This window comes from Micromonospora sp. DT228 (genome assembly GCF_049841595.1).
Taxonomy (GTDB): Bacteria; Actinomycetota; Actinomycetes; order Mycobacteriales; family Micromonosporaceae; genus Micromonospora.
The window spans coordinates 98,167-154,820 of record NZ_JBNCKO010000002.1 but is presented as its reverse complement, the minus strand read 5'-3'; the positions used below and the strand labels follow the sequence as shown (position 1 = coordinate 154,820).

The 56,654-nt window shown below is 72.5% G+C and carries 54 protein-coding genes and 1 pseudogene (2 of these 55 only partly in view); 23 read left to right on the top strand and 32 right to left on the bottom strand.

Going from position 1 to position 56,654, the window contains the following annotated elements:
* The 3 genes from ACLQ29_RS03970 to ACLQ29_RS03960 all read right to left on the bottom strand — a co-directional run.
* A protein-coding gene (locus ACLQ29_RS03970) for a CDP-alcohol phosphatidyltransferase family protein (protein ID WP_425770253.1) crosses the window boundary here: on the bottom strand, positions 1-234 show its beginning. It extends 705 nt beyond the left edge of the window; 234 of the gene's 939 nt are visible here — the first part of the coding sequence; the start codon lies at positions 232-234; the stop codon falls past the left edge of the window.
* Positions 235-580: 346 nt separating this feature from the next.
* Positions 581-1,546 carry an NUDIX hydrolase gene (locus tag ACLQ29_RS03965; RefSeq protein WP_425770750.1) on the bottom strand — a complete coding sequence of 322 codons (966 nt, stop codon included), beginning with the start codon at positions 1,544-1,546 and terminating at the stop codon, positions 581-583.
* Between the two features lie 691 nt (positions 1,547-2,237).
* Positions 2,238-3,188, bottom strand: coding sequence for an NUDIX hydrolase (locus ACLQ29_RS03960; protein WP_393372386.1), 951 nt, complete (start codon positions 3,186-3,188; stop codon positions 2,238-2,240).
* A gap of 143 nt (positions 3,189-3,331) precedes the next feature.
* On the opposite strand from ACLQ29_RS03960, the pseudogene ACLQ29_RS03955 reads away from it, so the two are divergent.
* Positions 3,332-3,637, top strand: a pseudogene (locus tag ACLQ29_RS03955) (PspC domain-containing protein); the annotation flags it as partial.
* A 109-nt stretch (positions 3,638-3,746) separates the two neighbouring features.
* On the opposite strand, the gene guaA reads toward ACLQ29_RS03955, so the two are convergent.
* The gene (guaA, locus tag ACLQ29_RS03950) at positions 3,747-5,303 is read right to left on the bottom strand and encodes a glutamine-hydrolyzing GMP synthase (RefSeq protein ID WP_425770252.1); all 1,557 of its coding nucleotides are present in this window, start codon (positions 5,301-5,303) and stop codon (positions 3,747-3,749) included.
* A 143-nt stretch (positions 5,304-5,446) separates the two neighbouring features.
* Here guaA and ACLQ29_RS03945 point away from each other — a divergent pair, with 143 nt between their 5' ends.
* Entirely contained in the window at positions 5,447-5,902 is a 456-nt protein-coding gene (locus ACLQ29_RS03945; protein WP_425770251.1) for a GNAT family N-acetyltransferase, read from the top strand.
* Here the strand turns inward: ACLQ29_RS03945 and ACLQ29_RS03940 are convergent.
* Positions 5,899-7,596, bottom strand: a complete 1,698-nt coding sequence (locus ACLQ29_RS03940) for an FAD-dependent oxidoreductase (RefSeq protein ID WP_425770250.1) — start codon at positions 7,594-7,596, stop codon at positions 5,899-5,901. The two genes, ACLQ29_RS03945 and ACLQ29_RS03940, sit on opposite strands and share 4 nt — an antisense overlap.
* Positions 7,597-7,741: 145 nt before the next feature.
* Here ACLQ29_RS03940 and ACLQ29_RS03935 point away from each other — a divergent pair, with 145 nt between their 5' ends.
* Complete coding sequence (locus tag ACLQ29_RS03935) at positions 7,742-8,860, top strand: LCP family protein (protein WP_425770249.1); 1,119 nt, start codon at positions 7,742-7,744, stop codon at positions 8,858-8,860.
* Positions 8,861-8,866: 6 nt separating this feature from the next.
* On the opposite strand, the gene ACLQ29_RS03930 is transcribed toward ACLQ29_RS03935, so the two are convergent.
* The 4 genes from ACLQ29_RS03930 to guaB form a co-directional block, all read right to left on the bottom strand.
* Positions 8,867-10,321 carry a M1 family metallopeptidase gene (locus ACLQ29_RS03930; RefSeq protein ID WP_425770248.1) on the bottom strand — a complete coding sequence of 485 codons (1,455 nt, stop codon included), beginning with the start codon at positions 10,319-10,321 and terminating at the stop codon, positions 8,867-8,869.
* Between the two features lie 98 nt (positions 10,322-10,419).
* Complete coding sequence (locus tag ACLQ29_RS03925) at positions 10,420-11,835, bottom strand: M1 family metallopeptidase (RefSeq protein ID WP_425770247.1); 1,416 nt, start codon at positions 11,833-11,835, stop codon at positions 10,420-10,422.
* 151 nt (positions 11,836-11,986) lie between these two features.
* A complete protein-coding gene (locus ACLQ29_RS03920) occupies positions 11,987-13,105 on the bottom strand; it encodes a GuaB3 family IMP dehydrogenase-related protein (protein WP_425770246.1) in 1,119 nt (372 codons plus the stop codon).
* Between the two features lie 30 nt (positions 13,106-13,135).
* Entirely contained in the window at positions 13,136-14,698 is a 1,563-nt protein-coding gene (gene guaB, locus ACLQ29_RS03915; protein WP_425770245.1) for an IMP dehydrogenase, read from the bottom strand.
* A 185-nt stretch (positions 14,699-14,883) separates the two neighbouring features.
* On the opposite strand from guaB, the gene ACLQ29_RS03910 reads away from it, so the two are divergent.
* Positions 14,884-15,303, top strand: coding sequence for a DUF5319 domain-containing protein (locus ACLQ29_RS03910; protein WP_393372409.1), 420 nt, complete (start codon positions 14,884-14,886; stop codon positions 15,301-15,303).
* Between the two features lie 32 nt (positions 15,304-15,335).
* Here ACLQ29_RS03910 and ACLQ29_RS03905 read toward each other — a convergent pair whose 3' ends face one another.
* Positions 15,336-16,154 (bottom strand): response regulator transcription factor, encoded by an 819-nt coding sequence (locus ACLQ29_RS03905; RefSeq protein WP_425770244.1) that lies wholly within the window; start codon positions 16,152-16,154, stop codon positions 15,336-15,338.
* 253 nt (positions 16,155-16,407) lie between these two features.
* Between ACLQ29_RS03905 and ACLQ29_RS03900 the strand changes: the two genes are divergently transcribed.
* Positions 16,408-16,791 carry a WhiB family transcriptional regulator gene (locus ACLQ29_RS03900; protein WP_425770243.1) on the top strand — a complete coding sequence of 128 codons (384 nt, stop codon included), beginning with the start codon at positions 16,408-16,410 and terminating at the stop codon, positions 16,789-16,791.
* Positions 16,792-17,402: 611 nt separating this feature from the next.
* Complete coding sequence (locus ACLQ29_RS03895; RefSeq protein WP_425770242.1) at positions 17,403-17,966, top strand: hypothetical protein; 564 nt, start codon at positions 17,403-17,405, stop codon at positions 17,964-17,966.
* A gap of 274 nt (positions 17,967-18,240) precedes the next feature.
* Here ACLQ29_RS03895 and ACLQ29_RS03890 read toward each other — a convergent pair whose 3' ends face one another.
* The 3 genes from ACLQ29_RS03890 to groES form a co-directional block, all read right to left on the bottom strand.
* Positions 18,241-19,974 (bottom strand): molybdopterin-dependent oxidoreductase, encoded by a 1,734-nt coding sequence (locus tag ACLQ29_RS03890; RefSeq protein ID WP_425770241.1) that lies wholly within the window; start codon positions 19,972-19,974, stop codon positions 18,241-18,243.
* Positions 19,975-20,101: 127 nt separating this feature from the next.
* Positions 20,102-21,742: a chaperonin GroEL gene (groL, locus tag ACLQ29_RS03885; protein ID WP_393370412.1), complete on the bottom strand. Its 1,641-nt coding sequence runs from the start codon at positions 21,740-21,742 to the stop codon at positions 20,102-20,104.
* A gap of 70 nt (positions 21,743-21,812) precedes the next feature.
* Positions 21,813-22,127, bottom strand: coding sequence for a co-chaperone GroES (gene groES / locus ACLQ29_RS03880; RefSeq protein ID WP_030330046.1), 315 nt, complete (start codon positions 22,125-22,127; stop codon positions 21,813-21,815).
* A gap of 259 nt (positions 22,128-22,386) precedes the next feature.
* Between groES and ACLQ29_RS03875 the strand changes: the two genes are divergently transcribed.
* The 8 genes from ACLQ29_RS03875 to ACLQ29_RS03840 all read left to right on the top strand — a co-directional run bounded on the left by ACLQ29_RS03875 (position 22,387) and on the right by ACLQ29_RS03840 (position 29,965).
* Complete coding sequence (locus ACLQ29_RS03875; RefSeq protein ID WP_425770240.1) at positions 22,387-23,571, top strand: THUMP-like domain-containing protein; 1,185 nt, start codon at positions 22,387-22,389, stop codon at positions 23,569-23,571.
* Positions 23,572-23,581: 10 nt separating this feature from the next.
* Entirely contained in the window at positions 23,582-24,061 is a 480-nt protein-coding gene (gene ybaK / locus ACLQ29_RS03870) for a Cys-tRNA(Pro) deacylase (RefSeq protein WP_425770239.1), read from the top strand.
* A gap of 178 nt (positions 24,062-24,239) precedes the next feature.
* Positions 24,240-25,328, top strand: coding sequence for a sugar ABC transporter substrate-binding protein (locus tag ACLQ29_RS03865; RefSeq protein ID WP_425770238.1), 1,089 nt, complete (start codon positions 24,240-24,242; stop codon positions 25,326-25,328).
* Between the two features lie 114 nt (positions 25,329-25,442).
* Complete coding sequence (locus ACLQ29_RS03860) at positions 25,443-26,261, top strand: ATP-binding cassette domain-containing protein (RefSeq protein WP_425770237.1); 819 nt, start codon at positions 25,443-25,445, stop codon at positions 26,259-26,261.
* Positions 26,258-27,520, top strand: a complete 1,263-nt coding sequence (locus ACLQ29_RS03855) for a sugar ABC transporter permease (protein WP_425770236.1) — start codon at positions 26,258-26,260, stop codon at positions 27,518-27,520. Before ACLQ29_RS03860 ends, ACLQ29_RS03855 begins: the two co-directional genes overlap by 4 nt.
* A 22-nt stretch (positions 27,521-27,542) precedes the next feature.
* Entirely contained in the window at positions 27,543-28,724 is a 1,182-nt protein-coding gene (locus ACLQ29_RS03850) for an ROK family protein (protein WP_425770235.1), read from the top strand.
* 19 nt (positions 28,725-28,743) lie between these two features.
* The gene (locus tag ACLQ29_RS03845; protein WP_393370395.1) at positions 28,744-29,040 is read left to right on the top strand and encodes a DUF1707 SHOCT-like domain-containing protein; all 297 of its coding nucleotides are present in this window, start codon (positions 28,744-28,746) and stop codon (positions 29,038-29,040) included.
* 184 nt (positions 29,041-29,224) lie between these two features.
* Positions 29,225-29,965: a DUF4142 domain-containing protein gene (locus tag ACLQ29_RS03840; protein WP_425770234.1), complete on the top strand. Its 741-nt coding sequence runs from the start codon at positions 29,225-29,227 to the stop codon at positions 29,963-29,965.
* 23 nt (positions 29,966-29,988) lie between these two features.
* On the opposite strand, the gene ACLQ29_RS03835 is transcribed toward ACLQ29_RS03840, so the two are convergent.
* The 10 genes from ACLQ29_RS03835 to ACLQ29_RS03790 all read right to left on the bottom strand — a co-directional run bounded on the left by ACLQ29_RS03835 (position 29,989) and on the right by ACLQ29_RS03790 (position 38,084).
* Positions 29,989-30,243 (bottom strand): hypothetical protein, encoded by a 255-nt coding sequence (locus ACLQ29_RS03835; RefSeq protein ID WP_088987640.1) that lies wholly within the window; start codon positions 30,241-30,243, stop codon positions 29,989-29,991.
* 14 nt (positions 30,244-30,257) lie between these two features.
* A complete protein-coding gene (tsaD, locus tag ACLQ29_RS03830) occupies positions 30,258-31,304 on the bottom strand; it encodes a tRNA (adenosine(37)-N6)-threonylcarbamoyltransferase complex transferase subunit TsaD (RefSeq protein WP_393370389.1) in 1,047 nt (348 codons plus the stop codon).
* Positions 31,297-31,779 (bottom strand): ribosomal protein S18-alanine N-acetyltransferase, encoded by a 483-nt coding sequence (rimI, locus tag ACLQ29_RS03825; protein ID WP_425770233.1) that lies wholly within the window; start codon positions 31,777-31,779, stop codon positions 31,297-31,299. Before rimI ends, tsaD begins: the two co-directional genes overlap by 8 nt.
* Positions 31,776-32,453, bottom strand: coding sequence for a tRNA (adenosine(37)-N6)-threonylcarbamoyltransferase complex dimerization subunit type 1 TsaB (gene tsaB / locus ACLQ29_RS03820; RefSeq protein ID WP_425770232.1), 678 nt, complete (start codon positions 32,451-32,453; stop codon positions 31,776-31,778). The genes rimI and tsaB overlap by 4 nt, the downstream gene beginning before the upstream one ends.
* 142 nt (positions 32,454-32,595) lie before the next feature.
* Positions 32,596-33,297, bottom strand: coding sequence for a uracil-DNA glycosylase (locus ACLQ29_RS03815; protein ID WP_425770231.1), 702 nt, complete (start codon positions 33,295-33,297; stop codon positions 32,596-32,598).
* Positions 33,298-33,402: 105 nt separating this feature from the next.
* On the bottom strand, positions 33,403-33,885 hold the full coding sequence (gene tsaE, locus ACLQ29_RS03810; RefSeq protein WP_184178621.1) for a tRNA (adenosine(37)-N6)-threonylcarbamoyltransferase complex ATPase subunit type 1 TsaE: 483 nt from the start codon (positions 33,883-33,885) through the stop codon (positions 33,403-33,405).
* A complete protein-coding gene (locus tag ACLQ29_RS03805; protein ID WP_425770230.1) occupies positions 33,882-34,985 on the bottom strand; it encodes an alpha/beta fold hydrolase in 1,104 nt (367 codons plus the stop codon). The genes tsaE and ACLQ29_RS03805 overlap by 4 nt, the downstream gene beginning before the upstream one ends.
* Positions 34,982-36,100, bottom strand: a complete 1,119-nt coding sequence (gene alr / locus ACLQ29_RS03800) for an alanine racemase (protein WP_425770229.1) — start codon at positions 36,098-36,100, stop codon at positions 34,982-34,984. Before alr ends, ACLQ29_RS03805 begins: the two co-directional genes overlap by 4 nt.
* Before the next feature lie 90 nt (positions 36,101-36,190).
* Complete coding sequence (locus tag ACLQ29_RS03795) at positions 36,191-37,660, bottom strand: NAD(P)H-hydrate dehydratase (RefSeq protein ID WP_425770228.1); 1,470 nt, start codon at positions 37,658-37,660, stop codon at positions 36,191-36,193.
* 55 nt (positions 37,661-37,715) lie between these two features.
* The gene (locus ACLQ29_RS03790) at positions 37,716-38,084 is read right to left on the bottom strand and encodes a holo-ACP synthase (RefSeq protein WP_393370371.1); all 369 of its coding nucleotides are present in this window, start codon (positions 38,082-38,084) and stop codon (positions 37,716-37,718) included.
* Positions 38,085-38,258: 174 nt separating this feature from the next.
* Here ACLQ29_RS03790 and ACLQ29_RS03785 point away from each other — a divergent pair, with 174 nt between their 5' ends.
* The 4 genes from ACLQ29_RS03785 to ACLQ29_RS03770 all read left to right on the top strand — a co-directional run bounded on the left by ACLQ29_RS03785 (position 38,259) and on the right by ACLQ29_RS03770 (position 42,599).
* Positions 38,259-38,555 (top strand): hypothetical protein, encoded by a 297-nt coding sequence (locus ACLQ29_RS03785; RefSeq protein WP_425770227.1) that lies wholly within the window; start codon positions 38,259-38,261, stop codon positions 38,553-38,555.
* Complete coding sequence (locus ACLQ29_RS03780) at positions 38,552-40,144, top strand: alpha/beta hydrolase (RefSeq protein WP_425770226.1); 1,593 nt, start codon at positions 38,552-38,554, stop codon at positions 40,142-40,144. The genes ACLQ29_RS03785 and ACLQ29_RS03780 overlap by 4 nt, the downstream gene beginning before the upstream one ends.
* Positions 40,145-40,877: 733 nt before the next feature.
* Positions 40,878-41,372 carry an MmpS family transport accessory protein gene (locus tag ACLQ29_RS03775; RefSeq protein WP_425770225.1) on the top strand — a complete coding sequence of 165 codons (495 nt, stop codon included), beginning with the start codon at positions 40,878-40,880 and terminating at the stop codon, positions 41,370-41,372.
* Between the two features lie 39 nt (positions 41,373-41,411).
* Positions 41,412-42,599: a pyridoxal phosphate-dependent aminotransferase gene (locus ACLQ29_RS03770; RefSeq protein WP_425770224.1), complete on the top strand. Its 1,188-nt coding sequence runs from the start codon at positions 41,412-41,414 to the stop codon at positions 42,597-42,599.
* Between the two features lie 65 nt (positions 42,600-42,664).
* On the opposite strand, the gene glmM is transcribed toward ACLQ29_RS03770, so the two are convergent.
* From glmM to ACLQ29_RS03735, 7 genes are all read right to left on the bottom strand, one after another.
* Positions 42,665-44,020, bottom strand: coding sequence for a phosphoglucosamine mutase (gene glmM / locus ACLQ29_RS03765; RefSeq protein ID WP_425770223.1), 1,356 nt, complete (start codon positions 44,018-44,020; stop codon positions 42,665-42,667).
* A 118-nt stretch (positions 44,021-44,138) separates the two neighbouring features.
* Positions 44,139-44,615, bottom strand: a complete 477-nt coding sequence (rpsI, locus tag ACLQ29_RS03760; RefSeq protein ID WP_393370348.1) for a 30S ribosomal protein S9 — start codon at positions 44,613-44,615, stop codon at positions 44,139-44,141.
* A 20-nt stretch (positions 44,616-44,635) separates the two neighbouring features.
* Positions 44,636-45,079, bottom strand: coding sequence for a 50S ribosomal protein L13 (gene rplM, locus ACLQ29_RS03755; RefSeq protein WP_053653864.1), 444 nt, complete (start codon positions 45,077-45,079; stop codon positions 44,636-44,638).
* A gap of 209 nt (positions 45,080-45,288) precedes the next feature.
* Entirely contained in the window at positions 45,289-46,671 is a 1,383-nt protein-coding gene (locus ACLQ29_RS03750; RefSeq protein WP_425770222.1) for a nitrate/nitrite transporter, read from the bottom strand.
* Positions 46,672-46,813: 142 nt separating this feature from the next.
* Positions 46,814-47,107, bottom strand: coding sequence for a hypothetical protein (locus tag ACLQ29_RS03745; protein WP_151488090.1), 294 nt, complete (start codon positions 47,105-47,107; stop codon positions 46,814-46,816).
* Positions 47,097-47,354 carry a DUF6364 family protein gene (locus tag ACLQ29_RS03740; RefSeq protein WP_088950199.1) on the bottom strand — a complete coding sequence of 86 codons (258 nt, stop codon included), beginning with the start codon at positions 47,352-47,354 and terminating at the stop codon, positions 47,097-47,099. The genes ACLQ29_RS03745 and ACLQ29_RS03740 overlap by 11 nt, the downstream gene beginning before the upstream one ends.
* 90 nt (positions 47,355-47,444) lie before the next feature.
* Positions 47,445-48,140, bottom strand: a complete 696-nt coding sequence (locus ACLQ29_RS03735) for a class I SAM-dependent methyltransferase (protein WP_425770221.1) — start codon at positions 48,138-48,140, stop codon at positions 47,445-47,447.
* Positions 48,141-48,355: 215 nt separating this feature from the next.
* On the opposite strand from ACLQ29_RS03735, the gene ACLQ29_RS03730 reads away from it, so the two are divergent.
* From ACLQ29_RS03730 to ACLQ29_RS03710, 5 genes are read left to right on the top strand one after another with little or no spacing between them, the layout of a single operon-like run.
* Positions 48,356-50,545 (top strand): molybdopterin oxidoreductase family protein, encoded by a 2,190-nt coding sequence (locus ACLQ29_RS03730; RefSeq protein ID WP_425770220.1) that lies wholly within the window; start codon positions 48,356-48,358, stop codon positions 50,543-50,545.
* On the top strand, positions 50,542-51,981 hold the full coding sequence (locus ACLQ29_RS03725; RefSeq protein WP_425770219.1) for an FAD-dependent oxidoreductase: 1,440 nt from the start codon (positions 50,542-50,544) through the stop codon (positions 51,979-51,981). Before ACLQ29_RS03730 ends, ACLQ29_RS03725 begins: the two co-directional genes overlap by 4 nt.
* Complete coding sequence (gene nirB / locus ACLQ29_RS03720; protein ID WP_425770218.1) at positions 51,978-54,515, top strand: nitrite reductase large subunit NirB; 2,538 nt, start codon at positions 51,978-51,980, stop codon at positions 54,513-54,515. Before ACLQ29_RS03725 ends, nirB begins: the two co-directional genes overlap by 4 nt.
* The gene (gene nirD, locus ACLQ29_RS03715) at positions 54,512-54,859 is read left to right on the top strand and encodes a nitrite reductase small subunit NirD (protein WP_425770217.1); all 348 of its coding nucleotides are present in this window, start codon (positions 54,512-54,514) and stop codon (positions 54,857-54,859) included. The genes nirB and nirD overlap by 4 nt, the downstream gene beginning before the upstream one ends.
* A complete protein-coding gene (locus ACLQ29_RS03710) occupies positions 54,859-55,947 on the top strand; it encodes a uroporphyrinogen-III synthase (RefSeq protein WP_425770215.1) in 1,089 nt (362 codons plus the stop codon). Before nirD ends, ACLQ29_RS03710 begins: the two co-directional genes overlap by 1 nt.
* A 43-nt stretch (positions 55,948-55,990) precedes the next feature.
* On the opposite strand, the gene ACLQ29_RS03705 is transcribed toward ACLQ29_RS03710, so the two are convergent.
* On the bottom strand, positions 55,991-56,614 hold the full coding sequence (locus ACLQ29_RS03705) for a GTP-binding protein (protein ID WP_425770214.1): 624 nt from the start codon (positions 56,612-56,614) through the stop codon (positions 55,991-55,993).
* Positions 56,595-56,654 carry the 3' end of a DUF742 domain-containing protein gene (locus tag ACLQ29_RS03700; RefSeq protein ID WP_124778091.1) on the bottom strand. 306 nt of this gene lie beyond the right edge of the window, so 60 of the gene's 366 nt are visible here — the last part of the coding sequence; its start codon lies off the right edge, out of view — the gene reads right to left on this strand; its stop codon occupies positions 56,595-56,597. The genes ACLQ29_RS03705 and ACLQ29_RS03700 overlap by 20 nt, the downstream gene beginning before the upstream one ends.

Here is a 56,654-nt window from a genome sequence, read left to right as displayed (position 1 = left end):
CTCGTCGACGTGCGCCAGGCTCGGCATCGCCGGACTGACCGGCATGATCGCCTCGATCTCGGCTCGACCGACGCCCGACGCCGGACGGCTGAGCCGGTCCAGGCCGTAGCGACGGCGCTGCCGGTCGGCGTACCGGTGCTCGGTCGGGGTCAGGTCGGTCGCGTGCAGGTCACCGTCACGGCGACCGACCCGGACCAACAGCACCTGGCGGGCGAATGTGCTGCTGCGGCGCAACGGGCCCGCCCAGCGACGCCCTGCGGGGCGCGGACTGTCAGTAGTACGACGCCGGCGCCATGGGGCTCTCGGCACGTTTCCTCCATCACCGGATCGGCTGGCCGCCGCGGGGCGGGTGTCCGGCTGTCTCGTGCCGGACCGTGCGTGACCCGGCAGCCGTTTTGCGCGGAGTACACCATCGCATAGGGGGACATGGCTTGGCGATAGCTGCCGGCGGTACTTACATCTGGGCTAAACCGCTCGAACCGCTCGCTTATTCCCATCTCGGGCTTCACCGCCCGTTCCTCCATCATTCCCGCCTTTGACTGTACCGGAGGGTCACCAACTCGGCTCATCGAGCGGCGCGTTATCGACCACCCTGTCCGATTGCCCACTCGGCGATATCGCTCAACGGCAGGTCAAGAGCCTGGTCGCGAGTGAACCAACCCGCCCGCGCAGTCGAACCACCGGCGGATTCGGTGACCACCGCATCGGTGGGTACGTCCACCAACACCCGATAGATCACCCGTACGCCGTGCCAGTCCAGAGGCCGACCCTCCGGGCCGAGCGCGGCGGGATTGTGCAGGTTGTTCACACCGAGGATCTCCCCCACGCGGCCCCGCTGACCACCCTCCTCGACCAACTCCCGCAGCAGACCGGTGGCCGGCTGCTCACCATGATCGGTACCGCCGCCGGGGAGGTGCCACAGCCCAGCCCCGGGATAACCGGCCGCGATCTCGGTGAGCAGGATCCGCCCGGCCGGGTCGGTGACCAGCCCGTACGCCCCGAAACGCAGCCTGCGGTCGGGATGCGACGGCGGAAACGGCGCAGCAGACCGACGCGTTCCCGGCGGCAGTGGGGTAACCGGCAGGCCGAGCGCCTCGGCGGAGAACGGCGTCAGCGGCACCCGCGCCGCCTCGGCCAGGGTGAGCCAGCACGCCCGGTCGACGGCGCCGCGCCCCACGTCGTGCGGCACGCCCTCACGCAGTACGCCGTCACGCTGAACGCCGTCGCCCTGCACGCCATCACGCAGTGCGCCGTCACTCGCGGCAAGCTCGAACAGCAGCCGATCGGTGTGCAGCGCGACGGCGTCCTCCGGATAGGTGACCACGTCGGCGACCACCGCCCGGAGCTGACCGACCGTCACGGTCAACCCGACCTGCTCGGCGACCTCACGGACCACGGCACGCTCCGGGTGCTCGGCGTGCGCCACAGCACCACCGGGCAGCCGCCAAATCCCCGGGAACTCACCCCCGACCCCGTCCCGGACCACCAGCACCCGGCCCGAATCCCACAAAACTCCGTATACGCCAACCCGCCGCAGAAAGTCCATCCCCGCCAACTCCGCTCCCCCCGCCAACCGCCCGACAACATCAACCACCCCACCCGACCGCCCAGCCCAACCGCCCAGCCCAGCCCAGCCCAGCCCAGCCCAGCCGACCATCCCGTTGATCATGAGGTTATTGCCGTCTATCTCGGCGTGTCCTGACAATAACCTCATGATCGACGGACGGAGTCCGAGGATCCGCACAGGCTGCTGTCCGTTTTGGGCGTTAGGTTGGCTATGTGGCCAGTCGGCTGTGCTGCGGGGGACTGGATTGGGGATGGTCGACTCGGGTTCGTGGATGTCGGGGCATCAGGGCGCTTGGGATACCCCGACATCAGTAAAACGGAGTCGATCATCCGGTCTGTGCCGCTTCGTGGGCCTTCTCGGCGATCCCGCATTCCTCGACGGTCCGGATGGTCGCCGCACCACCCAACGCGCGGCGCCCCGGCCAGATGCGCTGCTGTCAGCGAGCGCTACCGCCGGAGACCTGTCCACTGGCGCTCGCCACCACCGGACACGCGCCCCAGCACGCAACCACCGAGCACGCGCCCGCCCGACGCGCACCACCGGCCAGTCGCCCCGGAACGCGCACCACTTCGGGCACGCGCCCCCGCACGCAACCACCGGGCACGCACCACGCACGCGCCACCACCGGGCACGGCCGTGCGGCACGCTTCAGGTGGAATGGGCCCGCGGGTTAGGTGAGCTGGGCGGCCTGGACTGCTTCGGCGGTCACCTCGGTGAGGTGGTGGGTGGGGAGGGCGCCGAGCTCCTCGCGGGCGAACCAGCGGGCTTCGCAGGTGGAGCCACCCACGTCGGCCACGGTCAGCGGGTTGGGCTGGTCGACCACGACCCGGTAGAAGGCACGCACACCGTGCCAGTCGATCGGGTAGCCCTCGGGGCCGAGCGACGCCGCGTCGCGGTGGCTGGCCACCCCGAGCAGCTCGACCAGGCGGCCGGTCTGCCCGGTCTCCTCGACCAACTCGCGGATGAGCGCCGCGCCGGGTTGTTCGCCGTAGTCGGTGCCGCCACCGGGCAGGTGCCAGCAGCCGGCGCCCGGGTAGCCGTCGGAGACCCTGGTGAGCAGCACCCGACCGGCCGGGTCGGTGCACACCGCGTACGCGGCGAAGCGCTGCGCCCGGTGCAGCCCGTCCGGACCGGGCACCGCGTAGAAGGAGGGGAACTCGGGTGCCTCGTCGGGCACCACGTCGGCCGAGGACGCGGGCAACCCGAGGGCACGCGCGGTGAACGAGCGCAGCGGCAGCTCGCTCGCCTCGTCGAGGGTGTACCAGCGGGCCAGGTCGGTGGGCCGCTCGCCGACCCGGTCGGCGAGGGTGCCGCCGCGGACCGCCACCCGGTAGATCAGCCGGTCGGTGTGGATGGTGATGCGGCGTTCCGGCAGCGCCCGCATGTCGGCGAGGACGTCGGCCAGGCCCGAGACGGCGACCGAGAGGCCCGTCTCGGCGGCGGTTTCGCGGACCACGGTGTGGTGGGGGTCCTCGCCGTGGTCGACCGCCCCGCCGGGCAGGGACCACGTGCCGGGGGTGCCGGAGCGCTCCGAGGCGCGAACCAGCAGGACTCGGCCTGTCGTATCAGCACAGACTGCGTATGCCGCGATCCTGCGGAGCGGCTCCAGCAAGGTGGTCACGGAAGCAAATTCTCCCCGGGCCGGGTTACCGGAACGGAAAAGAGTCGGATTCCTGACTGTCTGGCCCCGATCAGGGATTGGTCAGGGTAAGGATCCGGGCGGTCACCGAGGGCGGGGAGGGCACCGGCGCGGACCGTTGGGGTATGACATCGACCACCGCTCCGCACGCCCCGTACAAGCAGCTCCGTCGACCCACCACCGACCGCATGGTCGCGGGGGTCGCGAGCGGCGTCGGCCGCTACTTCGCCGTCGATCCCACACTGGTCCGGGTGGCCTTCGCGGTCACCGGCCTGCTCACCGGCGGGCTCGCGCTGCTCGCGTACCCGATCATGTGGTTTCTGATGCCCGAGGAGCCCACCGGCGCGCCGGCCTGGCCGCACTCGGCGGGCGTCGCGCCGCACGCGGGCCCGCCGCCGACCGCCGGGCCCGCGCCGGGCGGGCCGATGCCGGGGTACGCCCCGACGCCGCCCTATCCGCCGACGACCTCGTTCGACGCGCCGCCGAGCCCGCCGCACAACCCGCACGACAGCAGCCCGCCGCCGGCCGCGTGAGCGGCGCTCACTCCCACTCGATGGTGCCCGGTGGCTTGCTCGTCACGTCCAGCACCACCCGGTTGACCTCGGCCACCTCGTTGGTGATCCGGGTGGAGATCCGGGCAACGACCTCGTAGGGCAGTCGCGACCAGTCGGCGGTCATCGCATCCTCGCTGGAGACGGGTCGCAGCACCACGGGATGCCCGTAGCTGCGCCCGTCTCCCTGCACACCGACGCTGCGCACATCGGCGAGCAGCACCACCGGGAACTGCCAGACGCCCCGGTCCAGGCCGGCGGCGGTCAACTCCTCGCGGGCGATCAGGTCCGCCTCGCGGAGCAGGTCGAGGCGCTCCTGGTTGACCGCGCCGATGATCCGGATGGCCAGGCCGGGGCCCGGGAACGGGTGCCGCCAGACCATGGCCTCGGGCAGGCCCAACTCCAGGCCGAGCGCGCGGACCTCGTCCTTGAACAGGGTGCGCAGCGGCTCGACAAGGGCGAACTTCAGGTCCTCCGGCAGACCGCCGACGTTGTGGTGGCTCTTGATGTTGGCGGTGCCGGTGCCGCCGCCGGACTCGACCACGTCGGGGTAGAGGGTGCCCTGGACCAGGAACTCCACGTCGCCGTGCGAGGCGATCTCGCGGGCGGCGGCCTCGAAGACCCGGATGAACTCCCGACCAATGATTTTGCGCTTCTGCTCCGGGTCGGTCACGTCGGCCAGCGCGCCGAGGAACCTGTCGGTGGCGTCGACCACCTTCAGCTTGATGCCGGTGGCGGCGACGTAGTCCTTCTCCACCTGCTCGGCCTCGCCCGCACGCAGCAGTCCGTGGTCGACGAAGACGCAGGTGAGCTGGTCACCTACCGCCTTGTGCACGAGCGCGGCGGCGACCGCGGAATCCACCCCGCCGGACAGGCCGCAGATGACCTCCTTGTCGCCGACCTGGGCGCGGATCCGGGCAACCTGCTCGTCGATGATGTTCTCGGGCGTCCAGGTCGGCTCGATGCCGGCGATGTCGTACAGGAAGCGGGTCAGCATCTCCTGGCCGTGCGCGGTGTGCCCGACCTCCGGGTGGAACTGCACGCCGGCACGCCGACCGGCCAGGTCCTCGAAGGCGGCCACCGGAGCGCCAGCCGACTCGGCGGTCACCGTGAAGCCCTCGGGCGCCTCGGTCACGGCGTCGCCGTGGCTCATCCAGACCGGCAGGTCCGCGGGCAGGTCGCGCAGCAGCACACCCGGGTCGAGCAGGCGGGGGCGCAGCGGTGTGCCGCCGTACTCCCGGTTGCCGGTCCGCGCGACCGTGCCGCCGAGCGCCTGGGCCATCGCCTGGAAGCCGTAGCAGATGCCGAAGACCGGCACGTCGGCGCTGAAGACGCCCGCGTCGATCTGCGGCGCGTCCGGCGCGTAGACGCTGGCCGGGCCACCGGAGAGGATGATCGCGGCGGGGTTCTTCGCCAGCATCTCGACGATCGGCATCGAGTGCGGCACGATCTCGGAGTAGACCTTCGCCTCGCGAACCCGGCGCGCGATGAGCTGGGCGTACTGGGCTCCGAAATCCACCACGAGGACGGGGCGAGGCAGGCTCATGTGGGCAAAGCCTACCGACAGTCACGGCCGTGTCGGGCACGGGCCGGCCCTCCGGTGTGCCGCGGCGACGGCTCCGGGCGCAGCGGCCGGTCGGGAGGCCACCTAGCCTGTGTCAAAGCCCCTGGCCGGACGGGAGGACGGGTGTGACCGAGGTGACCGTACGGCCCTTCCGGGACACCGACGCCGAGCCGCTGGCCGTGCTCGTCGCCAGGTGCCTTCGGGAGGTCAACAGCCGCGACTACCCGGCCGACCTGATCGAACGGATGTGCGCGCACTTCGACGCGGCCCGCTTCCGCGAACTCGCCGCCGTCCGGGAGGTGTTCGTCGCCGAGCAGGGCGGGCGGGTGGTCGGCACCGTCTCCCGGGACGGCAACAAGGTCTACACGCTGTTCGTCGATCCGGACCGCGCCGGCCGGGGTGTCGGCCGCCAGCTCATGCGCCACATCGAGCGGTTGGCCGGCGCCGACGGCCACGACCACATGGAGACCGGCGCCAGCAGCACCGGGCACGGCTTCTACCACCGACTGGGCTACCACGACGTCCGGGTCAGTGAGACCGTCTTCGGGCTCAACCACATCCTCCGCAAGCCGCTGCCCTAAGGCCGCAGCGCGCCCGGGGCGTCCGCCGGCACCGCCGGGTGGTGCGGGGGTACGGGCGCGAGCCGGCGGTACGGGGAGCCGAGCGCCGGGCGGGGATCCTCCTCACCCTTGTTGGGCCAGAAGGACATGGCTCGTTCCGCCTGGGCGGTGATCGTCAACGAGGGGTTCACGCCGAGGTTGGCCGAGACCGCCGCGCCGTCGACTACGTGCAGCCCCGGGTGCCCGTACACCCGGTGCCAGGGGTCGATCACCCCGTCGGCCGGCGTCGCACCGATCACCGCCCCGCCCAGGATGTGCGCGGTCACCGGGATGTCGAACGGCTCGGTGAGCGCGCCGCCGGCGGTGCCACCGATCTCCTCGGCGAGCAGCCGGACCGCTGTGTTGCCGGCGGGGATCCAGGTCGGGCTGGGCGTGCCGTGGCCGGGGCCGGTGACCAGCCTGCGGCCGAACGCCCCGCGCCGCCACCGGGTGGTCAGCGAGTTGTCCACCGACTGCATCACCAGGGCGATCACCGTCCGTTCCGACCAGCCGCGCACCGGCAGCAACCGGGCCACCAGCCGCGGTTGCCGCACGATGCCACCCAGCCAGCGCCGCAACCGGTGCGGGCCGCCGTCGACGAGCAGTGTCTGGAGCAGTCCCATCGCGTTGGAGCCGCGCCCGTAGCGGACCGGCTCGACGTGGGTCTGCGGGTCGGGGTGGAACGAGCTGGTGATGGCCACCCCCTCGGTGTAGTCCAGGCGCTCGGAGCGGGCCCGTCGGCGGGACACCGAGGCACCGAGGATCGCCTCGGAGTTGGTCCGGGTCAGCTCGCCGAGGCGGGACGACAGCTTGGGTAGCACGTCCTCGGCCCTCATCGCGTGCAGCAGCCGTTGGGTGCCGAGCGCCCCGGCGGCGAACACCACCTGGTCGGCGTGGATCACCTGCCGCCGTTTGCGCAGCCAGGCGCCCGTGCGCTCGGTGCGCACCTCGTACCCGCCGCCGGTCGCCGGTCGGACGGCGGTCACCGTGGTCAGCGCAAGCACCGTGGCGCCCTGCCGTTCGGCCAGCCAGAGGTAGTTCTTGACAAGCGTGTTCTTCGCCCCGTGCCGGCAGCCGGTCATGCACGAACCGCAGTGCAGGCAGCCGGTGCGCTCCGGGCCGGCGCCCCCGAAGTACGGGTCGGCGACCCGCTGGCCGGGACGGCCGATGTGCACGCCCACCGGCGTGGCGTGGAAGGTGTGCCCCACCCCCATCCGCTCGGCCACCGCCCGCATGGCCCGGTCCGCGCCGGTGTCCAGGGGGTACGTGGTGACGCCGAGCATCCGCTTCGCCTGGTCGAAGTGGCCGGCCAGCTCGGCACGCCAGTCGGTGATGTCCCGCCACTGCGGGTCGGCGTAGAAGGCCGGCAGCGGCTCGTAGAGGGTGTTCGCGTAGACGAGTGAGCCGCCACCCACTCCGGCCCCGGAGAGCACCAGCACCCCACCACCTGACCGCCGTTCGGCGGGGCGGAGCAGGGTGAGCCGTTGAATGCCGTAGCAGCCCAGTTTCGGCGCCCACAGGAACCGGCGGACCCGCCAGGACGTCCGCGGGAACTCGTCGTCGGCGAAGCGCCGGCCAGCTTCCAGCACGGCGACGGAGTAGCCCTTCTCGGCCAGCCGGAGCGCGGTGACACTGCCACCGAAGCCGGACCCGATGACGACCACGTCGTACCGCATGGACGCATCATTACTCGCGAGTAGCGCTCGCGCCAGCGGCGGTTTTCGCGCGATCATGCTCCGGCCGACCGACCCGGCGCGTTCCGGCCGCAACCCGGGGTACCCGTCGGAGCGTTGAACACCTGACGGGTGGAAGGAATCCAAGATGATCCTCGGGTCGATGGCGCCACGCCGACGGTGGTTGCTGCTGGGGTTGGCGGCCCTCGCCGCCGTCGCGCTCATCGCGGCCGGCACGGTGGTGATCACCCGGCTGACCGGCGACAGCAAGCCGGGCGGCGCTCCGGTCGCCGGCTCGCCCACGCCGTCGCCGGTCGCGACGCCCACCCCGAGCCCCAGCGGTCCGCCACCGGGTGCGGACATCACCGGCCCGCTCAACCTGCTGCTCGTCGGTGTGGACACCCGGGTCAGCGTCCCCGGGTGGGAGCCGCACGCGGACGCGGTGCTCGTGCTGCACGTACCCGAGGGGTTGGGTCAGGCGTACCTCTTCTCGCTCCCCCGCGACCTGCTCGTCGACATCCCCGCGTTCCCGAAGGCCGGCTACAAGGGCGGCAAGACCAAGCTCACCCACGCGATGAGCTTCGGCAGCCGGGTGCCGGGCAAACCCAAACAACCAAGCACCGCCCAGGGGTACGAGCTGCTGCGCAGCACGGTCAGCGGATACACCGGGCTGCGCATCGACGACGGCGCGGTGCTCACGTTCAACGGATTCGACCGGCTGGTCAACGCGCTGGGCGGGGTGGACATCTACGTCGACCAGCGGGTCGAGTCGCGCCACCGGCGGCCGGACGGCAAATACCGGGAGACCGCGCCCGGCGGCTACACCGGGCCGCAGCAGGTCTACGAGAAGGGCAACCAGCACCTCAACGGCTGGCAGGCACTCGACTACGCGCGGCAGCGCTACATCACCGGCGGCGACTACGCCCGGCAGCGGCACCAGCAGCAGCTCGTCAAGGCGCTGACCCGCAAGATCCTGGACGAGGGCCTGGCCCGGCAACCGGAGCGGGTCGACCAGGTGGTCGCCGCCCTCGGCGACACCCTCGTGTACGTGGGTGGACGTCGGATCGTGGACATCGCGTACGCCGTGAGTGGGGTGCCGGAGAACCGCTTCACGCTTGTCGGCCTGCCCGGTTCCGGTGTCGGCAAGGGCAGCGCCTACCGCGGTGAACAGCTCACCACCGTCGGCCGGAAGTTCATCAGCGAACTCCGTGCCGGCCGCGCCGACGCCTACCTCGCCGCGAACCCCACCCTGGTCGTCCGGAACTGACCCCGGTCAGAGCCGCTTGGGCAGGGCCGGCTTCGTGGTGCCGTAGAGCCAGGCGGCGAACACCGCGTCGAGCTGCTTGCCGGAGACGCGTTCGGCGAGCGCCACGAACTCGGCAGTGGTGGCGGTGCCGTTGCGCTTCTCCGCCGCCCAGGTCTTGACGATCTCGAAGAACGCCTTGTCCCCGACGGACACCCGCAGGGCGTGCAGCGTCATCGCGCCACGCTGGTAGACCGACTCGCTGAACAGCTCCTTCGCCCCCGGCTTGCCCGGCGGCGTCTTCCACACCTTCGCCGATGCCCCGACGTACCGGCTGTCGAACTCCTCCTTGGCCGTGGACTTCCTGGTGTGCTCGGCCCAGAGCCACTCCGCGTACGTCGCGAAGCCCTCGTTGAGCCAGATGTCCTCCCAGGTGCCCAGGGAGACGCTGTCCCCGAACCACTGGTGCGCCAGCTCGTGGGCAACCACCTCGGTGTTCACACCGCTCGCGAAGAATCCCGCCGAGTAGACCGGACGGCTCTGCGTCTCCAGCGCGTAGGAGATCCGGTTGTCCGCGATCACCACACCGCCGTACGCGTCGAACGGGTACGGCCCGAACAGCGTCTCCAGGTAGTCGGCGACCTTCGTGGTCTCGGCGATCGACGAATCCGCGGAGCCGTTCGCCGCGATCGCGACCGCGCTGTAGACCGGCTTGTCCCGGTGCGTGGCCGTGGTGATCCGGAACTCGCCGATCACGAGCGTGCTCAGGTAGCTGACCATCGGCGACTTCTCCGACCACTTCCAGGTGGTCCACCCGGCCGTGCTGGCCTTGCCGCCGGGAACGCCGTTGCTGACCGCGGTGAGACCGTCGGGGACGGTGATCTCGAAGTCGTACGCGGCCTTGTCGGACGGGTGGTCGTTGACCGGGAACCAGGTGCTGGCCGACTCGGGCTGCCCCAGCGCGATGGCGCCGTCGGGGGTGTGCAGGAATCCACCCGTACCGAGGGTCTCGTTCCGCAGCGGCTTCGGCACGCCCTCGTAGGCGATCTCGGCGACGAACCCGTTGCCGTTGACCAGGCCGGAGGCGGGCTTGATCACCAGCTCGTTCCGCTCCCGGCGGTGCGTCGCCGGCGCACCGTTCACGGTGACCGCGGTGACGGTGAGGCCGGCGAGGTCGAGGTTGAACGTCGACAGGTCCGCCGTCGCGGTGGCCTGCACGCTTGTCGTACCTGTCAGTCGGTCCTTCGCCGGGTCGTAGCGCACCTTGACCACGTACCGCGCCACGTCGTAGCCGCCGTTGCCGTAGCTCGGGAAGTAGGCGTCGCCGGCCCCTGGCGCGCCCGCGGTGAACGTCCGCGACGGCGACGGCGACGCGCTCGGCGACGGCACGGCCTCGGGGCCGGTCGAGTCGCACCCGGACAGTACGAGTGCCCCGGTCGCCAGCAGAGCCGCGCCCCTGCGCAGTCCGCGCCGCGTCACCCGCATCCCACACCCTCCCCGTGACGGCCTACGCCGCTCCCCGCGAGCGGGCCTGTCCCCGCCGTCCCCGGGCGGCAGCATATCGACAGGCCATCGCGGCCCCGTCACGGCAGTGTGGGCGCTGAACCACCCACCAACCAGGAGTCGAAGAGCGGTCGGAGCTGCCGCCCCGCCACCCGCTCGGCAAGCGCGACGAGGTCCGCGGTGGTCGCGTTGGCCGCCGCCCGCTCGGTGGTCCAGGTCCGCAGGATGCGGAAGAACACCTCGTCACCGACGGTCCGGCGCAACGCGTGCACGGCCAGCGCCCCGCGCTTGTAGACGGCGGTGCCGAACATCCGCTCCCGGCCCGGCTCGACCGACGGCTGCGACCAGTCGGTCGCCGCGTACTGAAGCTCGAAGTTGCGCTGGGCGGTCCGGCCGCCGTCGTGTTCCTCCCACAGCCACTCCGCGTAGCTGGCGAAGCCCTCGTTCAGCCAGATGTCGCTCCACCTGCCCACCGACACGCTGTCGCCGAACCACTGGTGCGCCAACTCGTGCGCCACAACGCTCGGGTTGGGCCGGTCGCCGGTGAAGAACGCCGGCCCGTAGACCGGGCGGGACTGGGTTTCCAGCGCGTACCCGACCCGGTCGTCGGCGACCACGATCCCGCCGTACGAGTCGAACGGGTACGGGCCGAAGCGACTGGCCAGGAAGTCGGCGATCGCACCGGTGCGGGCCAGGGAGCTGGCCGCGCCGCCGGTCGGGGGCAGGCTCGCCGCCACCGCGGTGACCATCGGCCGGCCCGCGTGCGTGCCGGTCACCACCCGGTAGTCGCCGATCACAAGCGTGGTCAGGTAGCTGGCCATCGGGGTGCGCTCCGACCAGTGCCAGGTGGTCCAGCCGTCGGCGCTGGTCTTCGGCCCGGGCACTCCGTTGCTCAGCGCGGCCAGGCCGTCCGGGACGGTGACCCCCAGGTCGTAGCTGGCCTTGTCCGACGGGTGGTCGTTGACCGGGAACCAGGTGGCGGCCGAGTCGGGTTGGCCGAGCGCGACCGCGCCGTCGGCGGTGTGCAGGAAGCCGCCGCTGCCCAACGACCCGTCCACGACGGCGGTGGGCACGCCCGCGTAGTCGACGGTCACGGTGAACTGCCGGCCACGCGGGAGTCCGTCGCGCGGGGTCACCACCAACTCGCCGTCGTCGCGGCGGTGGTCGGCCCGCGCGTCGCCCACCCGGACCGCGCTCACGGCCAGGCCGGCCAGGTCCAGATTGAACCGGGACAGGTCCTGGGTGGCCGTGGCGGTGATGACGGCTCGACCGGTCAGCCGATCGGTCGACGGGTCGTAGCGGACGTCCAGGCCGTAGTGGGTGACGTCGTAGCCGCCGTTGCCGCGCCCCGGTACGTACGGGTCACCGGCGTCGGCCGCGCCGGGCCGGAACCCGTCCCGGTGCTCGCCCGTACAACCGGCCAACACCAGCCCGATGACGCAGGTCAGCGCGGTGGCCAGCCGGGTGCCGGCGCGCGTCCGTCCGGTCCGGACCATGCAGACTCCTCACGCGCGGGGTCCCGAGTCAGGACGAGCGTAGCCAGCGGGGCCGGCCCTGCGGCCGGCCTTTGTTGGATTCCCGGCGCAACGCACCGAAGGCCGACCCCGCACCGCGCGGGGCCGGCCCTTCCGGCGTCTGACGGATCGGTCAGCGGTCGAGGACCAGGCCGACCTTCTGGAACTCCTTCAGGTCGCGGTAACCGCACTTGGCCATCGCCCGACGCAACCCACCGAACAGGTTGAGCTGGCCGTCGGCCTCGTCCGCCGGACCGAAGAGCAGCTCCTCCATCGACCCGAGCGGGTCACCGGCCACCTCGAACGCGCCCCGGGGCAGCGACGGGTGGCTCGCCGCCGAGTGCCACCAGGCGCCACCGGCGGGCGCCTCCTCGCAGAGCGACAGCGGCTCACCGAGCATCACCGCGTCCGCGCCGCAGCCGAGCGCCTTGGCGATGTCGCCGGACGTCTGGATGTCACCGTCGGCGATCAGGTGCACGTACCGGCCGCCGGTCTCGTCGAGATAGTCGCGACGGGCCGCCGCGGCGTCGGCGATCGCGGAGGCCATCGGCACCCGGATGCCGAGCACCGACTCGGTCGTCGACCACTCGTCGCCACCGATGCCCACGATCACCCCGGCCGCGCCGGTACGCATCAGGTGCAGAGCCGTCTTGTAGTCCGTGCAGCCGCCGACGATCACCGGTAGGTCGAGGTCGGCGATGAACTCCTTGAGGTTCAGCGGCTCGTCGGTGGTCGACACGTGCTCGGCCGACACGATGGTGCCCTGGATGACCAGGATGTCCACCCCGGCGTCCAGGATCACCGGCGCCAGCGCCAGGGTGTGCTGCGGGGAGACCCGCACCGCCACCGTGCTGCCGCCGGCCCGCAGCTCGCGCACCCGCTCGGCGATCAGGTCCGGGCGGATCGGCTCCGCGTACACCTCCTGGAGCCGCTTGGTGGCGCGGGCCTCCTCGTCGAGGCCGGCCAGCTCGTCCAGCACCTTCGTCGGGTTCTCGTAGCGGGTCCACAGACCCTCGACGTTGAGCACGCCGAGACCGCCGAGCTGACCGAGCCGCACCGCCGACGACGGGCTCATGGTGGCGTCGGAGGGGTGGCCGACACACGGAATGCCGAACGGGTACGCGTCGAGCTGCCAGGAGGTCGACACGTCGTCGACGTCCCGGGTGCGGCGGCTCGGCACGATGGCGATGTCGTCCAGGTGGTAGCCGCGCTGCGCGGTCTTGCCCAGCCCGATCTCGACCACGTCACGCATGGGGGACTCCAGGTGGTTGGGGGTGTTGGATCAGCGGGTGTGGTAGTTGGGCGCCTCGACGGTCATCTGGATGTCGTGCGGGTGGCTCTCCTTCAGCCCGGCCGCGGTGATCCGGATGAGCTGGCCCCGGCGGTGCAGATCGGGGATGTTCTCCGCACCGGCGTATCCCATGGCAAGTCGCAACCCGCCGACCAACTGGTGCGCCACCCGGGAGAGCGGCCCCCGGTAGGGCACCTGGCCTTCCACGCCCTCCGGGACCAGCTTGTCGTCGCTGAGCACGTCCTGCTGGAAGTAGCGGTCCTTGCTGTACGACTTGGCCTGGCCCCGGGACTGCATCGCGCCGAGCGACCCCATCCCGCGGTACGTCTTGAACTGCTTGCCGTTGACGAAGATCAGCTCGCCGGGGCTCTCCTCGCAGCCGGCCAGCAGGCTGCCGAGCATCACCGTGTCGGCGCCGGCCACCAGGGCCTTGGCGATGTCGCCGGAATACTGGATGCCACCGTCGCCGATCACCGGCACGCCGGCCGGACGGGCGGCCCGAGCCGCCTCCATGATCGCGGTAACCTGCGGCACGCCGACCCCGGCGACGATCCGGGTGGTGCAGATCGCGCCCGGTCCCACGCCCACCTTGACGCCGTCGGCACCGGCGTCGACGAGCGCCTTCGCGCCCGCGTACGTGGCCACGTTGCCGCCCATGACGTCGACCGCGACGTCGGCCTTGAGCCGGCGGACCATGTCCAGCACGGCCCGCTGGTGACCGTGCGCGGTGTCCACGATCAGCACGTCGACGCCCGCGTCGACGAGGGCGCGGGCCCGCTTGTACGCGTCCTCACCCACACCGATGGCGGCGGCGACCCGGAGGCGGCCGGCGTCGTCCTTGCTGGCGTCCGGGTACTGCTCGCTCTTGGTGAAGTCCTTGACGGTGATCAGGCCACGCAGCCGGCCCGAGTCGTCGACGATCGGCAGCTTCTCGACCTTGTGCTGGCGCAGCAGCGCCAGAGCGTCGTCCTTGCTCACGCCGACCCGGGCGGTGATCAGCGGGGTGTGGGTCATGATCTCGCGGACCGGAGTGTTCGGCTCCGAGACGAACCGCATGTCCCGGTTGGTGACGATGCCGACCAACTGACCGTCGCCGTCGACCACCGGAACGCCGGAGATGCGGTAACGCCCGCACAGCTCGTCGACCTCGCGCAGGGTGTCGTCCGGGCTTGCGGTCACCGGGTTGGTGATCATGCCGGACTCGGACCGCTTGACCAGGTCGACCTGGAGCGCCTGGTCCTCCAGGGAGAGGTTGCGGTGCAACACGCCGATGCCGCCCTGACGGGCCATGGCGATCGCCATCCGGGCCTCGGTCACCGTGTCCATCGCGCTGGACAGCAGCGGAATGGACAGCTCGATGTTGCGGGTGAGCTTCGTCCGGGTGTTGACCCGGCTGGGCACCACGTCCGACTCGCCCGGCTGCAACAGCACGTCGTCGAAGGTGAGGCCGAGCGGAACCACCCGCGCAGAGCCGGCCGGCAGCTCGGGCAGGTGGCCGCCCAGGTCGGCGTGCTCGACGCCGGCCGGAAGATCGGTGCTGGGCGAATTTTCCACGATTGCTCCCCTGAGCTGCTCGGATGGGCTTCAGCGAGGTGGCGCGGGCGGGCACCGGAGCGCGCCACGGTGCCGGCACGTCGCCTCATCGTACCCAGTGAGCTGGGCGACCCGTCCGTGGCAGGCCGGGCCGGTGCAAGGCCGGGGGGCGGACGTTCGCGCCGCGTTGGGTCTACGGTGAGGGGGTGCACGACGAGCCCATCGACCCGTTCAACGGCGACCCGGCCGATCCGACCGCGGGTCTGGATGACCCGGGCGATGACGCGACGCCGGATCCGCTGACCGACGTCGAGCGGCAGGATGTGCTGGAAGACCTCGCCGACCTGGAGATATACCAGGCTCTGCTGGCCCCGATCGGGGTTCGCGGCCTGGTGATCGAATGCGAGGACTGCCGAGAGCCGCACTACTTCGACTGGGACCTGCTCCGCGGCAACCTCCGGCACCTGCTCAACTCCGGTCGGCCGCGGGTGCACGAGCCCGCGTACGACCCCGACCCGGATCACTACGTGACCTGGGACTACGCCCGGGGGTACGCCGACGGGGTGCACGACACCCTGACCGAGGGCACCGACGACGAGCCGGGCACCCCCACCGCCACGGAGTGACCGCGGCGGTCACGGAGTGACCGCGGCCCGCCTCAGGCGACCAGGCCGGCTCGGAAACCCGCTGCCACCGCGTGCGCCCGGTCCCGAGCGCCAAGCTTGCGGAACAACCGGCGGGCGTGCGTCTTGACGGTGTCCTCCGACACGAACAGCTCCCGACCGATCTCCGCGTTGCTCTTGCCCTCGGCCATGCCGAGCAGCACCTGAAGCTCGCGCTCGGTGAGCCCGATCGACGCCCGACTGGGCCGGGCGTTCGGGGCGGGTCGGGCCGGATCGGCCTGGTCCGCCGACGACTCGCCGTTCGCCGCCTCGGCCTCGTCGTCACCCCGCTGCACCGGCACCGACGGCACACCCGCCTGCCCCTCGCCGGGCGTGGCCGCCCAGCCGGGATCGCCGGAACCACGCGGTGACGGCCCCGAGCGACCGGAGCCACCCACTGCCGCGGCGTCCCGGGCGGGATCGGTGATCCGCTGCCGCGACGCCCGTCCGGGGGCGGTGAGCAGCAGCAGCGCCTTCGCCACCGCGCTGGTCAGGTCGTGGTCGACATTCTGGATGAGGCCCCGGGCCCCAGCGCTGATGGTGGCCGCCGCGGCCTCGGACTCCTCGGTGCCGAGCAGCAGCACCGCGGCCTGCGGCGCGCGAGCCAGCACCCGACGGACGAAGCCGGCGCTGTCCGGCCGGGTGAGGGCCGTGTCGGCCAGCACCACGTCAGCCGGTCGCTCGGCGAGCCGCAGCATCACCTCAGGATCGGAGACGGCGGTACGAACGATTGCGGACAACCCCAGCCGCGCGGCAGCAGAAGTAAGGTGCTGGGCCGCGAGTGGTGTCCGAACGCACACAAGAACGGTACGCACTGTGGTCTCCTCTCCGCCAACGAGCAGACCATGGCGGGGTCGGCTGGGGAGGGGGTTCCCGGCAATCCTTCGAACTTTTCCGACAGTTGGTGCAAAAGCCGCAATTTCTAGGACGTTTTCGATCACAGACGTGTGAGCCGTCAACAGTCCGGGTACCGGGAGGTCCAGGCCGGGAACGGTGCGCCTGCGCGGCCCGCCGCCCGGATGCCGGCCACATGGATTCTCGCGGAGCCGCGCGGGAGGAGGGGTGCTGATGTCGAACGTACGTAGACTGCCCGGACCCATCGTCGATCTCTGGGACTGGCAGCGACTCGGTGCCTGCCGGGGCCGGGACAGCACCCAGTTCTTCCACCCCGACGGTGAACGAGGCTCCTCCCGACTGCGTCGCGAATCGGCCGCCAAGGCAGTCTGTCGTGCCTGCCCGGTCCGAGCGGAGTGCGCCGCGCACGCCCTGTCGGTCCGCGAGCCCTACGGCGTCTGGGGCGGCTTCAGCGAGTCGGAGCGACTCCGACTGCTCGCCGTCGGCTGGGAGGACCTGGCCGACCGCCGGCACGCCCGAGTCGACGTCGCACGACTGGAGGCCCGACTGGGCCGCCCACACAAGTCGACGGTCCCGGCCCAACGCCACGTCGCCTGACCCCACACGTCCCGAACCGCGCCTCCGCCCCGGAGGCGCGGTTTCGTGTCGCCTGACCGGCACTGGCTTGATCGACCCCACGCCGAGGCGGGCGGCGACGAGGGACGCGGGGCTTTGTCCGGTCCGGGGCGTTCGGACTCGATGTAGGGCATAGGCTCTGGGCGGTATGCGTCATTTGTCCAGTGACCGGTCGCACCTGCGGGCCGGAATCATGGCCGGGCCGAGGTCGTTACATACCCTGACGATCGCAGCACCGCCTACCGCCCGCCCGACCCGCAGGGGTTGGGACGCTGGTCCCGCAGGTCGGAATGCTGACCCGGGCCCGGTCGTTACAGTCCCCACGAACGACCGCGGGCATCGCCTCGACGAGCGTGCCGGAAGGTGGGCCGCCCCCCGGAATGACCCCGGCCCCCCGGTCGTTACAGCTGGACCCGGCGCCACGGGCCCCCGCTCGTAGGCCGCCGCCCTCGGCGCCACGAGCCTCCGCTCGCAGGTCGCCGACCCCGAAGACTTTCCCCTTGTTTGTGCAGCGCCGGACGAGGTGCTCACACCCGTGCCGCCGACCCCTGTTGTGGTGGCTGGGTGTTCCTACCCCCGAAGGAGCTACCCCCATGAACACGATCATGCGTAAGAGTGTGCTGTCCGTTGCTGGTCTCGCGTTCGCCGGTGGTGTCTTCGCCGGTCCGATCGCCGCCCACGCCGCCACCCCGGTCGACACCAAGCCGGTCGCCGCCGCGGTGCAGAGTGCCGCGCCGAAGCCGCAGGGCGACCAGTCGCACATCAACCTCACCGACGAGAAGACGGCCAACGTCAAGGCGATCATCGCCGCCACGAAGAAGGCTGGCCTGCCCGAGCGCGCCGCGGTCATCTCGATCGCGACGAGTCTGCAGGAGTCGAAGCTGGAGAACCTGGGCCACCTCGGCGACGCCAACGACCACGACTCGCTGGGCCTGTTCCAGCAGCGCCCGTCCAGTGGTTGGGGCAGCCCGGAGCAGATCACCGACCCGGAGTACTCCACCACCGCGTTCCTCAAGGGCCTCAAGCAGGTCGACGGTTGGCAGGACATGCCCCTGACCGACGCCGCGCAGACCGTCCAGGTCTCCGCCTACCCCGACGCCTACGCCCAGTGGGAACAGCAGGCCACCGACCTCGTCAACCAGCACTGGAACAGCTGACCACCGCACCACCGCACCACCGCACCACCAGCACGACACCGACCGCCGGCCGGCGCCCCGCAACTCGGGTGCCGGCCAGCGGCGCTTCCGGGTCTGGCCGGCATGACGGGTGGCGACGCGCCCGCTGCCCGGCACTACCCCCGCCCCAATGCCGACTGCGAGGAGATCCGCGAAGCACGAAGCCCGGGGCACGAAGCCCGGGGCACGAAGCCCGGCGCGCGGGGCACGGCGCGCGGGGCACGGCGCACCGCGCGCGAGGAACGACCCCGGCCGCTCAGCGAACGGTGACGGTGACGGTGTGCCAGCCGGTTGCGCCGTCCGGTGCGACGGCCTGCGTACGCTCGGTCTGGGTTTGGCCGGTCGCGTCCGTCGCACGGACCTGGAGTCGGTGCTCGCCAGGCGTGGCGTCCCAACGCCAGGACCACTGCACCCAGGTGTCCACCGACACGGTCGGGGCAAGCTCCGCCTGCTGCCAGCCTCCGCCGTCGACGCGTACCTCGACCCGGCTGATGCCCCGGTGTTGCGCCCAGGCCACACCGGCGACGGTGACCGAGCCGGCGGTCAGCCGGTTACGTCCCCGGGGCGCGTCGATCCGCGACTGGGTCTTGATCGGCCCCTGGGCGGACCAGCCGCGGGGCACCCAGTACGCGTCGAAGTCGGCGAACCTGGTCAGTTCCAGCTCGGTCACCCACTTGCAGGCTGACACGTAACCGTAGAGGCCGGGCACCACCATCCGGACCGGGAAGCCGTGCTCGACCGGCAGTGGCTCACCGTTCATGCCGACGGCCAGCAGCGCGTCCCGCCCGTCGCGCAGCGCCGCGGTGGGGGTGCCGCAGGTCCAGCCGTCGACCGACCGGCCGACGACCTGGTCGGCATCGTCGTCCGGGTCGACCTCGTCCAGCAACTCCCGAAGGGGTACGCCGAGCCAGCGGGCGTTGCCGATCAGGTCCCCGCCCACCTCGTTGGAGACGCAGGCCAGCGTGACGTACCGCTCGACGAGCGGACGGGCCAGCAGGTCCGCGTAGCTGTAGGTGCGCTCGGTGCCGACCCGCCCGTGGATACGCAGCCGCCAGGTGTCCGGATCCACCTGGGGCACCACCAGCGCGGTGTCGATCCGGTAGAACCCGAAGTTCGGGGTGACGTACGGCGCGAGCTGTGCCACCGCGAGGTCCGCGCCGGCCGGCACGGCCGGTGCGGGGGCGACCGGCGCGGGTAGCCGGATCGCCTCCCGGGCGGCGGACACTCCGCGCCGGCCGGCGAGCCAGCGCCCACCGAGACCGGCCACCACGGCCGTGCCGAGCAACACCCCGCTCCCGGTGAGGAAGCGTCGCCGCGACTCGGGGTCGACTCCCGCAGCCCCATCCGGCTCGTTCGCCGCTACGGATTGCCCGCCCGGCGCCACCGGCACCGGCGGGGCAGGCGGCACCGGACCAACCGGCCCAGCGGGCGACGTCGGCAAGCCCTCGGGCGTCGGCGAGGACGGCTCGGCCCCCGACCCCCGCACCCCGCCCGCAGACGGCGCCGACCCGGCGGACGGCACGGTCGGCGTGGGTGGTGACCAGGGCCAGGGGTTCAGCTCGAACGGGCCGGCGATGAACAACCAGAGCACCAGGGCGCCGAGGCCGGCACCGACGAGCGACGGCAGCGCGTCGGCCGCGTCCGCACCGGGGCGGGTCACGGCGGCGGCCACCCCGATGGCGCCGAACGCGGCGATGCCGGCAAGGCCGAATGCCAGCCGGCGGACCGCCAGCATGCCGAACAGTGCGGCGAACGCTCCCAGCAGCAGGCCGGTGCCGACCAGCAGTGCGATCTTGTCGGCGGTGCCGAAGAGGTCGATGGCGAGTTGCTTCAGCGACTCGGGGACGGCGTCGACGACCACCCCGCCGACCGCGACCAAAGGCGCCGACCGGGGGCCGGTCAGCACTGCCACCGGCTCGGCGATTCCGATCGCGACGGCGGCGGCTGTCACTCCGGCCAGCGCGGCGTAGCGCCGCGACGTGGTGCTCATCGGCCCAGTGTGCGCGATCTTCCTGCCCGGTAGCCAACAACGTCAGCGTTCGGTAATGACCCGCGCGGACGAACGGGGCGCACCGTCGTACGACGGTGCGCCCCGCAACGGGTGTCGCTCTACCGGATCAGAAGCCCGGGCCGTGCTGGTGGCCGTGACCGTGGCCGTGGCCGCCGCCGGCGGCCGGCTCGGCCTGCTCCGGCTTCTCCACCACGAGGCTCTCCGTGGTGAGCAGCAGGCCGGCGATCGAGGCGGCGTTGGTGACCGCGTTGCGGGTCACCTTCACCGGGTCGATGATGCCGGCCTTGACCAGGTCGACGTACTCGCCCTTGGCGGCGTCGAGGCCGTTGCCCCACTTCAGGTCGGCGACCTTCTGCGTCACGACGTAGCCGTCGTGACCGGCGTTCTGCGCGATCCAGCGCAGCGGCTCGACGAGCGCCTTGCGCACGACCGAGACACCGATCTTCTCGTCACCGGTGAAGCCCAGGTCGTCGTCGAGCACCGAACGGATCTGCACCAGGGCGGCGCCGCCGCCGGGGACGGTGCCCTCCTCGACCGCAGCCTTGGTCGCCGCGATGGCGTCCTCGATGCGGTGCTTGCGCTCCTTCATCTCGACCTCGGTGGCCGCGCCCGCCTTGATGACGGCGATGCCACCGGAGAGCTTCGCCAGCCGCTCGGCCAGCTTCTCCCGGTCCCAGTCGGAGTCGGAGGCCTCGATCTCCTTGCGGATCTGGGACACCCGGTCGGCGAGGTCGGCCTTCTGGCCGCCGCCGTCGACGATCGTGGTGTTTTCCTTGTCGACCACGACGCGCCGAGCGGTGCCGAGCACCTCCAGGCCGACCTGGTCGATCTTGTAGCCCAGCTCCGGGGCGACCAGCTCGGCGCCCGTGGAGATCGCGATGTCCTGGAGCATCGCCTTGCGCCGGTCACCGAAGCCCGGGGCCTTGACCGCGCAGACCTTGAGGGTCTTGCGCAGCGAGTTGACCACCAGGGTGGAGAGCGCCTGGCCGTCCACGTCCTCGGCGATGATCAGCAGGGGCTTGCTGTTCTGCAGGACCTTCTCCAGCAGCGGCAGCAGCTCTTCGATCGCCGAGATCTTCTGGGTGGTGACCAGGATGTACGCGTCCTCGAGGACGGACTCCTGGCTCTCCAGGTCGGTGACGAAGTTCGGCGAGATGAAGCCCTTGTCGAACTGGAGACCCTCGGTCACGTCCAGCTCGGTGGTGAGCATGGAGCCTTCCTCGACGGTGATGACACCGTCGCGGCCGACCCGCTCCATCGCCTCGGCGATCAGGTCGCCGATCGTGGCGTCCTGCGCGGAGATCGTCGCCACGTTCGCGATCGACTCCTTGCTGGTGACCTCGGCGGCCTTGCCGAGCAGCGCCTCGGAAACCTTTGTGGCCGCCGCGTCGATGCCCCGCTTGAGGCCGGCCGGGTTGGTCCCGGCGGTCACGTTGCGCAGGCCCTCGCGAACCATCGCCTGGGCCAGCACGGTCGCGGTGGTGGTGCCGTCGCCGGCGACGTCGTTGGTCTTGGTCGCCACCTCCTTGACCAGCTGCGCGCCAAGGTTCTCGTACGGGTTGGTGAGCTCGATCTCCTTGGCGATGGTCACACCATCGTTGGTGATCGTCGGCGCACCGAATTTCTTGTCCAGGACGACGTTGCGCCCGCGCGGGCCGAGGGTGACCTTGACCACGTCCGCGAGGGCGTTGACACCGTGCTCCAGCAGGTGCCGGGCGTCGTCCGAGAAGCTCAGGATCTTCGCCATTTATGTCCCTTCGAAGCGCCATTGCCCCGGCCCGGCGAGCCGGACCGGGGCAGTGGCACTGATCGGTTGCTTACTTCTCGATGACCGCGAGGACGTCGCGGGCGGAGAGCACCAGGTACTCCTCGCCGGCGTACTTGACCTCGGTGCCGCCGTACTTCGAGTAAAGGACGGTGTCGCCGACCTGCACGTCAACCGGAACCCGGTTGCCGTTGTCGTCGACGCGCCCCGGGCCCACAGCGAGGACAGTGCCCTCCTGCGGCTTCTCCTTGGCGGTGTCGGGGATCACGATGCCCGACGCCGTGGTGGTCTCAGCCTCGTTCGCCTGGACCACGATGCGGTCCTCGAGCGGCTTGATCGCAACCTTGGTCGCGGTAGTCACGGGCATACCCTCCTGGGGTACTGGTTTCGTTGCTGGTCGGCGGGGCCAACCAGCGTCAATCTGCCTCATGCCACCGGGCGGGACCGTCGTCGCGGGTGCCGGTCCGCCTGGCGTGCGCACCCGGGTCGCGAGACCCGGAAGCTGGCACCCTCAGGGTGAGAGTGCTAATCGCAGGTTATTCCGTGGCTAGCACTCCGTCAAGGAGAGTGCCAGCGAGTCGCGCCCCGCCAGCCCGGTTTTCCGGGTCCACCCGGACAATGACCGGGTGGATCTCGATCAGCTGGCGGCGCTGCGTACCCCCGAGGGGTCGGCCGCGCTCACGGCGGCGGCCGGGCTGGCCGGCGGTGATCCGCTGGCCGCGGCGTCGGCGCTGCGCGCGGCCGGGGTGCCGCCGACGTTGGCCGCGGCGGCGCTCACCCAGGCCGAGCTGCGGCACCGCGCGGTCGGCAAGTTCGGCCCGGCCGCCGCCGGGATGTTCCTCACCCGCCCCGGGCTGGAGCAGGCCACCCGCCGGGTGGTCGCGGATCGTCGGGCCGCCCGGCTGTCCGCGGCCGGCGTCCGCACCCTGGCCGACCTGGGCTGCGGCCTCGGCGCGGACGCGCTGGCCGCCGCCCGCGCCGGCATCCGGGTGTACGGGGTGGAGGCCGACCCGCTGACCGCCGCGATGGCCGCCGCCAACGCCGCGGCGGCCGGGCTGGCCGAGCTGTTCACCGTCGAGTGCGGCGATGCCACCGCGTTCGACGTCTCCCGCGTCGACGGGGTCTTCTGCGATCCGGCCCGCCGCTCGACCGGCACCGGTCGGCGGATCTTCGACCCGCGCGCCTACTCGCCGCCGTGGGATTTCGTCACCGGGCTGGCCGAGCGGGTGCCGCGCACAGTGGTGAAGGTGGCCCCGGGCCTGGACCACGCGCTCATTCCGGCCGGCGCGGAGGCGGAGTGGGTAGGCGTGGACGGCGACCTGGTGGAGGCCGCGCTCTGGTGCGGCGAGCTGGCGGAGGTGCCCCGCCGCGCCACGCTCTACCGCGCGGAGACCCGGCGCCAGCTCACCGGCTCGGGTGCTGACGAGGCCCCGGTCGGGCCGCCCCGGCGTTACCTGTACGACCCGGACCCGGCGGTCATCCGCGCGCACCTCGTCGCCGAGTTGGCCGCCGAACTGGACGCCACTCTCGGCGACCCGAGCATCGCCTACCTCTACGCGGACCTGCCGACCCGCACCCCGTACGCGCGCTGCCTGGAGATCACCGACGTGCTGCCGTTCTCGCTCAAGCGCCTGCGGGCGTTGCTGCGCGAGCGCCGGGTGGGCCGGGTGGAGATCCTCAAGCGGGGTTCGGCGCTCACCCCGGAGCAGCTCCGGCGGGACCTGCGGCTTTCCGGCGACGCGGCGGCGAGCCTGGTGCTCACCCGGGTCGCGGGCGCACCGACCGTGCTGATCGGTCGGCCGGTCGACTAGCGTCGCCGGTGTGGCGGGACAGGGCACACCGGCGACGGCGCTGTTGGTCAAGCGCGGGGTCGCGCATCGCACGCATCCCTATCGGGTGTCGCCGGACGCCCCGAACTACGGCGCGCTGGTCGCGGTGGCGCTGGGCGTGGCACCGGAGCGCGTCTTCAAGTCGTTGGTGACCGAGGTCGACGGCGCGCTCACCGTGGCGGTCGTTCCGGTCACCGGCGAGCTGGATCTCAAGGCGCTCGCGGCGGCGGTCGGTGGGAAGCGGGCGGCGCTTGCCGACCGGACGGTCGCCGAGCGGGCCACCGGCTACGTACGCGGCGGGATCAGCCCGCTCGGGCAGCGTAAGCGGCTGCCCACGGTGCTCGACGACTCCGCGTCGGACTTCCCGACGATCTATGTCTCGGCTGGTCGACGTGGTCTGCAACTCGAGTTGGCCGCGGCGGATCTGGTGGCGTTGACGGACGCCCGCACCGCGCCGCTCCAGGCCCGCTGACGACAGTCGTTACGTCGGCGCCCCCGTGGGATACCCACGGAGTAACAGTCGCGTTGCTGAATTGTTATCGCTCCCAACAAACTAGGCACCTGCGCGGTCTTGTGGAGCCGGTGTGACGCGAAATACGTTGCCGGACACAACAAAACAACACCTCCCCCACCACGAAAGGACCCTGCACATGCGTAAGGGGATCCTCACCATCGCCGCCGTGGGCCTGCTGACAACCGGCGGGCTGACCGCCTGTAGCGACGACTCCGGCACCGGCTCGGCCGACTCCAAAAAGACTCCCAAGATCGGCGTGATCCTTCCGGACAGCAAGTCCTCCCCCCGCTGGGAGACGGCGGACCGCCGCTTCCTGGAGGAGGCGTTCAAGGCCGCCAACGTCAAGTACGACATCCAGAACGCCCAGAACGACAAGGCCGCCTTCCAGACCATCGCCGACCAGATGATCACCAGCGGCGTCACCGCCCTGATGATCGTCAACCTGGACTCCGGCACCGGCAAGGCCGTGCTCGACAAGGCCAAGTCGCAGGGCGTCGCCACCATCGACTACGACCGGCTCACCCTCGGCGGCTCCGCCCAGTACTACGTCAGCTTCGACAACGAGACCGTCGGCAAGCTCCAGGGCGAGGGTCTGGCGAAGTGCCTGACCGAGAAGAACGCCAAGAACCCGGTCGTGGCGTACCTGAACGGCTCCCCCACCGACAACAACGCCACCCTGTTCAAGGCCGGATACGACTCGGTGCTCAAGCCGAAGTTCGACTCCAAGGAATACACAAAGGGCCCGGACGACGCCGTGCCGGGCTGGGACGGCCCCACCGCCGCGACCATCTTCGAGCAGCAGCTCACCGCGACCAAGGGCAAGATCGACGGCGTGCTGGCCGCCAACGACACTCTCGGCAACGCCGCCATCTCGATCCTGAAGAAGAACAAGATCAACGGCAAGGTGCCGGTGACCGGGCAGGACGCCAGCGTGGAGGGCCTGCAGAACATCCTCGCCGGTGACCAGTGCATGACCGTCTACAAGGCGGTTCGGGAAGAGGCCAAGGCCGCCGCGGACCTGGCCATCGCGCTGGCCAAGGGCGAGCAGAAGGACACCGGCAAGTCGGTGAAGGACGGTGACCGCGACGTCCCCTCGGTGCTGCTCACCCCGAAGGCCATCTACAAGGACAACGTCAAGGACGTCATCGCCGACGGTTACGCGACCAAGGAGCAGGTCTGCACCGCGGCGTACGCCAAGTTCTGCACCGAAGCCGGCATCAGCTGACGGACGTCGCAGTACCCGCCGGGACGACCATCGCCGCCCGGCACGGGAGCACCCTCCCGTGCCGGGCGGCGCCCGCCGGACGGGCCCCGACCCTCCCTTGAGAAGGAGACCCCCGTGTCCGCGACCCCTCTGCTGGAACTCCGCGGGATCGACAAGAGCTTCGGTCCCGTCCAGGTGCTCCGCGACGTCGCCCTGACCGTCCACCCGGGCGAAGTGACAGCACTTGTCGGCGACAACGGCGCCGGCAAGTCGACCCTGGTGAAGTGCATCAGCGGCATCCACCCCACCGACGCCGGCGAGTTCCTGTTCAACGGTGAACCAGTGCACATCGGCAGCCCCCGCGACGCCGCCACGCTCGGCATCGAGGTCGTCTACCAGGACCTCGCGCTCTGCGACAACCTGGACATCGTGCAGAACATGTTCCTCGGCCGGGAGCGGCGCAGCGGCATCGTCCTGGACGAGCCGACGATGGAACAGCTCGCCGCCGAAACCCTGGCGGGCCTCTCCATCCGCACCGTCACCTCACTGCGCCAGCACGTGTCAAGCCTCTCCGGCGGCCAGCGCCAGACCGTGGCCATCGCCAAGGCCGTGCTGTGGAACAGCAAGCTGGTCATCCTGGACGAGCCGACCGCCGCGCTGGGCGTGGCACAGACCGCCCAGGTGCTCGAACTGGTCCGCCGCCTCGCCGACAACGGCCTGGCCGTGGTGCTCATCTCGCACAACATGAACGACGTCTTCGCCGTCTCCGACCGGATCGCCGCGCTGTACCTCGGCCAGATGGTCGCCCAGGTGAAGACCACCGACATCACCCACGCCCAGGTGGTCGAGCTGATCACCGCCGGGCGCTCGGGCGGGCTCGGCCTCGCCACCGACCCGGGCAGCAACGGCGACGGCCCGCAGCCGGTCGACTCGACCTCAGGAGGCGTCCGATGACCACCACCGCCGTGCGGAAGGACGGCCCGGCGGCCGTGACACCGACGCCGACCGTCGGAGGCCATGTCCGCAACTACCTGAGTCGGGTACGCGGTGGCGACGTCGGCGCGCTACCGGCGGTGCTCGGCCTGATCGTGCTCTGCACCGTCTTCGCGATCATGCGGCCGTCGTCGTTCCTGTCGGCCGGCAACTTCGCAAACCTCTTCACCCAGGGCGCGGCGGTCACGCTCATCGCGATGGGCCTGGTCTTCGTGCTGCTGCTCGGCGAGATCGACCTCTCCGCCGGCTTCGCCAGCGGCGTCTGCGCGGCGGTGCTGGCCAATGTGGTCACCGTGCTCGGCTACCCCTGGTGGGTCGCCGTGCTCGCCGCGGTCGCCACCGGCGTGGTCATCGGCACCACGCTCGGGATGCTGGTCGCGAAGATCGGCATTCCGTCCTTTGTGGTCACCCTCGCCGGCTTCCTCGCCTTCCAGGGCGTCGTGCTGCTGCTCGTGCAGGAGGGCACAAACATCTCCGTGCGTGACGAGGTGCTGGTCGCCATCGCCAACCGCAACCTGGCCCCCACGCTGGGCTGGGCGCTGACCGCCCTCGCGATCATCGGCTACGCGGCCGTGCAACTGCTGCGCCACCGCAACCGGGCGGCCCGTGGTCTGATCACCGACCCGATCGCGGTGGTGGCGCTGCGGATCGCCGGGCTCGCCGTCATCCTCGGCACCGCCGTCTACGTGCTCAACCTGGAGCGCAGCCGCAACGTCCTGATCGTCTCGCTCAAGGGCGTGCCGATCGTGGTGCCGATCATCGCGGTGCTGCTTGTCATCTGGACCTTCGTGCTTCAACGCACCAGCTACGGCCGGCACATCTACGCCGTGGGCGGCAACCGGGAAGCGGCCCGCCGGGCCGGTATCGGAGTCGACCGGATCCGGATCTCCGTCTTCGTGATCTGCTCGTCCATGGCCGCCATCGGTGGCATCGTGGCGGCCAGCCGGGCCAACTCGGTCGACCCGAACACCGGGGGCAGTAACGTACTGCTCTACGCGGTCGGCGCAGCCGTCATCGGCGGCACCAGCCTCTTCGGTGGCAAGGGCCGCGTCCTCGACGCCGTGCTCGGCGGCGCGGTGGTCGCCGTCATCGAAAATGGAATGGGCCTGATGGGGTACAGCGCGGGAGTCAAGTACGTGGTCACCGGCGTCGTGCTGCTGCTCGCCGCCAGCGTCGACGCCCTCTCCCGCCGCCGCGCGGCAGCAACCGGCACCCGCTGACCACGCGGGAGGTAGCACCACAATGCGCCCAGGACCGAGCCAGGACCACGTCCGACGGCAGAACCTCGGGGCTCTGCTGCGACACGTACACGTCCACGGTGCGACCACGCGGGCCGAACTGACCACCACGCTGGGCCTCAACCGCAGCACCATCGGCGCGCTCACCGCCGACCTGTCCGCTGTGGGACTTGTCAGCGAGGGGGCGCCGAAGGAGACCGGCCGGGCCGGACGACCGTCACTCGTCGTCCGGCCCGAGTCGGCCCGGGTCTACGCGTACGCGTACTCCGTGGAGGTGGACCGGTTGCGCGCCGCCCGGATCGGGCTGGGTGGCGCGGTCCTGGACCGCCGGGACCTGGACCGACCACGTGGCCTGCTGGCCGCGGAGGCCGCGCCGATGCTTGCCGGCGCGGTCAAGGAGATGCAGCAGACCGTGCCGGCCGACGCGATCTGCGTCGGTGCCGGCGTCGCCGTCTGCGGCATGGTCCGCCGGGACGACGGCCTGGTACGGCTCGGCCCGACCACCGGCTGGGTGGACGAGCCCATCGGCGCGGCGCTCGCCGCCGAGCTGGGCGTCAACGTGCCGGTCACGGTGGGAAACGTGGCCGACGTCGCGGCGTTCGCCGAGCACGCGCGGGGCGTGGCGGCCGGTTGCGACAACGTCCTCTACCTGTACGGCGACGTCGGCGTGGGCGCCGGCATCATCGCCGGTGGCCGCCGGCTGACCGGCCACGGCGGGTACGGCGGCGAGGTCGGCCACATGAAGGTGGTCCTCGACGGCCGGCCCTGTGAGTGCGGCTCCCGGGGCTGCTGGGAGACCGAGATCGGCGAACATGGTCTGCTCCGCGCCGCCGGACGCTCCGACGCCCGAGGCCCCGACGCGCTACTGGCCGTCTTCGACGCCGCCGACCGCGGTGACGCCCGCGCCCAGACCGCGGTCCGCCAGGCCGGTGACTGGCTCGGCTTCGGGCTGGCCAACCTGGTGAACGTCTTCAACCCAGAAATGGTCATCTTCGGCGGCACCATGCGCGACCTCTACCTCGCGTCGGCGGCCCAGGTCCGCAGCCGACTCAACTCGAACGCGCTCGCCGCCTGCCTGGAGCACGTCCGTCTGCGTACGCCGAAGTTGGGCGAGGACGCCCCCCTGATCGGGGCCGCCGAGTTGGCCTTCGAACGGCTCCTCGCCGATCCCCTCGACGTCGGCTGATCCGCGTACGCTGTCCAGCGTGGATGTCGAGCTGCGCGCTTCCGACGACGACCGCAACCGGGTGGTCGCCGAGCTGCACCGGCACACCGCGGCGGGCCGGCTGACCCTCGACGAGTTCTCCGATCGGGCCGGTGCGGTGTGGACGGCACGCACCCTCGGCGACCTGGCCGCGCTGACCCGCGACCTGCCGGTCCTGCCCCACCCGACCGTCGACGGCGACCCCGTCGAGCACGGGCGTCGCGAGCTGCTGATGCTCTTCGCCGCCGCCGCGCTCACCCTGCTGCTGCTCGGTGGCTTCCTCGCCGTCACCCGCTGATCCGCGTCGCCCGCTGATCCGCATCGCCCGCTGATCCGCGTCGCCCGCGTCCCGCTGATCCGCGTCGCCGGTCAGATGAACTGATCGCGCGATCAGTCCGTACCAGTGGTCGGACGGGCAGCCGGCAGGACGTGGCTGCCCGGTCCAGACGCGTTTCGGTCCGGACCGAGGAGGCCCCACAGACATGGCACCGCTGAGATCCGCCCATCGCCGACTGGGCAACCGGACCCACCGAGCGGCGCTGCTGCTCATCGCGATCATCGCGGCGGTCGGTGTCCTGCCCGGCGTGGCCGGTGCCGCGCCCGCCGGTGGTCAGCAGCTCAACGCCGCGGACATGACGCTGCTCAACGGGGTCCGGTTGGCCGGGCTGTGGGAGATGCCCGCCGGCCAGATGGCCGCCGAGAAGGGCCAGTCGGCCAAGGTACGGGAGATCGGCGCCGGCATCGCCAGCGAGCACCAGCGGCTCGACCAGCTCACGGTGGACGCGGCGAACAAGTTGGGCGCGAGCATCCCCAGCGAGCCGACGGCCGAGCAGAAGGGCTGGCTGGCCGAGATGCAGAAGGCCTCCGGCGCCCGCTTCGACCAGATCTTCGTCACCCGGCTCCGGGTCGCCCACGGCAAGATCTTCCCGGTGATCGGCGCGGTCCGCGCCAGCACCCGGGACGCCACCGTCCGCAAGCTCTGCGAGGACGCCAACGCGTTCGTCCAGCACCACATGCAGATGCTGGAGAGCACCGGGCTGGTCCGCTGGCCGGAACTGCCGCCGGCCGCGCTGCCCGCCCCCGGTGAGGACGGGCTGCTGGCCGCCGCCAAGGCCAACGCCGGCCCCCAGGTCGGGGTCAGCAGCACAGTCGTCTGGCTGGTCTTCCTCGCCGCGCTGGGCACCGGCGGAATCGCCACGTACCGGATGCTGCGCCGCAGCTGAGGATCGCTCGTTGGTGGCTCGCGTCAGCGGTCGACCTGGGTGAAGTCCCAGGAGTGCGGCGCGCGGGCCACCAGCAGGGCGGGCGGGTCGGGCAGCGGGCGCGGATTGCTGCGCCACTTGGAGATGACCACCACGCGGTGGTCGGTGGAGGAGAAGACCTCGCTGGACACGTAGAGCGGGTCGTGCTCCAACTCGGGCAGGGCGGTGTCACACACCCAGGTGATGAGGTCGGCGACGCCGTACGCCTCCGCGCGTGCCTCCCACATTCGTACGATCATGTCCGGCGCTCCCGTCACACGCTGACCGTGGTCAACGGCAGCGCCGAGTCGGCCGGCAGGTCCAGTCGGCTGGGCGCGACCCCCGCGGCGACCAGGTGCGACCCGAGCGCCGCCACCATCGCCCCGTTGTCGGTGCACAGCTTCGGCCGGGGCACCCGGACCCGGATGCCGTACTTCTCGGCCCGCTGCTCGGCCATCGCCCGCAGGCGCGAATTCGCCGCCACTCCCCCGCCGATCACCAGGGTATCGATGCCCTGCGCGCGGCAGGCGGCGAGCGCCTTGCTGGTCAGCACGTCACAGACCGCCTCCTGGAAGGACGCGGACACGTCGGCCACCGGCACCGGCTCACCGGCTCGCTCCCGCGCCTCGACCCACCGGGCCACCGCGGTCTTCAGGCCGGAGAACGAGAAGTCGTACCTGTGGGCGGCGAGGTCCTTCGCGGCGGTCAGGCCGCGCGGGAAGGCGATCGCGGCGGCGTCACCGGCCCGCGCCTCCCGGTCGATCGGCGGGCCGCCCGGAAACGGCAGCCCGAGCAGTCGGGCGACCTTGTCGAACGCCTCGCCGGCCGCGTCGTCGATGGTGGCGCCCAGCGGGGTGACACCCCGGGCCAGGTCGTCGACGAGCAGCAGGGACGAGTGTCCGCCGGACACCAGCAGCGCGATGGCGGGCTCGGGCAGCGGGCCGTGTTCGAGGGTGTCCACCGCGACGTGGGCGGCAAGGTGGTTCACGCCGTAGACGGGCTTCTCGGCGGCGAGCGCGTACCCCTTCGCGGCGGCGACACCGACAAGCAGCGCGCCGGCCAGCCCTGGCCCGGAGGTGACCGCGATCGCGTCGATGTCGGCCAGGGTGACGCCGGCCTCGGTCAGCGCCCGGTCCATGGTCGGCACGATGGCCTCCAGGTGTGCCCGACTGGCCACCTCGGGCACCACACCCCCGAACCGGGCGTGCTCCTCGACGCTGGAGGCGAGCGCGTCGGCCAGCAGGGTGTGCCCCCGCACGATGCCGACGCCGGTCTCGTCGCAGGAGGTCTCGATCCCCAGGATCAGCGGTTCGTCAGCCATTGTGATGTGGTCCGTCCCCGGTCGGCTCGGCGTCGCGCCGCATCACCAGCGCGTCGGTGTTGCTCGGTTGGTAGTAGCCGCGCCGCACCCCGACCGGCTCGAACCCGTACGTCGCGTAGAGCCGCTGGGCCGCGGCGTTGTCCACGGCGACCTCCAACAGGGTGCTGCGGGCGTCGCGTCGGGCCGCCTCGGCGAGCAGCTCCGCAAGCAGGGCACGGCCCACACCGCGCCGCTGGGCGTCCCGGCGGACGGCGATGTTCTGGACCCACACCTCGCCCGGCGGAACACCGGCGAGCCCGGCGTAACCGAGCACCGCACCGTCCGTGTCGACGGCGACCCGGTAGTGGTGCCCGTTTGCCAACTCGTTCCAGAACATGGCCGGCGACCACTGCTCGGCGCCGAAGAGGTCGGCCTCGATCGGCAGCACGTCGTCGATGTGCCACCAGCGGAACGGAACGAGTCGGACGGCCGTCATGGCAGGACCGGTTTGCGGCCGGTCGCCGCCACCGCGTCGGGCCGGCGCAGGTAGAGCGGGGTGAGCCGCTCACTGGCGGCACCCGCCCGGATCCGTTCGGCGGCGAGCAGCGCCAGCACGGTGGCGTCCGGGTACCGCGGCTCGACCCGGACGGGCAGGTCCAGCGTCTCGGCGTACCGGTGCGCCCCGTCGCCCACCGCGATCGTCGCGCCCAACTCCCGGGCGCGCGCGGCGGCGACCGCCGGCGTGGACACCTCGGGGCCGACGATCCGCTCGCCGGCACCGTCGTAGACGGCCCAGTAGAGCTCCTTGCGCCGGGCGTCGCTGGCGGCCAACACCGGCTCACCGGACGCCGCCGGGTAGCCGATGCCGTCGAGCGAGCAGACGCCGTACGTGGGGATGCCGAGCACCTGACCCATCGTCGCGGCCGTGACCAGGCCGACCCGCAGCCCGGTGAACGGCCCCGGGCCGAGCCCGGCGACGATGGCCGCCAGGTCACGCGGACGCGCGCCGACGTCGGCGAGGGCCGCGTCCACCTGGGGCGCGAGCAGTTCGCCGTGCGCGCGGGCGTCGACGGTGCACCGGTGCGCACGCGGCGCCACACCATCCGCCGAGACGTCCACCAGCGCCGCGGTCACCGCGGGGGTCGAGCTGTCCACCACGAGTACGAGCACGGTAAGCCAGCCTAGCGGCCTCGCCCCGAGCCCCGGTCACGCCCCGCCCCGCCCCGCCAGCACCCACGGCACCACACCACCCGCCCGCGCGCGCAGGCAGGTGTCAGCTCAGCCGGCGGTGCGCGCAGCCGGCAGCGCCGGCTCAGCCGGCGGTGCGCTCCCACTCGATGGTGGGCAGGCCGGCGTCGGCGAGCGCCTTGTTGGCCGCGCTGAACGGACGGCTGCCGAGGAAGCCGCGCGGGTTCATCGGACTCGGGTGGCCCGCCTCCAACACCACGTGCTGCGGGTTGGTGACCAGGGCCGCCTTCTTGCGGGCGTAGCCACCCCAGAGCAGGAAGACCACCCGGTCCGGCGAGGCGTCCAGTGCCCGGATTGTCGCGTCGGTGAACTCCTCCCAGCCGGCGTTGGCGTGCGAGCCCGGGGTGGCCTGGCGGACGGTCAGCACCGCGTTGAGCAGCAGCACACCCTGGGCGGCCCAACCGTCGAGGTTGCCGCTGCGCGGCTTGGGAACGCCGACGTCCTCGCCCAACTCCTTGAAGACGTTGCGCAGCGACGGCGGCACCGTCACACCGTCGCGGACGCTGAAGCTCAGCCCGTGCGCCTGCCCGGCCCGGTGGTAAGGGTCCTGCCCGAGGATCAACACGCGGGTGCCCTGCGGCGGGCAGAGCCGGTAGGCCGAGAACAGATCCTCCAGCGGCGGGAAGACTGTCTGCGTCGCGTATTCCCGGGAGACGAACTCGGCCAGCGCGGCGGTGCGGGCCGCGTCCAGGTGCGGGGTGAGCACGGCACGCCACTGCTCCGGCAACAGGGCCAGCAGGTCGAGGGCGGGGGCATCGTCGGGCATCAGGAACCTCTCACAGCGCGGGTCGGTCCCCCGCACTCTAGGCATCCGGTACGACAGCGGGCCGGCCCGAGGCCTGTTTCACGAGGGTCGCCGGCCAGTTAGGCCCTAACCCAGGTCGGCGAGCCGTCGGGCCCAGTCGCCACCGATCGGGTCCAGCTCGACGATCCGGGTGTCGTCGTCGCGGCGGTCGATGCGGACCCGTAGGTGCGCGTCGACCAACTGCTCCACCAGGCCCTCGCCCCACTCCACCACCGTGACCGAGTCGTCCACCGAGGCGTCGAGGTCCAGGTCGTCGATCTCGGCGCGCGGATCGGTGGCGTCTCCCAACCGGTACGCGTCGGCGTGCACCAGGGCGACCCGGCCGCCCCGGGCCGGATCGGGGCGATGCACCCGGGCGATCACGAAGGTCGGCGAGGTGATGTCGCCGACCACGCCGAGCCCGGCGCCGACGCCCTGCGTGAGCGCGGTCTTACCGGCGCCCAGCGGACCGGTCAACAGCACCAGGTCACCGGCCCGCAGCAGCCCGGCCAGGCGCCGGCCGAACTCCCGCGTGTCCTCGACGGTCGGCAGCTTGACGACGTGACTCACCGTTCCTCCGACTTCCCAAGTGATTCGAGGAACCGCGCGAGCGCGGCGTTCACCTCGTCAGCATGCTCCAACATCACCACGTGACCGCTGTCCTTGATCTTGACGAACTCGGCGTGCGGCAGCCGCCGGACGATCTCCTCGGAGTGGACCACCGGGGTGATCATGTCCTTGTCGCCGACCACCACGAGCACCGGCGTCGCGGCCAACGCCGCGAGGGCCGGGAAGCGGGAGTGGGTGGCCAGGGTCCGCAGGTAGCGGGTCACCGTGTCAGCCGACGTCCGGGAGTTCATCGTCTCCACGTAGGAGACCAGAGCGGGGCTGGGCTTACGGGTGCCGAAGCCGTACTTGCGGGTCAGCAGCCAGGCCACGTTCGACGTCGACTTGCGGGCCTTGTCGATCACCGGCCCGCCGTAGCGGGTGGCGTTGCTGACCATGTACAGCACCGGACCGCCGACCCGGCCGAGCAGCGCGGGCGCGACCAGCTTGGTCTCCGCGACGAGCCCGCCCGAGGTGGCCATCAGGACGGTACCCACCACCCGGTCGCCGAACAGCTCTGGAAACAACTCGGCGAACGCCATGATGGTCATGCCACCCATCGAGTGGCCGACGAGCACAAGTGGCCCGTCCGGGGCGGTGCGGTCGATCACCTGGCGCAGCGTCCGGCCGAGCACCGCGAGGTCGTACTCCCCGGTCTCCAACCGGCCGGACCGGCCGTGACCGGGCTGGTCGTACGCGACGATCCGGTAGTCACCGCGGGCGGCGAGCATCTGGCGCTGGAAGTGGAACGTCCCCATGTCCAGGCAGAAGCCGTGCACCAGCACCACAGTGGGGTGCCCCGGCACCGGCCTGGTCGGCTCGACCACCTCGACGTGGATGTCCGTGCCGTCCGGCAACTCCAGGCGAAACGCCTCGTCGTACCGCTGCTCGCCGAACATCTCGTGCGCGTAGCGGTCGGCCGGGTCGGCCTTGAGCCGGCGGACCAGGGTGCGCTCGGTCGCGACCCCGGCCGCCAGGCCCGCGGCGGCCACCCCCACCGCGGCGCCGACGATCCCCGCCACCCGTCCCACCGCGGTCCGCGGACGCGGAATGCGGTAGCTCACAGCACCTCGCCGTCGTAGACCCGCGGCACCCGGGTGCTGCCGAACCGGGTCACGATCTCGTAGTTGATCGTGCCGACCGCCTCGGCCCAGTCGTCGGCGGTGGGCTCGCCGTCCGCGCCGCTGCCGAAGAGCGTCGCCACGTCGCCGTCGGCCACCGGGTCGTCGCCGCAGTCGAGCACGAACTGGTCCATGCAGACCCGCCCCGAGATCGTCCGCCGTACGCCGCCGAGCTGCACCGGCCCGGTGTTGGAGGCGTGCCGGGGAACCCCGTCGGCGTACCCGAGCGGGACCACGGCCAGGTTCGCGTCGGATTCCGTGGTGTAGGTGTGCCCGTAGGAGACCCCGGTGCCGGCGGGAACCCGCTTGGTGAGCATCACCCGGGCGCGCGCGGTCATCGCCGGCCGCAGCCCGTACGTCTCGCCGGCCACCGGGGAGAGCCCGTAGATGGCCAGACCGGGACGGACCAGGTCGAAGTGGGTATCCGGGCGGGTCAGGGTGGCCGCCGAGTTGGCGAGGTGCCGCCAGCGCGGTCGGAGCCCGGCCCGCTCGACCATGCCCAGCCCCTCGTGGAAGACGGCCAACTGACGGTCGATGGTGGGGTGGCCGGGCAGGTCCGCGTACACGAAGTGGCTCCACACGCCGACCACCTCGACCAGGCCGTCGGCCTGCGCCTTCGCGGCGGCGTCCAGCAGCGCCGGCCAGTCGGCGACTGTCGACCCACCCCGGGACAGCCCGGTGTCGATCTTCAGGTGCAGGCGGACGGGACGCCCCGCGAGCCGGCTCGCCCCGACCATCTCGTCCAGTTGGGACAGGCTGGCCGCGCTCAGGTCCACCCCGGCGCTGACCCCCTCGTGCAGCGGCAGGCCCGGCGCGAGCAGCCAGGCCAGCACCGGCTCGGTCACTCCGGCCCGGCGCAGGGTGAGCGCCTCGTCGAGCGTGCAGACACCGAGCCAGTCCGCGCCGGCGTCGAGCGCCGCGCGAGCGGCCGGGAGCATCCCGTGGCCGTACCCGTCGGCCTTGACCACCGCCATCAGCTCGGCGGTGGTGCCGGCGCGGAGCCTGCTCACGTTCTCGCGGATCGCGTCAAGATCGACGCGTACCTCGGCCTGCCACATACGCCCAGCCTACTTTCCGTGGAGATCAGCGCGGGCGGCGACGCACGTCCCGGGCGGCCCATCCGGTCGTTCCGCCCGGAACCGGACCGATCAGCCCAGGCGGGCGACGACCGGGCGCAGCGCGGTCACCACGTCGGGCGCGGTCACCGGCCCGCTCCGGGCCGCCTCCCGGCCGGCGAGCCCGTGCAGGTACGCGGCCGCGGCCGCGGCCCGATCGGCGGGCACCCCGGCCGCCAGCAGTGAGCCCAGCAGCCCGGCCAGCACGTCGCCGGTGCCACCGGTGGCCAGCGCCGGGGAGCCGGTCGGGTTGACGTACGCCCGACCGTCTGGCGTCCCGATCACCGTGCGGTCGCCCTTGAGCAGCACCACCGCCTTCATCCAGGCGGCCAGCCGCAGCGCGGCGCCGACCCGGTCCGCGCCGGGTGCCTCACCGCAGAGTCGGGCGAACTCACGGTCGTGCGGGGTGACCACGATCGGCGCGTCCCGCCCGCGGAGCCGGTCGGCGAGCGAACCGTCCACCAGCAGGGTCAACGCGTCGGCGTCGAGCACCACGGGCACCGGGGCGGCCAGCACGGCGCGCAGCTCGGCCGCCGCGTCGGCGCCGGTGCCCAGCCCCGAGCCGCAGACCCAGGCCTGCACCCGACCCGCGTCGGCGACCCGCCCACTGGCGATCACCGAGGGGTGCTGGCGCAGCACCTCGTCGCGGGCGCTGCCGGCGTAGCGGACCAGGCCGGTCGGCCCGGCCAGCGCACCGCCCACGGACAGCACCGCCGCACCCGGGTAGGTGGCCGAGCCGGTGGCCACCCCCACCACACCCCGCGTGTACTTCTCCGACGCCGGACCCAGCTTCGGCCACCAGTCGACCACGTCGGACCACTCGGTGACCCGCAGCGCCGGGGTGCCTCGCAACCAGGGCCGCAGCCCGATGTCGACGATCTCCACCTGCCCGGCCAGGGCGGCGGCCGGCCCGACCACCAGGGCGGGCTTCAGCGCGCCGAACGCCACAGTCACGTCGGCGTGGACCGCGTCCGGCCGGCCGGAGGAGGTCAGCGGCACGTCCCCGGTGTCCACCGCGACCCCGCTCGGCACGTCCACCGCCAGCACGGTGACCCGGCCACCGTCACGTCCACGCAGCTCACCGAGCCGCCGCACCACCGCGTCCGCGCCGGCCCGCAGCCCGCCGGTGCCACCGATGCCGACGATGCCGTCGAGCACCAGGTCGACCGGGCCGGTGGGCTGGTCCACCAGCCGACCGCCGGCAGCGCGCAGCGCGGCCAGCCCCGCCGCGTGCGCACGCCCGGGAGTGAGGAGCAGGGCGGACACGTGGACACCTCGGCGGGCCAGTCGCTCCCCGGCGTACAACGCGTCGCCGCCGTTGTCGCCGGAACCGACGAGCAGCAGCACCCGGCCGCCGTAGACGCCGCCGCGCTCGGCGAGCAGCAGCGCGGCCCGGCGGGCCAGCCCGGCGGCGGCCCGCTGCATGAGCGTTCCCTCCGGCAGCGCGCCCATCAGCCCCGCCTCGGCCGCCCGTACGTCGGCCACCCGCCACACCGCTCTCATGCCACCGTCTCCCCATCCGTTCGCGAGTGGACCCGGCCGGCCCGCCCGGTCGACGTCACCGCTCCGCGACCACCATGGCCGACGCGATCCCCCCGTCGTGCGACAACGAGAGATGCCAGTGGTTGACCCCGCGCGCCTCGGCCGCCGCCGCGACGGTGCCGGCGACCGCCAGCCACGGACGGCCGTCCGGGTCGGCCCTGATCTCGCAGTCGTGCCAGCTCAGCCCGGCCGGGGCGCCGAGCGCCTTGGCCACGGCCTCCTTGGCGGCGAACCGGGCGGCGAGCGACTCGGTGGGGCGCGGGTTGCCGGAGCGGGTGTGCCGCTCGGCGGTGGTGAAGAGTCGGTCGGCGAGCAGCGGCGTCCGTGCCAGTGCCCGGGCGAACCGGTCGACCAGGACCACGTCGATGCCGACAGCGACGATCACCACCACACCCTACCGGCGGCCGGGGCCGGAGATTAGCCGTCCGGCCCGCGGTGGGCAACGCCTGTGGACAAGCCGGGGTACGGCCCACCGCCCGCTGTCCACAGGGCATTCCGGTGCCCGCCGCGCCCGCCTAGCGTCAGCGCGTCGATGCCGATCGTCCACGGGGGTGTGGTCATGACCGATGAGCTGTTCGCCGTCCGGCCGGAGGAGTTGCGGGCGGTCGCCGGCGCCCTCGACGACGAGGCGTACTGGCTGGCGTGGGGCCTCGCGAGGGTGCCCGGGCTGCTGGTGGTCGCACCCGAGTGGCGTGCCGGCGCGGCTCTGGCCGGGCTGGAGGCGGCCGGGCACGCCTGGTTCTGCCGGCTGGGCGCACAGGTCGCGGCGACCTCCGGTGGGATCCGGGCGGCGGCCGAGGCGTACGAGACGGCGGACGACCGGGCCGCGGGCCGGTTCGCCGCGCTGCCCCGGTGAGCGGTGTCGGCTACCGGCAGCTCTGGGCGGCCGATCCGGGCGGCTGGCGGTCCGCCGGGGTGGCCTGGGCCGGGCTGACCGGGCCGGTCGACGCGCGGGTCGGCGAGTTGGGGGCATCCGGCGCGCGCCTACGCGGCGGTTGGTCCGGAGCGGCGTCCATCGCGGCGGACGCCCGGCTCGCCGGTCTCGGTGCCGAGCTGGCCTCGATCACACCCGCACTGATCGAGGTCGACCAGGTGCTGGCCGAGTTGGCGGGGCGACTGACTGTCGCGAAGGCCCGGCTCGCGGAGGCGGTCGCCCAGGCGGACGCTTCCGGGTTGGTGGTGGATCGCGCGGGCCGGGTGCACGTCGACCCCGCCCGGCTCCGGCCCACCGAACGGGCCGGCGTGGCGGCGGCTCGGGTGGCGGCGGCCCTGCGCGACGCGTTCGACGAGGCCGGGGCGGCGGATCGGGTCGCCGCGGACCGCCTGGACGAGCTGACCCGGGCCGCCGGTTCGGGTTGGGCGTCGCCGCCACCGCCGGGTCGGCCGGCGGCCGGCGCCGCGCCGACGCTCGTCCGCGCCTGGTGGTCCGGGTTGACGTCGGCGCAGCGCCGGTGGCTGATCGGGCACGAGGGCGCCCTTGTCGGCCGGTTGGACGGGGTGCCGGTGGCCGCCCGGGACCAGGCCAACCGGCTGCGGCTCGGGGTCTGGCGCGCGAAGTTGCTGGCTGAGCGGCGGCAGTTGCTGGCCCGGGTGCCGCCGGGGCCGCTCAGGTCGCTCCGCCTGCACGGGTCGGCCGGACGGTTGGCCGGCCTGGACGCGTTGGCCGGGCGGCTGGCGGCGGGCGGGGAACCGCGGGCGTACCTGCTCGGGCTGGACGCGGCCGGTGAGGGCCGGACGGTGGTGGCGCTCGGCGACCCGGACCACGCCGATCGGATCCTCACCTACGTGCCGGGGATGGGTTCCGGGCTGGACGACGCCCCCGGCGAGCTGGGCAGGGCGGCCCGGGTGCTGGACCGGTGCGTCACGCTCGCCCCGGCCGAACGCAGCGCGGCGGTGCTCTGGTTGGACTACGACGCCCCGGATTTCGTGACCGACGCGGCCTCGGCGGGCCTGGCCCGCGACGCCGGCCCGGCGCTGCACCGTTTCCAGGAGGGGCTGCGGGCCAGCCACGAGGGGCCGCCGGCCCGGCAGACGGTGCTCGGGCACAGCTACGGGTCGTTGGTGGTGGGGACGGCCGCCCGGGAGCACGGGCTGGCCGCCGACGCGCTGGTCTTCGTCGGCTCGCCCGGGGTCGGCGCGTCGCACGCCACCGAGCTGGGCGTGCCACCCGGGGAGGTCTGGGCGAGCAGTGCGCCCGACGACGTGATCCACGCCGCCCTCCCGGTGGACGAGCTGGGCCGGCGCGCCCTGCTCGGCTCGGCTCCGCTGGCCGCCGCGCTGGGGTGGCCCGACCGGACCGGGCACGAGCTGTGGTTCGGTCACGACCCGTCGGACCCGGGGTTCGGCGGTCGGGTCTTCGGCAGTGGGCGAGGCGGGCACACCGGTTACTGGGACCCGGGCAATCCGGCCCTGGACGAGATGGCCCGGGTCGTGCTGGGGCGTTGAGGGACCCACTCGACGCTGACCGACGTGGCCAGGTCACGAGGCTGGTCCACGTCGTGCCCACGGGCGGCGGCGGACGATCGGGGCCCGGCGGCCGCACCGGGACGAGCCGTCCCCCGGTTGGCGGGGTTGCGGCACGCCAACGGGTGCGAAAGTCTCTCGGCGGGTTTGGCGCTCCCGCCCACGGCCCGTTCGTCCCCTGCCCACCCCGCCCGGAGCAGCCATGACCGACGCACCCCCGCCCGACTCGTCGCCCTCACCCGCACCGCAGCCGGCCTCCTCCGCGCCCTCGCCCGATCCGACGGCGTCGCCCTCCTCGACTCCGTACCAGGCCTCCGACCCGCTGGCCCCGGCCCAGCCGTGGGCGCCGCCCACCCCATGGACACCGTCGCCATGGACACCGTCGCCGTGGTCGCCCTCTCCGGCGGCCCCGCCCGCCACCCAGTGGACGCCCCAGCCGCCCGCGCCGCCCTGGGCCCCCGAAGCCCAGCCGTCCACCTGGTCGTCGACCCCGGCCGATGCCTCAGGCCCGCCGTCGGCCGGACCGCCGCCGCCCCCGGGGTGGCCCACGCCCGCAGGCTGGCCCACGCCGGACGGACAGCCACCGACAGCGGGCTGGCCCACGCCCGGGTATCCGCCGTCCGGCGCCGGCTGGCCGCCGCCGGGGTATCCGCCGCCGTACGCCTACCCCGGGTATCCACAGTTCCCCGGCAAGCCGGCCTCCAGCGGAGGACGGGTGGTCGGGATCGTCGTCGCGGTCTTCGTGGTGTTGGTCCTGACCATGTGCGGCTGCCTCTGCGCGAGTGGTCTGTGGCTCGGGGAGACCGGCCCGGACCCGATCGCCGAGGAGCCGTGGGTCACCGACGACGACTGGACCCCGCCGAGCGCCGGACCACTCAACCCGGAGCGACCCACCCCCACCAAACAGCCGATCACCCGCCCCACGTCGGGGCCGGCCCCGGTGACGGTGGTCTACGAGGTGACCGGCGAGGGCACGGCGGACCTCGCGTACTTCGACGCCGAGAGTGACCTCATCCACGTCGACGGCCAGAAGCTGCCCTGGCGCACCACGATCCGAACCAACGGCAAGAGCCGGATTCTGGTGGAGGCCAGATGGGCCGACGACGAGAGCGGGAAGCCCCTCGACTGCACCGTCACGGTTACCGGCGCCGGCAAGCCGGCCGTCGACAGGGCTCGGGGATACGCGGCCACCAGTTGCGCGCCCGCCTGAGGCTGGGGTTCAGCCGGCGGCACCCGTAGGCTGGCACAGGTGACGAGCACCGATGTCGACCCGCTGGTGGCCCGGATGCGGCCGTTCGGCACGACGATCTTCGCCGAGATGTCCGCCCTCGCCGTGCGGACCGGCGCGGTAAACCTCGGCCAGGGCTTCCCCGACACCGACGGCCCCCCGGAGATGCTGGCCGCCGCCGCCGAGGCGCTGCGCGGCGGGCAGAACCAGTACCCGCCCGGCCCGGGGATTCCCGCCCTGCGCGCGGCGGTCGCGGCCCACCAACTGCGGTTCCACGACCTGTCGTACGACCCGGACGGCGAGATCGTGATCACCGCTGGCGCGACGGAGGCGGTCGCGGCCAGCATCCTCGCCCTCTGCGAACCGGGTGACGAGGTGGTCTGCTTCGAGCCGTACTACGACTCGTACGCCGCCTCGATCGCGTTGGCCGGCGCGGTCCGGCGGCCGGTGACCCTGCGCCCGGCGGCCGACGGCCGGTACTCCTTCGACCCGGCGGCGCTCCGCGCGGCGTTCGGCCCGCGGACCCGGCTGCTCCTGCTCAACTCGCCGCACAACCCGACCGGCAAGGTTTTCACCCCGGCCGAGCTGGCACTGATCGCCGAGCTGTGCCAGGAGCACGACACGTACGCGGTCACCGACGAGGTGTACGAGCACCTGGTCTTCACCGACGCGGCGCACCCGCACGTGCCGCTGGCCACCCTGCCCGGGATGTGGGAGCGGACGCTGCGCATCTCGTCGGCGGGCAAGACGTTCTCCTGCACGGGTTGGAAGATCGGCTGGGCGAGTGGCCCGGCGGCCCTGGTCTCCGCGGTGCTGCGGGTGAAGCAGTTCCTCACCTACGTCAACGCGGCCCCGCTGCAACCGGCGGTCGCCGTGGCGCTGGCGCTGCCGGACGACTACTACACCGGCTTCCGGGACAGCCTCCAGCAGCGGCGTGACCAGCTCGTCGACGGTCTCACCACCGCCGGGTTCGAGGTGCTCGACTCGGAGGGGACCTACTTCGTCACCGCCGACATCACCGCCCTCGGTGGCTCCGACGGGGTGGAGTTCTGCCGCTCACTGCCGGAGCGGTGCGGCGTGGTGGCGGTGCCGACGCAGGTCTTCTACGACGACGTCGAGGCGGGCCGGCGGCTGGTCCGGTTCGCCTTCTGCAAGCGCCCGGAAGTGCTGACCGAGGCGGTCAACCGGCTGCGCGCTCTGGGCCGCTGATCCGACGGCCCCGGCTGTGCCGGGGGCTGTGGAGCTGATGCCGTGACCGACTCAGCTCCACCGCGCTAGGCAGCGGGGCTGGCGGTACGGACCAGCTCGGCGATGCGCTCGGCGACCTCGCGGGCGGTCTGCTCGGTGGCGGCCTCGACCATCACCCGGACCAGCGGCTCGGTGCCCGACGGGCGCAGCAGCACCCGCCCGGTCTCGCCCAGCTCCGCCTCGGCCCGCTCGACCTCGGCACGGACGGCCGGTGCGGCGGCGCCGACGGTCCGGTCGCCGACCGGCACGTTGATCAGCACCTGGGGCAGTTTGGTGACCACCGAGGCCAGCTCGGCGAGGGACTGGCCGGTGGCGGCCATCCGGGCCATCAGGTGCAGGCCGGTGAGCACCCCGTCGCCGGTGGTGGCGTGCGCGGGCATGACGATGTGACCGCTCTGCTCACCGCCGAGCGCCAGCCCGGACGCGCGCAGGGCCTCCAGGACGTACCGGTCGCCGACCTTTGTCTCGATCAGCCGGATGCCCTGCGCGGACATGGCCAGCCGCAGACCGAGGTTGCTCATCACGGTGGCGACCAGGGTGTCCTGGGTGAGCGTGCCGGCGTCCCGCATGGCCAGCGCGAGGATCGCCATCACCTGGTCGCCGTCGACCTCCTCGCCGTCGGCGCTGACCGCCACGATCCGGTCGGCGTCGCCGTCGTGGGCGATGCCCAGGTGGGCGCCGTGCTCGACGACCGCCTCGCGCAGCGCCTCGATGTGGTTGGAGCCGCACTCGTCGTTGATGTTCAGGCCGTTCGGCTCGGCGTGGATCGCGACGACCTCCGCGCCGGCTTCCCGGTAGGCGACCGGGGCGACCTCGGCGGCCGCGCCGTTGGCGCAGTCGACCACGACCTTGATCCCGTCCAGCCGGTGCGGCACGGCTCCGACCAGGTGCTGGACGTAGTGGTCGGCGCCGTCGAGCAGGTCGTGCACCCGGCCGATGCCGGCACCTGTCGGCCGGTCCCAGGCGGTGGTGGCGTTGGCCTCCACGGCGGCCTCGATCCGCATCTCGATCTCGTCGGGCAACTTGTGCCCGCCGGCGGCGAAGAGCTTGATGCCGTTGTCGGGCATCGGGTTGTGCGACGCGGAGAGCACCACGCCGAGGTCGGCCTTGGCCTCGGCGGTGAGGAACGCCACCGCGGGGGTGGGCAGCACGCCGACCCGCACCACGTTGGCGCCGGCGCTGGTCAGGCCGGCGACCACCGCGGCCTCCAGCATCTCGCCACTGGCCCGGGTGTCCCGGCCGACGACGGCCAGCGGCGGGTGGCTGCGGTCCGTCTCGGCGAGCGTGTGCGCGGCGGCCACCGCGAGCGCCAGCGCCAACTCCGGGGTGAGATCCGCGTTTGCCCGCCCGCGTACGCCGTCCGTGCCGAACAACCGACCCATACCCGCCAACCTCCGTGGTGCGTTGCCGAAGTGCAGAAAGCGGAACGGCCGGTCGCCTCTCCCGAGTCGGGGAGAGGCGAACCGGCCGTCCGTCAGAAGTACAACGCGCTGGAAAAGATCAGCGCTTCGAGTACTGGGGAGCCTTACGGGCCTTCTTGAGGCCGTACTTCTTGCTCTCCTTGACCCGGGCGTCCCGGGTGAGGAAGCCGGCCTTCTTCAGGGCCGGGCGGTCATCGGGCTCGTTGATGATCAGCGCCCGGGCGATGCCCAGCCGGAGCGCACCGGCCTGGCCGGTGGTGCCACCGCCACGCAGGTTGGCGATGACGTCGAACTGCTCGGTCTTCTCGGCGGTGACCAGCGGGTCCTTGATGAGCTGCTGGTGCACCTTGCTCGGGAAGTACGCCTCGAGGTCCTGGCCGTTGCAGGTGATCTTGCCGGTGCCCGGGACGATACGGACCCGGACGATGGCCTCCTTGCGGCGGCCCACGGTCTGGATCGGCCGGTCACCACGAGGCGCGCGGGCGACGGGCGCCGGCGCCTCGGTGGCCTCGGGAGCTTCCGGGGCGACCTCGGTCTCGGTGGTGATGTCGGTCATGCTGCTTCCTTCGCCCGCGCTCACTGCGCGATCTGCTTGATCTCGAACGGCACCGGCTGCTGCGCGAGGTGCGGGTGCTCGGCACCGGCGTACACCTTCAGCTTCTTGATCAGCTGACGGCCGAGCTTGTTGTGCGGGAGCATCCCCTTCACAGCCAGCTCGATGGCCCGCTCGGGGCGCTTGGTCAGCAGCTCGTCGTAGCCGATCTGCTTCAGACCACCCGGGTAACCGGAGTGGCGGTAAGCAACCTTGGTCTGGCGCTTGTTGCCGGTCAACGCAACCTTGCCCGCGTTCACGATGACGACGAAGTCGCCCGTGTCGACGTGCGGCGCGAAAGTCGGCTTGTGCTTACCACGCAGCAACGTGGCGGCGTGGGTGGCCAGGCGGCCCAGCACGACATCAGAGGCGTCGATGACGTGCCACTGACGCTCGATCTCACCCGGCTTCGGGCTGTACGTACGCACAGGTCTACCTTGTCTCGTCGTCGGTCTGGGGTCGCGCGCCGAGGTGACCAGATCTTGCAGGCCGGACCAGCGCGCACGAACGACCAAGCGTACCTGATAGGGCACGCCTCTGGATGTCGTACAACAGCAGGCAACGATACCCGGCGCGGTGTCCGCAGGTCAAAACGGGGGTGCCGTTCCGCGCCGCGACCCGCCGACGGTGGCTCAGCTCACACGCCGGCGAGCCGATCGACGCCCGGACGACGGTAGACGACCCAGGTGACCACGAAGCAGAGCGCGTACCAGCCGATGAAGGCCAGGTAGGCGGCGTCGGCGTTGCCGGAGCCGAGGAACGACTGCCGGAACGCGACGTTGACGAGCACCCCACCGGAGGCGCCGATCGCACCGGCGATCCCGATCAACGCGCCGGTCATCCGCCGTGCCCAGCGGGCGGCGGCCTCCGGATCGCGGCGCCCGGCGGCCACCGCGTCCGCCGCCCGGGCCCGGAAGATCGCCGGGATCATCTTGTACGTGGAGCCGTTGCCGATGCCGGAGAACACGAAGAGGGCGATGAACCCGGCCAGGTAGAGCCCGAACGAGCGCTCCCGGGCCGCGTACAGCACGATGCCCGCGCCGGCCGCCATCGCGACGAAGTTCCAGAAGGTCACCCGGGAACCACCCAGCCGGTCGGCGAGGTGCCCGCCCAGCGGCCGGATCAGCGAGCCGACGAGCGGGCCGAGGAAGGTCAACCAGGCGGCGTCGACAGGGGTGGGGAACCGCTCGGCGAACTGGAGTTGGAGCACCTGCCCGAAGGCGAACCCGAAGCCGATGAACGACCCGAAGGTGCCGATGTAGAGCAGCGACATGACCCAGGTGTGCGGGTCGCGGGCCGCCTCGCGCAGCGCGCCCGGCTCGTTGCGCGCCCCGGGCACGGTGTCCAACCACCGGGCCGCGGCCAGCGCGGCCAGCACGATCAGCGGCAGGTAGACCGCAGGGACCAACCGGGGGTACGCGGCACCGGCGGTGGCGAGGACCGCCAGCCCGACCAACTGCACCGCGGGTACGCCGAGATTGCCGCCACCGGCGTTGAGCCCGAGGGCCCGCCCCTTGAGCCGAGACGGGTAGAAAAGGTTGATGTTGGCCATCGAGGAGGCGAAGTTGCCGCCGCCGACACCGGTGAGGCAGGCGAGCACCATGAGTGTGGAGTAGGACACCCCGGGCTCCAGCAGCACAGTCATCGGCACCGTGGGCACCAGCAGCAACAGGGCGCTGATGATCGTCCAGCGCCGCCCCCCGAAGCGGGCCACCGCCAGCGTGTACGGCAGCCGCAACACCGCCCCCAGCGCCGCCGGTACGGCGGTGAGCAGGAACTTTCCGGCCGGGTCGATGCCGTACGCGGGGCCGAGGAAGAGCACGGTCACCGACCAGAGGCTCCACACCGAGAAGCCGACGTGCTCGGCGAAGATCGAGACCCAGAGGTTGCGCCTGGCGATCGGCGCGCCCGTCGCCTCCCAGAACTCGGGGTCCTCGGGACGCCAGTCGTCGAGCCGGCGCCCACGCGCGGTGGCGGCCGGCGGCGCGGCGGTGGCTGCGGTGCTGGTGAGCGTGCTCACGGCGGCTCCTTCTCGTCTATGTGACGAGGAGAGACGCTAGGAACGCCTGATTACCTGGCAGTGCCCGTCCTGGGTCGGCCCGGATACGCCTACCGCACGACGGGTCGGTGGCGATGGTGAGCACGTGCCACCCGGCGCGCGCTCAGAGCTGTTGGAGGATGCGCAGCGCGCGGCCGACCCGGAGCATGGTGTCGGTGTCGGCGACGTCCACGCAGTCGGTGAACCACTTCTTCATCGGCGAGGAGATGCGGTCGGGCATCACCACGTACCGGCCCATCGAGACGGCGAGCGGCGAGTCGCGCAGCAGTGACTCCTCGACCACCTCGACCACGATCACGATGGGCACGTCCGTGGAGTTGTAGACGTCCGAGCTGATCACGAGACCGAGGCGTTCCCGGGCGCCCTCGATGCGCCAGACCTCTCCCCTACGCAGCACGCGGTCGTCCGCCGGAGAGCAGGTCGTTGACCATGCCCACCTCGCGGGCGTCGGCGAGAGCCGCGGACTCCAGGTCCAGGCCGGCGCGGCCCACGGCGGCGGCGTGCGCGGTGAAGACCTCGCGCAGCGCCTTCTCGCGGGCGGCCTGGTCCATCCACGCGGAGAGCGACAGCCCTTCGCGCTTGGCGAACCGCCGCGCCTCCTCGATCGTCTCGTCGGTAAACGACAGAGTCACCTTGGCAGTCATGCCGCTGAGACTACCCAGCGGTATGACCACCAGTCATCCCCGCGCCGACCGACTCGCGTACCAGCGTCGAAACGCCCATTCCGGCGACTGTCACCGGGCCCGGCCACCGAACACCGCGAAGCGCCACTCCTTGAAGTAACAGTCGACGTCGACCAGGCCGGCCTCGGCGAGCCACCGGCACTGGTCGGCCACCGTCGCCGGCCGGTCGTGGCGCATCCGGCCCCGGGAGCCGGCGATCTCCTCGGGGGACGCGCCCAGTTCGGTGATCCGCTCCGTCCACACCTCGTCGTAGCGCCGCTCCAGCTCCGGGGTCGGCCCGGCGACCTGCTCGGCGTTGACGAACACCCCGCCGGGTGCCAGCGCGGCGGCGGCCCGCCGGTAGAGCGCCCGCTTGCCGGGGTCGTCCAGGTGGTGGATGGCCAGCGCGCTGACCACCGCGTCGTACCGGCCCGGTGGCAACTCGTCGGACAGGTCGGCCAGCACCGGCCGGTGCGGCACGTCCCGGTCGCGCAACTGCTCGGCGGCGCGGGCGAGCATCGCCGGCGCCCCGTCCACGAGGGTCAGCCGAACTCCGGGCACCGCCGCCGCGAGCAGCAGCGAGAGCAGGCCGGTGCCGGCGCCGAGATCCAACACCTCGGGGGTACGACCGGCCGCCAGCGCGGCGCGCAGTGGAGGCGCCGCCACCTCGACCGCCGTGCCGTAGAAGGCGTCGAAGCAGGGGATCAGCCGTCGGCGGGCCTCGTCGTAGCTGCCGGCCACCGCGTCGAAGACGTCCGTCACGCTCATCCGGCACTCCCAAACTTTGAGACAGTTTTCCCATATTATAGACATGCCGCGCGTGACCTGCCCAGCTCTCGAACGGAAACCGTCCAAGATCTGCACGGGCCACCACTCACGGTGGCCGGCCGTCCCGATGCCCGGCTGCGGTGTGAGCCCCACTTGACAGGACCGAAACAGAAGGGACCCGGACTGGAAACTGCCCGGCGGCACGCTTTGCCGACATGACAGACGGTGCATGGTCGGCGACTCAACCGGGGCGCACGCTCCGGCAGGTGGCGACGCACTGCCCGTACTGCGCTCTTCAGTGCGGCATGGTGCTCCGCGAGGACGACACCGGGGTGACGGTCCACCCCCGCCAGTTCCCCACCAACCGAGGCGGGCTCTGCCAGAAGGGTTGGACCGCCGCCGAGCTGCTCGACCACCCGGAGCGGCTGACCACTCCCCTGGTGCGGGACAGCGCCACCGGTGCGCTGCGCCCGGCAAGCTGGGACGTCGCCCTCGATCGGATCGTCGACGGCATCCGCGCCGTCCAGGACGACGCCGGCCGGGACGCGGTCGCCGTCTTCGGCGGCGGCGGGCTGACAAACGAGAAGGCGTACGCGCTGGGGAAGTTCGCCCGCATCGGGCTCCGCACCCGACACATCGACTACAACGGACGGTTCTGCATGTCCTCGGCGGCAGCCGCCGGGATGCGCGCCTTCGGCATCGACCGAGGGCTGCCGTTCCCGCTCTCCGACCTGGGCCGGGCCGACACGTTGCTGCTGGTCGGAGCGAACCCGGCGGAGACCATGCCGCCGCTGGTGCGCTGGCTCACCGAGCAGCGGGGCAACGGGGGCCAGCTGATCGTCGTGGACCCGAGAGTCACCGCCACCGCCCGCCAGGCCGACCTGCACCTGCAACCACTGCCCGGCACCGACCTCGCGGTGGCCAACGCACTGCTGCACATCGCGCTCACCGAGGGTTGGGTCGACCGGGCGTACGTGGCCGAACGCACCTCCGGGTTCGAGGCGGTCCGCCGCGCCGTCGCCGCCTGGTGGCCGGCCCGCGCCGAGCAGCTCTCCGGCGTGCCGGTGGCCGACCTGGAGGCGACCGCCCGCGCGCTGGGCACCGGTGGTCGGGTGATCATCCTTACCGCTCGTGGCGCCGAGCAGCACGCCAAGGGCGTGGACACGGTCAGCGCGTACGTCAATCTCGCTCTCGCCCTCGGTCTGCCCGGCCGCGACGGTTCGGGGTACGGCTGCCTCACCGGCCAGGGCAACGGCCAGGGTGGGCGGGAGCACGGGCAGAAGGCCGACCAGCTCCCCGGCTACCGGCGGATCGACGACCCGGTGGCCCGCGAGCACGTGGCCGGCGTCTGGGGGGTGCCAGCCGACGAGCTGCCCGGCCCGGGTGTGCCGGCCTACCAGCTGCTCGACTCGCTCGGCACACCTGACGGCCCCCGCGCGTTGCTGGTGTTCGGCTCGAACCCGGTGATCTCCGCCCCGCGGGCGGCGCGGATCGAGAGCCGGCTGCGCGACCTCGACCTGCTTGTCGTCGCCGACCTCCTGCTCTCCGAGACGGCCGCGCTGGCGGACGTGGTGCTGCCCACGGCGCAGTGGGCCGAGGAGGACGGCACCATGACCAACCTGGAGGGTCGGGTGCTGCGTCGGCGCGCGCTCCGCCCGCCCCCGGCGGATGTTTGGACCGACCTGGCCATCATCTCGGCCCTCGCGGCCCGGCTGGCCGCAGCCGAGGCGACCGCCAGCGAGGCGACCGCCGCCGACACGACCACCGCCGAGGCGACCGCCGCCGACGCGGGCGGCACCGCGGCGGCGCGGTTCCCCGCCGACCCGGCCGCCGTGTTCGCCGAGCTGCGCCGTGCCTCGGCCGGTGGGGCCGCCGACTACGCGGGCATCAGCTGGGCCCGGATCGACGCCGACGACGGCGTCTACTGGCCCTGCCCGACCGAGGACGGGCCGGACACGCCACGGCTCTTCGCCGACCGGTTCGCCACCCCGGACGGCCGAGCCCGGTTCCACCCCGTCGACCACCGCCCGGCCGCCGAGGAGGTCAGCGCCGCGTACCCGCTGCACTTCACCACCGGCCGGGTGCTCGCGCAGTACCAGTCCGGCACCCAGACCCGCCGGGTGGCCGCGCTGCGCCGCGCCGCCGGTGAGGCATTCGTCGAGCTGCACCCCGACCTGGCCGCCCGGCTCGGCGTCGACGACGGGGACCCGGTGCGGGTCACCTCGCGCCGAGGTGAGTTGTGCGCCCCCGCCCGACTCAGCGCCGGGATCCGACCGGACACGGTGTTCGCCCCGTTCCACTACGCCGGGGCCGGGCGGGCCAACTCGGTGACGAACGACGCCGTGGACCCGATCTCCGGGATGCCCGAATTCAAGATCTGCGCGGTCCGGGTGGAGAAGGCATGACCGCCCGGGTGGTCATCATCGGCAACGGGATGGCGGGTGCCCGCCTCGCCGGCGAGCTGCACGCCCGGGAAGGCGACCCGAAGGTCACCGTGCTCGGGGCGGAACCGCACCGGGCGTACAACCGGATCATGCTCTCCACCCTGCTGGCCGGCCGGGTCGACGAGCCGGACGTGGAGCTGACCGAGGCCGCCGGGCACGGCATCGACCTGCGCACCGGTGTGACGGTGACAGCGCTCGACAGGTCCGCTCGGGAGGTCCGCACCGCCGACGGCGAACGGATCGCCTACGACCACCTGGTGCTGGCCACCGGCGCTCGGGCGGTGGTGCCGCCACTGCCCGGCCTCGACCCGGCCGACCTGCCGGAGCGGGTGGTCCCCTTCCGGACCCTCGACGACTGTCGGCGGATCCTCGCCGCGGCGGACGGCGCGCGCAGCGCCCTCGTGCTCGGTGGTGGCCTGCTCGGGTTGGAGGCCGCCCGTGGGCTGGCCAACCGAGGGCTGACCACGACCGTGGTGCACCCGCGTGGGCACCTGATGGAACGACAACTCGACCCGGCGGCCGGCGCGGTGCTCGCCGGCACGCTCGCCGGCCTCGGCGTCACCAGCCAACTGGCGGTGCCGGCGATCGGCGTGGCCACGGACGCCACAGGCGTACGCCTCGACCTGGCCGACGGCCAGACGCTGCACGCCGACCTGCTGGTGCTCTCCTGCGGCGTGCGCCCGGACACCGCCCTCGCGCGGGCGGCCGGGCTGGACGTCGGGCGTGGCGTCCTGGTGGACGACCGGCTCCGCACCAGCGACCGGTCCATCTCGGCGATCGGCGACTGCGCCGAGCACGACGGCGTGCTCACCGGGCTTGTCGCACCCGCCTGGGCCCAGGCCCGGGTGCTCGCCGACGTGCTGACCGGGACGGATCCGCTGGCCCGGTACCGGCCCCGGCCGGTGGTGACCCGGCTCAAGGCCGCCGGGATCGACCTGGCCTCGATGGGCGACCCGGTGGGCGGCGGGCCGGGCGAGGAGCTGACCTTCACCGACCCGAGCCGGGGCACGTACGCCCGGTTGCGGATCCGCGACGAGCGGCTGGTCGGCGCGATCCTGCTCGGCGACAACCCGGCCGTCGGCACGGTGATCCAACTCTTCGACCGCGGCCACCCCGTGCCGACCGACCGGCGGGCGCTGCTGCTGGGCCGGGCGCTCGGCACGGCTGCCGCGGCACCGGCCGCGTCACCGGCACTGATGCCGGACGGGGTGACGGTCTGTCAGTGCAACTCGGTGAGCAAGGGCGCGCTGGTGCGCAGTTGGCGCTCCGGGGCCCGAACTGTCGACGCGGTGGTGGCCGCGACCCGGGCCGGCACCGGCTGCGGCGGTTGCCGCGACGCCGTGGGCGGCATCGTCGATTGGCTGAGCCAAGCGGAATCGGTGGAGGTGACGCGATGAACGGCGGCGAACTGGTCGTCATCGGCAACGGCATGGTCGGGCAGCGTTTCGTCGACGCGCTGCGGGCCCGCGACCCACACGGGCGCTGGCGGGTGACCGTGCTGGCCGAGGAGGGGCGTCCGGCGTACGACCGGGTGCGGCTCTCGGCGTACTTCGACGGGGTGAGCGAGGACGAGCTCAACGTGCACACCCCGCACGAGGGGGTGCGGCTGCGCCTCGGCGAGCCGGTCACCGCCCTCGACCGGGAACGGCAGGTGGTGACCACCGCCGTGGGCGAGTACCACTACGACGCGCTGGTGTTGGCCACCGGGTCGTACCCCTTCGTACCTCCGGTGCCCGGCGCCGAGCTGCCCGGGGTGTTCGTCTACCGGACCCTCGACGACCTGGCGGCGATCCGGGCGTACGCGCAGGGCCGGCGGGTCGGCGCCGTGATCGGCGGCGGTCTGCTCGGCCTGGAGGCGGCGAACGCCCTGCGGCTACTCGGCCTGAGCACCGACGTGGTCGAGTTCGCGCCCCGGCTGATGCCCGTGCAGGTGGACCAGGCGGGCGGTGCGATGCTCCGCCGCTACGTCGACGACCTCGGTGTACGAACCCATCTCGGGGTGGCCACCACGGCGATCCGGTCCGGCCCGGACGGCGCGGTCGCCGCCCTGGAACTCTCCGACGGCAGCGCAGTCGACGCCGAGTTGGTGGTGGTGGCCGCCGGCATCCGACCGCGCGACGAGCTGGCCCGCACGGCCGGGCTGCCGATCGGTCCGCGCGGCGGGGTGCTCGTCGACGAGACGTGCCGCAGCGCCGACGAGCGGATCTGGGCGGTCGGTGAGTGCGCGGCGGTCGACGGCACCTGCCACGGTCTGGTCGCGCCCGGGTACGCGACGGCCGAGGTGGTGGCCGACCGGCTGGTCGGTGGCGCGGCGACCTTCCCGGGCGCGGACACGGCCACCAAGCTCAAGCTGCTCGGCGTCGACGTGGCCTCGTTCGGTGACGCCCACGGCACGACCCCGGGCTGCCTGGACGTCACGTTCACCGACCCGGCCACCCGGGTCTACGCGAAGCTGGTCCTCTCCGACGACGCGCACACCCTGCTCGGCGGGGTGCTGGTCGGCGATGCCAGCGCGTACCCGACGCTGCGGGCCAGCGTGGGCGGTCCGCTGCCGGCCGCGCCGCTGGCGCTGCTCGCCCCGGAGGGCGGCGGCGCGGACGCCGGCGCGTTGCCCGCCGCCGCCCAGGTCTGCTCCTGCAACGCGGTGACCCGTGGTGACGTGGACGCCGCCATCGCCGACGGCTGCGCGGACGTGCCGGCGTTGAAGGCGTGCACCAGGGCCGGCACCAGTTGCGGCTCCTGTGTGCCGATGCTCAAGCAGCTCCTGGACGCGGCCGGGGTGGTGCAGTCCCGCGCGCTCTGCGAGCACTTCGACGTCAGCCGGCGGGAGCTGTTCGAGATCGTCCGCGTACGCGGCATCCGCACCTTCTCCCAGCTCATCGCCGAGCACGGGCGGGGGCGCGGCTGCGACATCTGCAAGCCGGTGGTGGCGTCGATCCTCGCGTCGCTGGGCAGCGGGCACGTGCTCGACGGTGAGCAGGCGTCCCTGCAGGACACCAACGACCACTTCCTGGCCAACCTGCAACGCGACGGCAGCTACTCGGTGGTGCCCCGGATTCCGGGCGGTGAGATCACCCCGGAGAAGCTGATCGTGATCGGCGAGGTCGCCCGGGACTTCCGGCTCTACACGAAGATCACCGGTGGGCAGCGGATCGACCTGTTCGGGGCGCGGGTGGAGCAGTTGCCGCAGATCTGGCAGCGGCTGGTGGACGCCGGCTTCGAGTCCGGCCACGCGTACGGCAAGGCGCTGCGGACCGTGAAGTCGTGCGTGGGCGAGACCTGGTGCCGGTACGGGGTGCAGGACTCGGTGGGGTTGGCCGTGGCGCTGGAGCTGCGTTACCGGGGCCTACGCGCACCCCACAAGCTCAAGTCGGCGGTCTCCGGTTGTGCCCGCGAGTGCGCCGAGGCCCGCAGCAAGGACTTCGGCATCATCGCCACCGAGACCGGCTGGAATCTCTACGTCGGCGGCAACGGCGGCTTCCGGCCCCGGCACGCCGACCTGTTCGCCACTGATGTGTCGACAGAAACTCTGATTCGGCTAATCGATAGATTTCTCATTTACTACATCCGCACCGCCGACCGGCTGCAACGCACCGCCGGCTGGATCGAGGCGATGGAAGGCGGCCTCGACCACCTCCGCTCGGTGATCGTGGACGACGCGCTGGGCCTCTGCGCCGACCTCGACGCGGCCATGGCCCGACACGTGTCGTCGTACTCCGACGAGTGGCGCGACGTCCTGGACGACCCGGACCGGCTGCGCCGCTACACCTCGTTCGTCAACGCTCCGGACGTGCCCGACCCGTCGATCACCTTCGCACTGGAACGCGGCCAGCCGGTACCCGTACGCGACCACCCCCCGACCGGATCCGAGCCGACGAACGGTCGCCGTCGGCAACCGGTCACCCTCGGCCTACCGGAGGTACGGCGATGACCCAGACCATCACGCTGACCTGGACCACTGTCTGTCTCCTTGACCGGTTGGAGCCGGACCGGGGCGTCGCCGCACTTGTCGACGGCGTGCAGGTGGCCCTCTTCCGGACCGGGGACGAGCTGTTCGCGATCGACAACCGCGATCCGGTCTCCGGGGCGTACGTGCTGTCGCGGGGCATCGTGGGCAGCCGTGGCGGGGTGCCGACGGTCGCCTCACCGCTGCACAAGCAGGTGTACGACCTGCGCAGCGGGCAGTGCCTCGACCTGCCGGGGGTGACCGTGGGCCGGCACGACGCGCGCTGCCGTAACGGGCTGGTCGAGGTGCGGCTGCGACAGGAGGCTTGATGCGCGAAGAACTGGCGGGCTTCACCATCGGGGTGACCGCCGACCGGCGGCGCGACGAGTTGGCGGCGCTGCTCGAACGGCGGGGCGCCCGGGTGGTGCTCGCCCCGGCGTTGCGGATCGTGCCGCTGTCCGACGACACCGAGCTGCGGGAGGCGACCCGCGCCTGCCTCAGCCAGCCGCCGGACATCCTGATGGCCAACACCGGCATCGGCATGCGTGGGTGGCTGGAGGCGGCCGAGGGCTGGGGGCTGGCCGAGCCGCTGCGCTCGGTGCTGGCCAGCTCGTACGTGGTGGCCCGCGGCCCGAAGGCACGCGGCGCGATTCGTGCGGCCGGGCTGCACGACCAGTGGTCGCCGGCCTCGGAGAGCTGCGACGAGGTCGTCGACCACCTGCGCCGGCGCGGCGTGGCCGGGCAGGTGATCGCCATGCAGCTACACGGTGAGCGACAGCCCGAGTGCACGCTCGCGCTGGAGGCGGCCGGCGCCACGGTGATCGAGGTGCCGGTCTACCGGTGGGCGCCGCCGACCGACCCGACACCACTGCACCGGTTGATCGACCTGATCACCGGCCGGTTGGTGGACGCGGTGACCTTCACCTCGGCGCCCGCGGTGGAGGCCCTCCTGCGCGCGGCCGGAGACCGTACCGACGCGGTGCTGTCCGCGTTCCACGGTGACGTCCTGGCCAGCTGCGTCGGCGCGGTGACCGCCGAGCCGCTGCTGCGGTACGGGGTGCCGGTGAGCGCGCCCAGCCGGGCCCGGCTGGGCGCGCTGGTGCGGACCATCGTCGACGAGTTGCCCCGCCGGACCGTCACGTTCAAGGCCGCTGGGCACCTGCTCACGTTGCGCGGGCACGCCGCCGTGATCGACGGCGAGTTGCGGCCGCTCGCCCCCGCCCCGATGGCGGTGTTGCGGGCGCTCGCCCAGTCGCCCGGCCGGGTGCTGTCCCGCACGGCGCTGCTGCGGACGCTGCCCCGGGGCGCGGACGAGCACGCGGTGGAGATGGCGGTGGCCCGCCTCCGGGCCGGCCTCCATGCGCCGCGCGTGGTGCAGACAATCGTGAAGCGCGGCTACCGGCTCCGGGTCGACTGACGCGTCACGGCCGGCCGGTGGGCGCCGGCCGTGACGCGACGGATCAGCCGACCGGCGTGGGGAAGCCCCGCCCGTGCTCGGCCTGGAGCCGCAGCATGGCGTGCTCGACGACCGTCACCAACACCTGCTTGACCGAGTCCCGGTGCCGGGCGTCGGTCATCACCAACGGCACCTGCGGCGAGATGGCCAACGCCTCGCGGATCTCCTCCAACTCGTACTGGGGAGCGCCGTCGAACCGGTTCAGCGCCACCACGTACGGCAGCTTGCGGTTCTCGAAGTAGTCGAGCGGGGCGAACGCGTCGGTGATCCGGCGCGTGTCCACGAGCACGGCGGCGCCCACCGCACCTCGGATGATCTCGTCCCACATGAACCAGAACCGGGTCTGACCCGGTGTACCGAAGAGGTACAGGATCAGGTCCTGGGCCATGGTGATCCGGCCGAAGTCCATGGCGACCGTTGTGGTCTCCTTGCCCGGGACCTTGGACGGGTCGTCGATGCCGACACCCGCCGCGGTCATCAACGCCTCTGTGGTCAGCGGTGTGATCTCGGAGATCGCCCCGACCAGTGTTGTCTTGCCGACGCCGAAGCCGCCCGCGACGACGATCTTCGCGGAGACGATTCCCCGGCCTGGCCGCCCCCCTGCGGGGTCATAGCCTGCGAAGTCCACTTAGCACCCTTCCAAGCAGTTCCATCCGCTCCTCGAACCC

Bases quoted from the DNA above. Each gene is read 5' to 3' on its own strand.
- rimI (WP_425770233.1), bottom strand. From the start codon at position 31,779: ATGACGGCCGTCCGACTCGTTCCGTTCCGCTGGTGGCACATCGACGAC.
- groES (WP_030330046.1), bottom strand. From the start codon at position 22,127: ATGCCCGTGACTACCGCGACCAAGGTTGCGATCAAGCCGCTCGAGGAC.
- ACLQ29_RS03920 (WP_425770246.1), bottom strand. From the start codon at position 13,105: ATGCGTGACGTGGTCGAGATCGGGCTGGGCAAGACCGCGCAGCGCGGC.
- ACLQ29_RS03740 (WP_088950199.1), bottom strand. From the start codon at position 47,354: ATGACTGCCAAGGTGACTCTGTCGTTTACCGACGAGACGATCGAGGAG.
- ACLQ29_RS03835 (WP_088987640.1), bottom strand. From the start codon at position 30,243: ATGATCGTACGAATGTGGGAGGCACGCGCGGAGGCGTACGGCGTCGCC.
- ACLQ29_RS03900 (WP_425770243.1), top strand. From the start codon at position 16,408: ATGTCGAACGTACGTAGACTGCCCGGACCCATCGTCGATCTCTGGGAC.
- ACLQ29_RS03710 (WP_425770215.1), top strand. From the start codon at position 54,859: ATGCGCGAAGAACTGGCGGGCTTCACCATCGGGGTGACCGCCGACCGG.
- ACLQ29_RS03815 (WP_425770231.1), bottom strand. From the start codon at position 33,297: ATGCCCGACGATGCCCCCGCCCTCGACCTGCTGGCCCTGTTGCCGGAG.
- ACLQ29_RS03940 (WP_425770250.1), bottom strand. From the start codon at position 7,596: ATGCGGTACGACGTGGTCGTCATCGGGTCCGGCTTCGGTGGCAGTGTC.
- ACLQ29_RS03930 (WP_425770248.1), bottom strand. From the start codon at position 10,321: ATGCGGGTGACGCGGCGCGGACTGCGCAGGGGCGCGGCTCTGCTGGCG.
- tsaD (WP_393370389.1), bottom strand. From the start codon at position 31,304: ATGGCTGACGAACCGCTGATCCTGGGGATCGAGACCTCCTGCGACGAG.
- ACLQ29_RS03735 (WP_425770221.1), bottom strand. From the start codon at position 48,140: ATGAGCGTGACGGACGTCTTCGACGCGGTGGCCGGCAGCTACGACGAG.
- ACLQ29_RS03785 (WP_425770227.1), top strand. From the start codon at position 38,259: ATGACCGATGAGCTGTTCGCCGTCCGGCCGGAGGAGTTGCGGGCGGTC.
- ACLQ29_RS03725 (WP_425770219.1), top strand. From the start codon at position 50,542: ATGACCGCCCGGGTGGTCATCATCGGCAACGGGATGGCGGGTGCCCGC.
- ACLQ29_RS03935 (WP_425770249.1), top strand. From the start codon at position 7,742: ATGATCCTCGGGTCGATGGCGCCACGCCGACGGTGGTTGCTGCTGGGG.
- nirD (WP_425770217.1), top strand. From the start codon at position 54,512: ATGACCCAGACCATCACGCTGACCTGGACCACTGTCTGTCTCCTTGAC.
- ACLQ29_RS03795 (WP_425770228.1), bottom strand. From the start codon at position 37,660: ATGAGAGCGGTGTGGCGGGTGGCCGACGTACGGGCGGCCGAGGCGGGG.
- ACLQ29_RS03730 (WP_425770220.1), top strand. From the start codon at position 48,356: ATGACAGACGGTGCATGGTCGGCGACTCAACCGGGGCGCACGCTCCGG.
- ACLQ29_RS03925 (WP_425770247.1), bottom strand. From the start codon at position 11,835: ATGGTCCGGACCGGACGGACGCGCGCCGGCACCCGGCTGGCCACCGCG.
- ACLQ29_RS03965 (WP_425770750.1), bottom strand. From the start codon at position 1,546: ATGGACTTTCTGCGGCGGGTTGGCGTATACGGAGTTTTGTGGGATTCG.
- ACLQ29_RS03850 (WP_425770235.1), top strand. From the start codon at position 27,543: ATGCGCCCAGGACCGAGCCAGGACCACGTCCGACGGCAGAACCTCGGG.
- guaA (WP_425770252.1), bottom strand. From the start codon at position 5,303: ATGAGCCTGCCTCGCCCCGTCCTCGTGGTGGATTTCGGAGCCCAGTAC.
- rpsI (WP_393370348.1), bottom strand. From the start codon at position 44,615: ATGACCGACATCACCACCGAGACCGAGGTCGCCCCGGAAGCTCCCGAG.
- groL (WP_393370412.1), bottom strand. From the start codon at position 21,742: ATGGCGAAGATCCTGAGCTTCTCGGACGACGCCCGGCACCTGCTGGAG.
- ACLQ29_RS03865 (WP_425770238.1), top strand. From the start codon at position 24,240: ATGCGTAAGGGGATCCTCACCATCGCCGCCGTGGGCCTGCTGACAACC.
- ACLQ29_RS03840 (WP_425770234.1), top strand. From the start codon at position 29,225: ATGGCACCGCTGAGATCCGCCCATCGCCGACTGGGCAACCGGACCCAC.
- alr (WP_425770229.1), bottom strand. From the start codon at position 36,100: ATGTGGCAGGCCGAGGTACGCGTCGATCTTGACGCGATCCGCGAGAAC.
- ACLQ29_RS03890 (WP_425770241.1), bottom strand. From the start codon at position 19,974: ATGAGCACCACGTCGCGGCGCTACGCCGCGCTGGCCGGAGTGACAGCC.
- ACLQ29_RS03855 (WP_425770236.1), top strand. From the start codon at position 26,258: ATGACCACCACCGCCGTGCGGAAGGACGGCCCGGCGGCCGTGACACCG.
- ACLQ29_RS03895 (WP_425770242.1), top strand. From the start codon at position 17,403: ATGAACACGATCATGCGTAAGAGTGTGCTGTCCGTTGCTGGTCTCGCG.
- glmM (WP_425770223.1), bottom strand. From the start codon at position 44,020: ATGGGTCGGTTGTTCGGCACGGACGGCGTACGCGGGCGGGCAAACGCG.
- nirB (WP_425770218.1), top strand. From the start codon at position 51,978: ATGAACGGCGGCGAACTGGTCGTCATCGGCAACGGCATGGTCGGGCAG.